The 51,613-nt window shown below is 34.4% G+C and carries 55 protein-coding genes and 1 pseudogene; 36 read left to right on the top strand and 20 right to left on the bottom strand.

Annotated elements, in window-relative coordinates; all coding sequences use genetic code 11:
* The first annotated feature begins 388 nt into the window (after nt 1-388).
* Both LRP84_RS17805 and LRP84_RS17800 read left to right on the top strand, forming a co-directional pair.
* Nucleotides 389-1,393, top strand: coding sequence for an LCP family protein (locus LRP84_RS17805; RefSeq protein ID WP_230576297.1), 1,005 nt, complete (start codon nt 389-391; stop codon nt 1,391-1,393).
* Nucleotides 1,394-1,830: 437 nt separating this feature from the next.
* Nucleotides 1,831-2,508 carry an MgtC/SapB family protein gene (locus tag LRP84_RS17800; protein ID WP_230576296.1) on the top strand — a complete coding sequence of 226 codons (678 nt, stop codon included), beginning with the start codon at nt 1,831-1,833 and terminating at the stop codon, nt 2,506-2,508.
* 94 nt (nt 2,509-2,602) lie between these two features.
* Here LRP84_RS17800 and LRP84_RS17795 read toward each other — a convergent pair whose 3' ends face one another.
* Both LRP84_RS17795 and LRP84_RS17790 read right to left on the bottom strand, forming a co-directional pair.
* Nucleotides 2,603-3,571, bottom strand: coding sequence for a DMT family transporter (locus LRP84_RS17795; RefSeq protein WP_230576295.1), 969 nt, complete (start codon nt 3,569-3,571; stop codon nt 2,603-2,605).
* Nucleotides 3,572-3,702: 131 nt separating this feature from the next.
* Nucleotides 3,703-4,317, bottom strand: a complete 615-nt coding sequence (locus LRP84_RS17790; protein WP_230576294.1) for a LysE/ArgO family amino acid transporter — start codon at nt 4,315-4,317, stop codon at nt 3,703-3,705.
* Between the two features lie 260 nt (nt 4,318-4,577).
* Between LRP84_RS17790 and LRP84_RS17785 the strand changes: the two genes are divergently transcribed.
* The 3 genes from LRP84_RS17785 to LRP84_RS17775 all read left to right on the top strand — a co-directional run bounded on the left by LRP84_RS17785 (nt 4,578) and on the right by LRP84_RS17775 (nt 6,691).
* Nucleotides 4,578-6,029: an aminotransferase-like domain-containing protein gene (locus LRP84_RS17785; RefSeq protein WP_230576293.1), complete on the top strand. Its 1,452-nt coding sequence runs from the start codon at nt 4,578-4,580 to the stop codon at nt 6,027-6,029.
* 32 nt (nt 6,030-6,061) lie between these two features.
* Nucleotides 6,062-6,229, top strand: coding sequence for a DUF3933 family protein (locus LRP84_RS17780; protein WP_230576292.1), 168 nt, complete (start codon nt 6,062-6,064; stop codon nt 6,227-6,229).
* 270 nt (nt 6,230-6,499) lie between these two features.
* Complete coding sequence (locus LRP84_RS17775) at nt 6,500-6,691, top strand: hypothetical protein (RefSeq protein ID WP_230576291.1); 192 nt, start codon at nt 6,500-6,502, stop codon at nt 6,689-6,691.
* Here the strand turns inward: LRP84_RS17775 and LRP84_RS17770 are convergent.
* Nucleotides 6,672-7,640, bottom strand: coding sequence for a patatin-like phospholipase family protein (locus LRP84_RS17770; RefSeq protein ID WP_230576290.1), 969 nt, complete (start codon nt 7,638-7,640; stop codon nt 6,672-6,674). The genes LRP84_RS17775 and LRP84_RS17770 overlap by 20 nt on opposite strands.
* 252 nt (nt 7,641-7,892) lie before the next feature.
* Nucleotides 7,893-8,042, bottom strand: a complete 150-nt coding sequence (locus tag LRP84_RS17765) for a YjcZ family sporulation protein (protein WP_230576289.1) — start codon at nt 8,040-8,042, stop codon at nt 7,893-7,895.
* 248 nt (nt 8,043-8,290) lie between these two features.
* On the opposite strand from LRP84_RS17765, the gene LRP84_RS17760 reads away from it, so the two are divergent.
* Both LRP84_RS17760 and LRP84_RS17755 read left to right on the top strand, forming a co-directional pair.
* The gene (locus tag LRP84_RS17760; RefSeq protein WP_230576288.1) at nt 8,291-9,064 is read left to right on the top strand and encodes a YwqG family protein; all 774 of its coding nucleotides are present in this window, start codon (nt 8,291-8,293) and stop codon (nt 9,062-9,064) included.
* A gap of 257 nt (nt 9,065-9,321) precedes the next feature.
* The gene (locus LRP84_RS17755; protein ID WP_230576287.1) at nt 9,322-10,488 is read left to right on the top strand and encodes a transglutaminase domain-containing protein; all 1,167 of its coding nucleotides are present in this window, start codon (nt 9,322-9,324) and stop codon (nt 10,486-10,488) included.
* Nucleotides 10,489-10,622: 134 nt separating this feature from the next.
* On the opposite strand, the pseudogene LRP84_RS17750 reads toward LRP84_RS17755, so the two are convergent.
* The 3 genes and pseudogenes from LRP84_RS17750 to LRP84_RS17740 all read right to left on the bottom strand — a co-directional run.
* A pseudogene (locus LRP84_RS17750) lies at nt 10,623-10,805 on the bottom strand (ArsR/SmtB family transcription factor); the annotation flags it as partial.
* A gap of 156 nt (nt 10,806-10,961) precedes the next feature.
* On the bottom strand, nt 10,962-11,186 hold the full coding sequence (locus LRP84_RS17745) for a hypothetical protein (protein ID WP_230576286.1): 225 nt from the start codon (nt 11,184-11,186) through the stop codon (nt 10,962-10,964).
* A gap of 84 nt (nt 11,187-11,270) precedes the next feature.
* Nucleotides 11,271-11,618, bottom strand: a complete 348-nt coding sequence (locus tag LRP84_RS17740; protein ID WP_230576285.1) for a DUF4257 domain-containing protein — start codon at nt 11,616-11,618, stop codon at nt 11,271-11,273.
* A 311-nt stretch (nt 11,619-11,929) separates the two neighbouring features.
* On the opposite strand from LRP84_RS17740, the gene rsgA reads away from it, so the two are divergent.
* The 3 genes from rsgA (at nt 11,930) to LRP84_RS17725 (ending at nt 13,736) form a co-directional block, all read left to right on the top strand.
* Complete coding sequence (gene rsgA, locus LRP84_RS17735) at nt 11,930-12,982, top strand: ribosome small subunit-dependent GTPase A (protein ID WP_230576284.1); 1,053 nt, start codon at nt 11,930-11,932, stop codon at nt 12,980-12,982.
* 27 nt (nt 12,983-13,009) lie between these two features.
* The gene (locus tag LRP84_RS17730; protein WP_230576283.1) at nt 13,010-13,162 is read left to right on the top strand and encodes a hypothetical protein; all 153 of its coding nucleotides are present in this window, start codon (nt 13,010-13,012) and stop codon (nt 13,160-13,162) included.
* Between the two features lie 205 nt (nt 13,163-13,367).
* On the top strand, nt 13,368-13,736 hold the full coding sequence (locus LRP84_RS17725; RefSeq protein ID WP_230576282.1) for a DUF3979 family protein: 369 nt from the start codon (nt 13,368-13,370) through the stop codon (nt 13,734-13,736).
* Nucleotides 13,737-13,763: 27 nt separating this feature from the next.
* On the opposite strand, the gene LRP84_RS17720 is transcribed toward LRP84_RS17725, so the two are convergent.
* The gene (locus tag LRP84_RS17720; protein WP_230576281.1) at nt 13,764-14,804 is read right to left on the bottom strand and encodes a YkvI family membrane protein; all 1,041 of its coding nucleotides are present in this window, start codon (nt 14,802-14,804) and stop codon (nt 13,764-13,766) included.
* Nucleotides 14,805-15,158: 354 nt separating this feature from the next.
* Here LRP84_RS17720 and LRP84_RS17715 point away from each other — a divergent pair, with 354 nt between their 5' ends.
* Nucleotides 15,159-15,617 (top strand): DUF3939 domain-containing protein, encoded by a 459-nt coding sequence (locus LRP84_RS17715; RefSeq protein WP_230576280.1) that lies wholly within the window; start codon nt 15,159-15,161, stop codon nt 15,615-15,617.
* Nucleotides 15,618-15,691: 74 nt separating this feature from the next.
* Nucleotides 15,692-16,957 carry an MDR family MFS transporter gene (locus tag LRP84_RS17710; protein WP_230576279.1) on the top strand — a complete coding sequence of 422 codons (1,266 nt, stop codon included), beginning with the start codon at nt 15,692-15,694 and terminating at the stop codon, nt 16,955-16,957.
* A gap of 50 nt (nt 16,958-17,007) precedes the next feature.
* Here LRP84_RS17710 and LRP84_RS17705 read toward each other — a convergent pair whose 3' ends face one another.
* The 4 genes from LRP84_RS17705 to LRP84_RS17690 form a co-directional block, all read right to left on the bottom strand.
* Nucleotides 17,008-17,631: a LysE family translocator gene (locus tag LRP84_RS17705; protein WP_230576278.1), complete on the bottom strand. Its 624-nt coding sequence runs from the start codon at nt 17,629-17,631 to the stop codon at nt 17,008-17,010.
* A gap of 384 nt (nt 17,632-18,015) precedes the next feature.
* On the bottom strand, nt 18,016-19,017 hold the full coding sequence (locus LRP84_RS17700) for an LLM class flavin-dependent oxidoreductase (RefSeq protein WP_230576277.1): 1,002 nt from the start codon (nt 19,015-19,017) through the stop codon (nt 18,016-18,018).
* 267 nt (nt 19,018-19,284) lie between these two features.
* Entirely contained in the window at nt 19,285-19,701 is a 417-nt protein-coding gene (locus LRP84_RS17695; RefSeq protein ID WP_230576276.1) for a DUF1259 domain-containing protein, read from the bottom strand.
* A gap of 513 nt (nt 19,702-20,214) precedes the next feature.
* Nucleotides 20,215-21,666 (bottom strand): RNA-guided endonuclease InsQ/TnpB family protein, encoded by a 1,452-nt coding sequence (locus LRP84_RS17690; RefSeq protein ID WP_230576275.1) that lies wholly within the window; start codon nt 21,664-21,666, stop codon nt 20,215-20,217.
* 416 nt (nt 21,667-22,082) lie between these two features.
* Between LRP84_RS17690 and LRP84_RS17685 the strand changes: the two genes are divergently transcribed.
* Nucleotides 22,083-23,120, top strand: coding sequence for an FUSC family protein (locus LRP84_RS17685; RefSeq protein WP_230576274.1), 1,038 nt, complete (start codon nt 22,083-22,085; stop codon nt 23,118-23,120).
* A 147-nt stretch (nt 23,121-23,267) separates the two neighbouring features.
* Here the strand turns inward: LRP84_RS17685 and LRP84_RS17680 are convergent, their stop codons facing one another.
* Nucleotides 23,268-23,459, bottom strand: a complete 192-nt coding sequence (locus tag LRP84_RS17680; RefSeq protein ID WP_230576273.1) for a DUF3896 family protein — start codon at nt 23,457-23,459, stop codon at nt 23,268-23,270.
* A 181-nt stretch (nt 23,460-23,640) separates the two neighbouring features.
* On the opposite strand from LRP84_RS17680, the gene LRP84_RS17675 reads away from it, so the two are divergent.
* Nucleotides 23,641-25,113, top strand: coding sequence for a flavin monoamine oxidase family protein (locus LRP84_RS17675; protein ID WP_230576272.1), 1,473 nt, complete (start codon nt 23,641-23,643; stop codon nt 25,111-25,113).
* A gap of 39 nt (nt 25,114-25,152) precedes the next feature.
* Here the strand turns inward: LRP84_RS17675 and LRP84_RS17670 are convergent, their stop codons facing one another.
* Complete coding sequence (locus LRP84_RS17670; RefSeq protein ID WP_230576271.1) at nt 25,153-26,055, bottom strand: aldo/keto reductase; 903 nt, start codon at nt 26,053-26,055, stop codon at nt 25,153-25,155.
* 181 nt (nt 26,056-26,236) lie between these two features.
* Between LRP84_RS17670 and LRP84_RS17665 the strand changes: the two genes are divergently transcribed.
* Nucleotides 26,237-27,187, top strand: coding sequence for a CobW family GTP-binding protein (locus tag LRP84_RS17665; protein ID WP_230576270.1), 951 nt, complete (start codon nt 26,237-26,239; stop codon nt 27,185-27,187).
* Between the two features lie 179 nt (nt 27,188-27,366).
* Here LRP84_RS17665 and LRP84_RS17660 read toward each other — a convergent pair whose 3' ends face one another.
* The gene (locus tag LRP84_RS17660) at nt 27,367-28,305 is read right to left on the bottom strand and encodes a metal ABC transporter substrate-binding protein (protein WP_230576269.1); all 939 of its coding nucleotides are present in this window, start codon (nt 28,303-28,305) and stop codon (nt 27,367-27,369) included.
* A gap of 271 nt (nt 28,306-28,576) precedes the next feature.
* Between LRP84_RS17660 and LRP84_RS17655 the strand changes: the two genes are divergently transcribed.
* Nucleotides 28,577-28,720 carry a hypothetical protein gene (locus tag LRP84_RS17655; RefSeq protein ID WP_230576268.1) on the top strand — a complete coding sequence of 48 codons (144 nt, stop codon included), beginning with the start codon at nt 28,577-28,579 and terminating at the stop codon, nt 28,718-28,720.
* A gap of 77 nt (nt 28,721-28,797) precedes the next feature.
* Nucleotides 28,798-29,457, top strand: coding sequence for an oxidoreductase (locus LRP84_RS17650; RefSeq protein ID WP_230576267.1), 660 nt, complete (start codon nt 28,798-28,800; stop codon nt 29,455-29,457).
* A gap of 129 nt (nt 29,458-29,586) precedes the next feature.
* Here the strand turns inward: LRP84_RS17650 and namA are convergent, their stop codons facing one another.
* Complete coding sequence (gene namA, locus LRP84_RS17645) at nt 29,587-30,615, bottom strand: NADPH dehydrogenase NamA (RefSeq protein WP_230576266.1); 1,029 nt, start codon at nt 30,613-30,615, stop codon at nt 29,587-29,589.
* Nucleotides 30,616-31,016: 401 nt separating this feature from the next.
* Between namA and LRP84_RS17640 the strand changes: the two genes are divergently transcribed.
* The 7 genes from LRP84_RS17640 to LRP84_RS17610 all read left to right on the top strand — a co-directional run bounded on the left by LRP84_RS17640 (nt 31,017) and on the right by LRP84_RS17610 (nt 36,444).
* Nucleotides 31,017-31,469: a methylated-DNA--[protein]-cysteine S-methyltransferase gene (locus tag LRP84_RS17640; protein ID WP_230576265.1), complete on the top strand. Its 453-nt coding sequence runs from the start codon at nt 31,017-31,019 to the stop codon at nt 31,467-31,469.
* 252 nt (nt 31,470-31,721) lie between these two features.
* Nucleotides 31,722-33,374, top strand: coding sequence for a peptide ABC transporter substrate-binding protein (locus LRP84_RS17635; protein WP_230576264.1), 1,653 nt, complete (start codon nt 31,722-31,724; stop codon nt 33,372-33,374).
* Between the two features lie 56 nt (nt 33,375-33,430).
* Nucleotides 33,431-33,847 (top strand): FosB/FosD family fosfomycin resistance bacillithiol transferase, encoded by a 417-nt coding sequence (gene fosB, locus LRP84_RS17630; RefSeq protein ID WP_230576263.1) that lies wholly within the window; start codon nt 33,431-33,433, stop codon nt 33,845-33,847.
* Between the two features lie 23 nt (nt 33,848-33,870).
* Nucleotides 33,871-34,413, top strand: coding sequence for a short-chain dehydrogenase (locus LRP84_RS17625; RefSeq protein ID WP_230576262.1), 543 nt, complete (start codon nt 33,871-33,873; stop codon nt 34,411-34,413).
* 185 nt (nt 34,414-34,598) lie between these two features.
* Nucleotides 34,599-34,997 (top strand): IS200/IS605 family transposase, encoded by a 399-nt coding sequence (tnpA, locus tag LRP84_RS17620; protein ID WP_230576261.1) that lies wholly within the window; start codon nt 34,599-34,601, stop codon nt 34,995-34,997.
* An 11-nt stretch (nt 34,998-35,008) separates the two neighbouring features.
* Complete coding sequence (locus LRP84_RS17615; RefSeq protein WP_230576260.1) at nt 35,009-36,115, top strand: RNA-guided endonuclease TnpB family protein; 1,107 nt, start codon at nt 35,009-35,011, stop codon at nt 36,113-36,115.
* A 128-nt stretch (nt 36,116-36,243) separates the two neighbouring features.
* On the top strand, nt 36,244-36,444 hold the full coding sequence (locus tag LRP84_RS17610) for a histidine phosphatase family protein (protein ID WP_230576259.1): 201 nt from the start codon (nt 36,244-36,246) through the stop codon (nt 36,442-36,444).
* A gap of 118 nt (nt 36,445-36,562) precedes the next feature.
* On the opposite strand, the gene LRP84_RS17605 is transcribed toward LRP84_RS17610, so the two are convergent.
* Nucleotides 36,563-36,868: a CotG/ExsB N-terminal domain-containing protein gene (locus LRP84_RS17605; RefSeq protein ID WP_230576258.1), complete on the bottom strand. Its 306-nt coding sequence runs from the start codon at nt 36,866-36,868 to the stop codon at nt 36,563-36,565.
* A 574-nt stretch (nt 36,869-37,442) separates the two neighbouring features.
* On the opposite strand from LRP84_RS17605, the gene LRP84_RS17600 reads away from it, so the two are divergent.
* From LRP84_RS17600 to LRP84_RS17570, 7 genes are all read left to right on the top strand, one after another.
* Nucleotides 37,443-38,516 (top strand): CotH kinase family protein, encoded by a 1,074-nt coding sequence (locus LRP84_RS17600; protein WP_230576299.1) that lies wholly within the window; start codon nt 37,443-37,445, stop codon nt 38,514-38,516.
* Between the two features lie 79 nt (nt 38,517-38,595).
* Nucleotides 38,596-39,213, top strand: coding sequence for an NUDIX hydrolase (locus LRP84_RS17595; protein WP_230576257.1), 618 nt, complete (start codon nt 38,596-38,598; stop codon nt 39,211-39,213).
* 252 nt (nt 39,214-39,465) lie between these two features.
* Entirely contained in the window at nt 39,466-40,068 is a 603-nt protein-coding gene (gene uptA, locus LRP84_RS17590; RefSeq protein ID WP_154711630.1) for an undecaprenyl phosphate transporter UptA, read from the top strand.
* A gap of 326 nt (nt 40,069-40,394) precedes the next feature.
* The gene (locus LRP84_RS17585) at nt 40,395-41,774 is read left to right on the top strand and encodes a putative polysaccharide biosynthesis protein (protein ID WP_230576256.1); all 1,380 of its coding nucleotides are present in this window, start codon (nt 40,395-40,397) and stop codon (nt 41,772-41,774) included.
* A gap of 187 nt (nt 41,775-41,961) precedes the next feature.
* Complete coding sequence (locus LRP84_RS17580) at nt 41,962-42,903, top strand: magnesium transporter CorA family protein (protein ID WP_098310478.1); 942 nt, start codon at nt 41,962-41,964, stop codon at nt 42,901-42,903.
* Between the two features lie 211 nt (nt 42,904-43,114).
* Entirely contained in the window at nt 43,115-44,011 is an 897-nt protein-coding gene (locus LRP84_RS17575; RefSeq protein WP_230576255.1) for a permease, read from the top strand.
* A 3-nt stretch (nt 44,012-44,014) separates the two neighbouring features.
* Nucleotides 44,015-44,887, top strand: coding sequence for a TIGR03943 family putative permease subunit (locus LRP84_RS17570; protein ID WP_230576254.1), 873 nt, complete (start codon nt 44,015-44,017; stop codon nt 44,885-44,887).
* A 203-nt stretch (nt 44,888-45,090) separates the two neighbouring features.
* On the opposite strand, the gene LRP84_RS17565 is transcribed toward LRP84_RS17570, so the two are convergent.
* Nucleotides 45,091-45,177, bottom strand: coding sequence for a YjcZ family sporulation protein (locus tag LRP84_RS17565; protein WP_230576298.1), 87 nt, complete (start codon nt 45,175-45,177; stop codon nt 45,091-45,093).
* Nucleotides 45,178-45,335: 158 nt separating this feature from the next.
* Between LRP84_RS17565 and cls the strand changes: the two genes are divergently transcribed.
* The 4 genes from cls (at nt 45,336) to LRP84_RS17545 (ending at nt 48,253) form a co-directional block, all read left to right on the top strand.
* Nucleotides 45,336-46,520 carry a cardiolipin synthase gene (gene cls, locus LRP84_RS17560; protein ID WP_230576253.1) on the top strand — a complete coding sequence of 395 codons (1,185 nt, stop codon included), beginning with the start codon at nt 45,336-45,338 and terminating at the stop codon, nt 46,518-46,520.
* A gap of 32 nt (nt 46,521-46,552) precedes the next feature.
* The gene (locus LRP84_RS17555; protein ID WP_230576252.1) at nt 46,553-47,011 is read left to right on the top strand and encodes a spore coat protein; all 459 of its coding nucleotides are present in this window, start codon (nt 46,553-46,555) and stop codon (nt 47,009-47,011) included.
* A gap of 308 nt (nt 47,012-47,319) precedes the next feature.
* Entirely contained in the window at nt 47,320-47,526 is a 207-nt protein-coding gene (locus LRP84_RS17550) for a hypothetical protein (RefSeq protein WP_230576251.1), read from the top strand.
* 106 nt (nt 47,527-47,632) lie between these two features.
* Nucleotides 47,633-48,253: an NAD(P)-dependent oxidoreductase gene (locus LRP84_RS17545; RefSeq protein ID WP_230576250.1), complete on the top strand. Its 621-nt coding sequence runs from the start codon at nt 47,633-47,635 to the stop codon at nt 48,251-48,253.
* A 74-nt stretch (nt 48,254-48,327) separates the two neighbouring features.
* On the opposite strand, the gene LRP84_RS17540 is transcribed toward LRP84_RS17545, so the two are convergent.
* Both LRP84_RS17540 and LRP84_RS17535 read right to left on the bottom strand, forming a co-directional pair.
* The gene (locus LRP84_RS17540) at nt 48,328-48,810 is read right to left on the bottom strand and encodes a DUF456 domain-containing protein (protein ID WP_230576249.1); all 483 of its coding nucleotides are present in this window, start codon (nt 48,808-48,810) and stop codon (nt 48,328-48,330) included.
* On the bottom strand, nt 48,807-50,123 hold the full coding sequence (locus LRP84_RS17535) for a hemolysin family protein (protein ID WP_230576248.1): 1,317 nt from the start codon (nt 50,121-50,123) through the stop codon (nt 48,807-48,809). The genes LRP84_RS17540 and LRP84_RS17535 overlap by 4 nt, the downstream gene beginning before the upstream one ends.
* A 703-nt stretch (nt 50,124-50,826) precedes the next feature.
* On the opposite strand from LRP84_RS17535, the gene LRP84_RS17530 reads away from it, so the two are divergent.
* The gene (locus LRP84_RS17530) at nt 50,827-51,150 is read left to right on the top strand and encodes a hypothetical protein (RefSeq protein WP_230576247.1); all 324 of its coding nucleotides are present in this window, start codon (nt 50,827-50,829) and stop codon (nt 51,148-51,150) included.
* Nucleotides 51,151-51,613: the final 463 nt, after the last annotated feature.

Genomic DNA, 51,613 nt, shown 5'->3' with positions numbered 1-51,613 from the left:
ATCTCAATATTTAAATGATATTTTTATTTGAATTTGATAATATGGAAATGGAGATAATTCGAAGGTTTATAATTATGTAAAGGGTGCAGTTTTTTCTGTTTGCGTATTAAGAAATAACTGTAGTTCTAAGATTGAAATGATTCTATAAAGATTGTTGGAAATAATGCCAAAGAAAAAAATTATTTAAAAATCCCCCAAAATATTCGTTTTTAGATTAAGCTCTTATCGGGTTGTAACAAATCGATGTTACTTTTTATGTAGTCAAGAGCTATTATTAGTACTTAAAAATCCTTACAAAAATGTAAGGTGAATGAAATGTAATTCGATACAAAGAATGCTGCATTTCAATTAAACTAGTAACAGGGAATGTTTTGAGAGGAGAATCGAAATGACAGAAGATATAGAAGCAACGAGTAGAAGTGAAAAGAAAAAAATGCGCTCCAAAAAAAGAGGCTTTTTATGGTTTCTGACAATTCCCTTTTTACTTCTTATTATTGGCGGGATAAGTTACAGTTCATTTATATATAATAAAGCAAAAGCGGTTGCAAGTAATTCTTATGCAGAAATAAATAAGTCTAGTAAACGTGATAAAGAGGTGGCACCTTTAAAAGATAATATTTCTATTTTAATTATGGGAGTAGATGAAAGCGAACAAAGAAAAAGCCAATACGGTGAAGCTGTTCGCACTGATGCTTTGTTATTGGCAACGATTAACAAGGATGATAAATCAGTAAAGTTAGTAAGCATCCCGCGCGATTCGCGTGTATATATTCCATCACGAAAAAAATTAGATAAAATTACACATGCGCACGTATTTGGTGGAGTGGAAAGTACCCGTGATACGGTTGAACGCTTTTTAAATGTACCTGTTGATTATTATGTGAAATTTAATTTTGAATCTTTTATTAAAATAGTAGATTCACTTGGCGGTATTGATATTGATGTGCCAGTTACCTTCACAGAACAAGACAGCAAAGACCAAGCTGGTGCAATCCACCTTGAAAAAGGTTATCAACATTTAAATGGAGAACAAGCGCTTGCGTTAGCGAGAACACGTAAAATCGATAGCGATGCAATGCGTGGCCAAAGACAGCAACTTGTAATCGAAGCAATTGCAAAAAAAGCATTATCAGTTAAATCGATCACAAAGCTGAGTTCATTATTAGATGCAGTTGATAATAATTTAAAAACAAACTTAACATTTGATGACATGCTAGCGATTGCGAAAAATATGGCAGGGACAGACTTAAACATTGAAAAAATGCAAGTACAGGGTACAGACAAACGTATTAATGGTATTTATTATTACCAACCAAATGAACAGAATGTAACAGAAATATCAAAACAATTGAATGATCATCTTGGTGTTACGGAGAAAGCAGCTTCTAAATAAATAGAAAAAGGTTGGCGAAAAGCCAACCTTTTTCTATGCACTATTTTTGAATGGAAGTTATCCCGCACTAACGGGCAGTAAGACCCCACCTCAAGATTCAGAGAAAGCGAAGAAGCTAGGTGGAGGATGAAGAAAACCCCCACTGATGGAAGTTTCACTTTATTTAACTCCACCAGTAAAAAAGGTTCGATATATTCATTTTTGAAAAAATGGGTAAGGATATTTTAATGAAACGTTTGTTTTCTAGTTAACTATAAAAGGGTATTTTTAAATAATGTAAGAAGAAACAAAGTTTACAAATAAAATTGAGAAAATAATTTAAAAAGGAAGAGCAAGGACTAGTATTGAAAGTATAAAACAGTTATAGTTACTATTTCGCCATAAAAAAGAGTTTAAAACAGTAAAGTTTAATACTAAATGAATAAGGAGAAATGAACATGACATTTGAATTTTTACTCAAACTAGGTCTAGCACTCTTTTTTGGACTGTTAATTGGAATTGATAGACAGCTGAAGAATAAACCGCTTGGTGTGAAAACGAGTATGGTAATTTCAGTAGCAAGTTGTTTAATTACGATTGTGTCTATTGAATCAGTAAATGTATATTCATCACCAGGGCATACGAATATGGATCCTATGCGCCTTGCAGCACAAATTGTTAGTGGAGTTGGTTTCCTCGGTGCAGGTGTTATTTTACGGAGAAATAATGATGTGATTTCTGGATTAACAACTGCTTCTATGGTTTGGGCGGCATCAGGCTTAGGAATTGCGATTGGCGCAGGTTTTTATTCAGAAGCAGCTGTGGCAATGGTCTTAATTATTTTGGCAATTAATGTATTTCCATATCTTATTAAATTAGCAGGACCTTACTCTTTAAGGCAAAGAGATTTATCAGTAAAAATAGTCGTTAATAAACATCAAGAGCTAAATCAAATTTTTAAACAAATTAAGCATCTAAATTTGCAAGTCAAACGTGTGAAAATTAAAGATATAGATAACGGTTATCAACAATTAGAAATGATGATATCAGCTCCTGAAAAGCTATATACAACTGATTTATATAACTCTTTAAAAGAGATGAAACAAAGCGTTACAGTGGAAGTCGAAAGTAGGTAAATAATTCGTAACATTTATTAAATGAAAAAATAAAGCCATGACAACATCCTATGAGGTAATGTTATTATGGCTTTTTACATAGAGATTGTAAATTTTAAGCGCTAATTTCTCGATTATGAACAATTCTTCTTTTCTGTGAAATATAGCTGTGAAAAATCATACCAAGCATGATAAGAAACATGCTGCACCAAGATAAAGCAGAAGGGAATGGAGATGCTAATAAAACTAATTCTCCAGCTACTGTAAATAGTACCTCCATAGACTGAGTTGCTTCGACAGCAGCTAATTTTTGCATATTGCCCCTTACCATATCAGTTGCGTAGAAGAAGAGTACAGTTGCGATTACTCCAGAGCAAATGGCAACTAAACTAGATTGAATTGTCTGTTCTTTGCTGGGCATACCAACAGTAATGAATCCATATATTGATAGCAAAATCCAAAATGGTAAACTAGCTAATGTCATACCTAATACACGTTGATATGCATCTAAACGCCCTCTACATACATCCATCATTTTACGATTGCCAAGTGGATAAGCAAATGAAGCTATGATTACAGGGAGCACACCTAATAATACATTTTTTAAAGAAAGGTGATTTGCTTGTTCTATGAGCATAAGAGTGATACCAAAAAGAATAATGAGTGACATCGCAAGGCCTTTAAATGGTATGGTACCTCTGACTTTTATTGGACCATCTGCTGTTTCAATCGTTTCTGAAAATAATGGTGCAAGTAATGAACCTGAAATAATCGTAATTTGCCATGTCCCAGCAGTTAGCCAACCTGGTGCATATGTTGCGGCAAAGCAAAGAGGAGCATAAAATAATCCAAATCCTACAAAGCTCCATAAAATCCATGTTTTTGGCTGTTCTTTCATGACGCTTAGAAGAGGGCGTAAATTTTTTCTACTTATAACAATAAGCAAAAGCAGCGGAACCATAAAGAAATATCGAAGTGACGCACTCCAGATCCAACTTCCACCGGATAATTCCATAGCCCGGTTCAGAACAAATGTAAAAGCAAAAAAGAATGCTGCACAAACACCTAAAAAAATGGGACGCAATCCGTTCACCTCAATTCATCGTTGATTCAGTAACTCTTCTAGAATTAATTAATTTTTTCCAACAATACCAGCGGCTATTTCGCTTTATCCCGCATTAACGGGTAGTAAGACCCCCACCACTGGTGGAAGTTTCACTTTATGACGAGCTTTGCTAACATATAAAACGCAACTCCCCAAATAATAACACCAGAAATTTTATTTAATAGCTTGATTTTTGTTCCAGATGAATCAACTTTTCCTAGCATTCGTCCAGCGATGGCCAATCCTATAAACCATATCCAAGAAACAAAAATTGTTGCTAAGGTAAATGCCCATTTTTCAGCATCTATGTATTGAATAGAATTTGTTCCAATTACTCCAATCGTATCTAAAATAGCATGTGGATTTAATAAAGAGACAGAAGCTGCAAATATAATTTGTTTTTTGATTGTCATCGTTTGTACTTCATTTTTGGAAACAGTAGGTTCACTTTTCCATATCGCCCAGCCCATGTAAAGAAGAAAGAAAAAACCTATAGTATAGAGTATAGTTGTTAACCATGAAAATGTTAATAGCATAAGAGATACACCTTGCACAGCAAATAAGATTAAAATAGTGTCACAAGTTGCCGCCGTTATAACAACTGGTGCAGCTTTCAATATGGTAGATTGACTGGCTCCTTGATTAAAAACAAACACATTTTGTACACCTAAAGGTATAATAAGTCCAAATGCAAGAATAATTCCGTGAAGTATTGCTTCACCCATTTTATCTCCTCCTTATGTAGAATTATAATTTTATTCCGCATTCCTATTTCTAAATCAAGATTTAACAGGAGCGGGAAAAACTGCCCGTATTATTTTGATTGGTGAGAACTTTTCATTGGTGGGAGCGAACAAATCTCTAACTGATAGAAATTTTATTTTATTATATAAATGAAAATATCAATTGTATCCATCCATATGGTTGGATAATGAACCAACCAAAGTATATACTACAAGTATAAAAAGCTAGTTGGAGTGATTTAATGGAATGGTTTGAATGGAAGCCAAATATATCTTCTCCTGTTCCTTTATATAAACAAATTGAAGAATATATAAAAACGAAAATTGTCAATGGGGAGTGGACAATAGGAACAAAATTACCGTCTCAGCGAGCGTTTGCCGATGCATTTAGAGTGAATCGAAGTACAATTGTAACAGCATTGGATGAGTTAGTTGCTCAAGGGTTAATCGAAGGAAACGGGAGACGAGGAACAAGAGTTATAAGCAATACATGGGACTTGCTATTTTCTTCAGCGCTACCTGATTGGAACTCGTATGTTGAGACAGGGCTTCATTATCCTAATTTACCAACGATTCAAGAGATTAACCGAGCTGAGTTTGATTCTAACATGATTCGATTAGGAACAGGTGAACTTTCGTCAGAACTTTTGCCGCAAGAGAAGATGCAACATATTATGAGTATACTTTCGCAACAGAGCATCCCTTTAGGTTATGAAGAACCGAAAGGAGATATTTTACTGCGTGAACAGCTAGCAAAGTATTTAAAAACGTTAGGCATACAGGCATCTTCTTCATCTATTTTAGTTGTATCAGGTGGCATACAGGCTTTGCAGTTAATTTCTATGGGACTATTACAGAAAGGGGCAACGATTCTAGTAGAAAAGCCTTCCTACTTATTTTCTCTTAACACCTTTCAGTCTGCAGGAATGCGGCTAATTGGGATTTCGATGGATCAAAATGGTGTACAACCAACGCTTGTTTCAAAATATAAAAAACAATTCCATGGCTCACTTCTTTATACGATTCCTTCTTTTCATAATCCAACTGGTATTTTAATGGATCAAGTGCGAAGACAAGTTCTTATGGAAACTTGTAATGAGATTGGGTTACCTATAATAGAAGATGGTGTGTATCAAGATTTGTGGATTGACTCTCCACCTCCGAAACCACTGAAAGCATATGATCGAAATGGGAATGTTCTTTATATAGGAAGTATGTCTAAGACAATTAGTCCTGGGCTAAGAATCGGCTGGATTGTAGGCCCAGAGCCGGTGATTGAACGATTAGCAGATATAAAGATGCAGACAGATTATGGATCTAGTTCTTTGTCACAACAAGTTGCTGCTCATTGGTTTTTAAGTGGGTTGTATGAAGAACATTTAGGTTATATTCGAAAAGAGTTGCAAACACGCAGAGACGTTGCGTTACAAGCGTTGGAAAAGCATTTTGCACATATTGCAACGTGGAATATACCAAAAGGTGGTTTTTACATATGGCTGCATATAATCCCCGCGTTTTCTATGCAGGAGTTGTTTCATAAAGCTTTAAAAGCAGGAATTTTGCTCAATCCAGGGAATTTGTATGATCGAAATTCTGATCAATATTTACGAATTTCATACTCATATGCATCATTATACGATATTGAAAGAGGAATTGAGAAACTTGCACGAATTATACAAGAAATAAAACAATGAATATGAAAGATTAATATAGAAGGAGAATGAAAATGAAACGCTATGTAATTTGCCAAATTATAAATGAAACAAAATATTTAGCTGCTTATGCAGAAACAAAGAAAGAAGCAATTGAAAAAGCAGAACTGTTAGGATTAAGGACTGGAGAACGCTATATCGTTATTACAGAGGAAGAAGCAGAGGGATTACAATATCCGTAAAAAGACGGTAGTCATAATGGCTACCGTCTTTTTACACTTGAGAAATGACTTATTCAGTTATTTCTCAGGCAGTAAGACCCCTACTTCAAAATTTGGAGAAAATAAAGAAGATAGATGGAGAATAGCTGCTCGTAAAATTCCCATTGATGAAAGATTCATTTGAGATACAGGTGTTTCTTTTCTTGTAGTGAATTTTGATTTAGAGAGGGAATTATATACCAATGTGAGAATGTATATGTGTATTGCATAGTAGAGGAGATGAAACGAGAAATGAATCGAATACAATATATAAGACAGAAAGAAAAACAGTATCATGAACATTTTTATGCTAATCATAAGTTATTTGAAGAGGGATCATGGTTACATAGGCCAGTTTCGGGTGTTATTGAAATGATGAATTTGTTTCAAGAACAACAATATGTTGCTGTGTTGGATTTTCACTTTATTGTTTGTCGAAATTAGTGGTTCGGCTACTTGTAGTACTAGATGGAGATCCAGTTCGATATTGGTTTATATATTGGGTAAAGTTCCAAGAGTGTAGAAATTTTTCAGCAGCTTGATAACCAGAGTGATAGAGCCATTCTTTCTCTTCATCACTTAAATTGAAGTTGGTACTAGTGATATTTCCAGTAGGGATTTTAATAGTACGTGCTCTTGCTTCTGTATTGAGATAGCGTAAATCGTGGGCTTGCATCATTGTTTTAAATAGCCCTTTAAACATCGAAATAGGTTCTTCATAATGAACAGGTTCAGCTTGAATCTCGTCTTTTACAAAATGAAATCCAAAGGTAGGCCAACGTGGAATGTTTGGTGAGTCAAAAATCCATATCGGATAATTGCTGAGAATACCTCCGTCGACTATATAGCAAGGCTGCTTCCATTTAGGAGTTTTCCATTTAACAGGCTGAAAAAAGAAAGGGATTGTAGCACTCATTCTCACTGCTTTTGCAATAGAAAATTTTTTGTTAGGGAATCCATAATGCAGTAAGTCATCAGGGAAAACGACCATTTTACCATTACTAATATCGGAAGCGATGATTTTTAAGCCTTCAGGGTTAGGTAAGTCACTAAAACAATGCACTCCTTTTTTAGATAATAAATCTTCTAACCATTGTTCTATAAAATCATTTTTATATATCCCCATTTTAACCCATACATTTATTCCTTTTCCGATAAGAGGGATTTTATCTATGCATGTTTTTGTGGTGAAATTTGTATAATCAGCACGATTTATAATTGTTTTTAATTCTTTTCCTGTATAGCCACAGGCAAGAAGCGCTGCGATAATAGCACCTGCTGATGTACCAGCGACTCGCTCCCATTCATAATTATGCTTTTCTAACGCACAGATTGCTCCGACATGTGCAATCCCTCGAACTCCGCCTCCTTCAAAGACACCATCTATTTTCATGAAAACAATTCCTTTCGATTCATTATTTATCCCGCATTAACGGGCAGTAAGACCCCCACCTTAAGATTTAGAGAAGAGCGAAGAAGATAGGTGGGGGATAACTGCCCGTAAAAGCCCGATTGGTTCAACTAACCATCAGTGGGAGGAAGAAAACCCCCACTGATAGAAGTTTCACTTTATTTTTTTATATGAAACAAACAGCAAAAAAGCACGGCAAGTGCGTGCTTTTTTACAATAGTTGTTAAAGTTTACTTAGAAGATAAAGCCGTTGCAGCAGCTAGCTCCAATGATGATAAGAAGGATAAATAAAACGATTAATAAAGCAAAACCGCCGAATCCGCATCCTCCGCCACCGTATCCGAATCCTCCGCAACCGGGACCATATCCATATCCGTAACCCATATTTATTTCCTCCTTAATATGAAAAATTTTGGGGTGAACAAAGTGAAGTTTATGAGGGTGTATTACAAGAGATAATGAGATTGCATGTTTGTAGGAACACTGTATATTATGTAAGAGGGAAGCGTTTCGATTATGACGAACAAGCCTTTTTTCATAATGGGTATAGATATGAATAAAGAAAAATGTGAAAGAAACACGATTAAATTTTGTGATATGATGTAGGAAATCATGTTGAATAAGGAGTTTTTATGACGGAACATATTGAAGAATTAATTGAAAAATATCAATTGACTCATATAAAAGATGAGTTGTTGGCTACAGCATTTGAATGTATCAAAGTAGTGCCAAAACAAGAAGCGGTATTACCAGTAGGTTGTTCAAAAATGGGAGGATATCCTGATCTACCAGTAACGTTAGCCTACCCTACATATAAAGGGCATCCTCTTCATTTTGTTGCACAGTTTAATTTAGCTGAACTTCAAGCTGTAGGTATGAAGAATGATTTGCCTCAAAGTGGTATGTTGTATTTTTTCTATTTTGCTGATGATGAACAGGAAGCCTTTTGCGAAGTATATGGAAATTCAAACGTAAAAGAAGGCTGGCGTGTTTTATATTATGAAGGAGAAATAGATGATGTACAAAAAACGAATCAAGTGAAGGGGCAATATTCTCAATGTAGGGTTACATTTGAAATAGCAAAAAAACTTCCAGATTTGTTTATTGAGGACGAAGGTGATTCAGATCGTTTCTTACAATTGTTAGAGGAATTAATACCTGATTGCTATGACAATCATCAAGTTTTCGGTACACCGTTTTCAGTTCAAACAGAAGTGTTGGAAGAAGCACAGGAATATATAGGTTTGCATCATAGCGAGATAACATTATTATTTCAAGTAGATTCTGACGAGGAACATTTGAACATGATGTGGGGTGATATGGGAATGTTATATTTCTGTATTGCGAATGAAGATATAAAGCAGCGACGTTTTGAGAAAGCTTGTTGTATTTTGCAAAGTTTATAAAGTAAAAAAAGGCAGTTTCATGTGTATATAACGGAAGCTGCTTTTATAATTGGATCGAGTTGTTCGGGCATTATTCATTTGTATAAGAAGGTAGTACATCGTCGTTTGAATTACGTCATGTGTAAGTCATTTTTTCAACTTTAATGCAATTTATAAATGTAAAAAATCGGATTTTCTTTTTTGTGAAAATTCGTATATAGTTGATGTATGGAAGAAAGCTATTTTAAGATTATCTTATGCTACGAGGATGTGATGAAATGAAGAAATCTATAAAATATGTATCTACTATGGTACTTTGCTCATCTATTATAACCGGAGCGCTTCATATGCCTTCAGTCTCATACGCTGCTACAAAACAGGTAGGAGATACGGCTAATTCTGTAAATGATGCAAAATTAATTACAGAATTTCAGCAAGAATTACAACAACATCTTAATAATCGTGAAACAAATATTACAATTAAATATAAGACGAAACATGCTAATGTACAAGAAGTTTTGGATACATTGGTGCAGGCTTATAATCAAACGTTAGAAAAAGATGAATACTTAAAATATAACGTAAGCAGCACAAAGTTTTCGATTCGGGGTGTACCAGGAAATTACTCATTTACACTAAATATTTCATATCGTGAAACGAAAGAGCAATCACAGTACGTAATGAAACAAGCGAAATCAATTGTAAATTCAATAATTACAGCTGGAATGGATGAGAATGAAAAAGTAAAAGCCATTCATGACTATGTAGTGAAACATGTTTCATATGACACATCGCTTCAGTCTTATACTGCATATGACGCACTAGCAAATCGTACGGCGGTTTGTCAAGGATATGCACTATTAACGTATCAGCTATTAAAAGAGGCTGGAATTCAATCCCACATTGTAACGGGAACTGGAAATGGCCAGTCTCACGCATGGAATCTTGTAAATATTGATGGTAAATGGTATCACCTTGATACGACATTCGATGATCCAGTTCCGGATAAACAGGGACGTGTTATGTATTCTTATTTTAATATGTCTGATGAGCAAATGAGTAAAGATCATCAATGGGATCGTAGTAAATATCCAGTTGCAAATACAAACTATTATAATGAGTTAACGACTAAAATTAAAGCAGGCAATAAGAAATCCTCTATTTATCAACAAATATTAAAAGATACAAATCTTGTTTATTTAGCACCAGAATTTGGGGCTGAAGATTACAAACAGTTAAAGCAAAAATTACAGCAAAAATTCACATCTAAACAAGAAAAGATAGAACTTTGTTATCATCAAACAGTAGATAAAACGATGCAAGATGTTAAAAAGGTATTGAATGAGATTTCTTGGCCAAAAGGAGCAAAGCAAGTATCGTATCAGGTAGCTCCTTATCAAGCGCAAGCTGGATCCTCATTGTTAACAATTACATTTGCTTATTAAATTGTGTGAAAGGGCATCTAAATGAAGATGCTCTTTTTTGTGCAAATATATTTTGAATGTGTGAGTGTTATTGACTACTATAGTTATATTATTATATGAATTGAGAGCCTGTTAGAACTGGGACAACGGTGTTATTAATAAGGTTCTGTTGCTTGTAAAATAGTGTCTAATAACCCTGGAAATCTTTTGTTTAAGTATTCAGTCCTAATAGAGATAAAACGTTGTGTCCCTTCAATTCTTGTATACATAACACCAGACTCTAGTAATACTTTAAAGTGATGCGATAGTGTGGATTTTGCAGTCGGAATTTTTACAGCCAGCTTGTATTTTTTTTCTCTATTTGCATTTAAACGAAGTGGCATTATAAGAAATATAGAATCTGAAACGAAGCAAAAAGTAGTTTCGTAGTTTAAATAACAAAAATAATTATATTATGTAAACTGAAATACTAAAGCACTGTTTTCATGTATATACTAAAACAGTGCTTTTCGCTTTGATTGAATCGTTGCAGCATTTTCATCTTTAATACCAGCTTCTTTAATAATGCGTTGTTTGGCTTTATCTAACAAATTGTTTACTGCTTCACCAAAATAGTTTGCTTCTTGTTTTGTGCGGGCTTCTCGTAAACATTTGTAGTTTTCTATCAGCTCCTCTTTTTCAGAGTCTGTTAAGAAATCTTCTATTTTTTTGTTTGTCATACGAAACACCCTCTCTTCTGACAGACGCTTCAATTCAGAATTTTATTTTTCATTATATCAACAATTCCTTAGTTATAGTATATATTAACGTTTTAATAATTTGTCAATTTCTTGTATTTTTTCATTTGCTTTATTCATTTGCGTATTCTTTGCCTGTTCTCCTCCAAGTGCTTGATGGAGTAAAAATGTTTGACCAGAAATTGCAGTAACGATTGCAACTTTAACAATTTCTTTAGTTGTTGTCGCATCAAATAAAACAAGACCCAATAGTGCAGCGAGACTACCAGTAATGATGTCAGCAAAAAAACCAAGATGGAAAAATGTTTTTAATCGGCGTGGAAGCAATAATTTGCCTTGATGATTGATAAGATGGGCAACAAAACCGGTAATTCCACCAACGAGAAGAGCTGTTAGCCACGAATACATATCCATCAGATCCACTCCTTTTAGTTAAATACAATTCTGTTTGTATTACAGATACTCCTTTTAGGAATTTGTATACATATATTGAGAAAATTGGTTTAAGGTGGATATTTTTATTATACCGAAAATTCTGTCATAAGTGGTAGATATTTAATTTGAAATTTCATATAATAAAATCAAATCTAATGAGAACGGAGTGATGTATTATGGCGATTGTTTATAAGATTCATACAGTTAATGGAAATAAGGAAGGAATGGGCGGCGCTTTGTAAAGAATCGCTATATCCTTCCGCATTATACATTTTAGGGAGGATACGAATTTGAATCGTAATCATTTAGTAGCATTTGGATGGAACTTATATTTTGAAGGTCAATTATTAGAAGAATGTGAAGTAGGACGTGTTTTGTTAGAGCATAAACATATGTATCGGATTATATGTGAAGATGGTGAATACGTAGCTGAGTTAGCAGGGAAATTTCGCTATGAAGCAAGTGAGAAAGGTGATTATCCTGCAGTTGGTGATTGGGTAAGTGTAACAAAACTGCCAGAAGAAAAGAAAGCGATTATTCATACTGTGCTTTCTAGAAAAAGTTCTTTTTCTAGAAAGGTAGCTGGAGAGAAAACGGAAGAACAAATTGTAGCAGCAAATGTGGATTATCTGTTTTTAGTTAATGCTTTAAATGATGATTTTAATGTGAGACGAATTGAACGGTATTTATTGTTAGCATATGAGAGCGGAGCAACACCTGTTGTTATTTTGACAAAGAGTGATTTATGTACAGATGTAGAGCAAAAGGTGATGGAAACAGAGGCCGTTGCAATTGGTGCACCTATTTTTGCAGTTGATAGTCTGCAGCAAACCGGAATAGAGACGTTACAACAGTTTTTACAACCAGGAAGAACAATTGCGCTTGTTGGTTCTTCTGGAGCAGGAAAGTCCACGTTATTGAATGCTTTAATGGGAAATGAAGTGGCGAAAACAGGTGGAATTCGTGAGAGCGATAGTAAAGGAAAACATACGACAACGCACCGAGAATTGTTCCAATTACCAACTGGTGCACTTGTTATTGATACACCAGGAATGAGGGAACTGCAGCTTTGGGAAGGAAGCGGGGCGATGCACGCAACCTTTTCTGACATTGAAGAAGCTGCGAAAAAATGTCGTTTTCGTGATTGCCAACATGAGAATGAACCAGGTTGTGCAATTCGCATTGCTATTAATGAGGGAACATTAGAAGAAGCGCGACTTTTCAATTATAAAAAGTTGCAAAAAGAAATTGCTTATGCGATGAGAAAACAAGATGCTCTTTTGGCTCGTACAGAGCGCGAAAAATGGAAAAAGATCACGAAGCAAATGAGGCAGAAAAAATAAAAAGAAAACTCAAAAGGCGTAGATGAAGTGTTAGTCGGTGAAATTGCAGTAACAGCGTACAATAATGTATCTAGTACACAAGGTGTAGCTGCATCGGTTGAAGAACAATTAGCCCCTATGGAGGAATTTGGTTCAGCAGCTGGAATACCATCACAAATGGCTGAAGATTACAAGTGTTAATTGAGCCGATTTAAAGTGTAATGAAAAAGTGCGTGGAAAAATTAATCCACGCACTTTTCGTTTTAGTTACGATGAAATTTGGTTTTTAAATTGATGCTATAGAGTTTCGGACGGGAAAATACAGCTGTTATAGTCATTTGTGGTACAATAAATGTTACTATATAGAAAGGGTATAATGAGCAAGAGGTAAGAGAGGGGTTATTTTATGCTACATGAGGAGATTACATCATTTTTTCAAGTTCCTCCGCAAGAAGTTGGAAATCAAGGATGGAAATATTACATTCAAGAGGAAAACGGCGCGTATTCTATAACAGAAACAATATTATCAACAGGTACAAGTATAGAACTATTTTTTAATGAAGACGATGAGATTCGTCTCGTTTTATATAAAGATGGTCAGCCGATTACAACGATTCAACGTATTGCTGTCCAAAAGATGGATATTATTAAAGATGAGGAAAGCTTTCAATTTGTATTAGATCGTATGCCAAGCCGTATGATTCGATTACAGTTAAAACCATTTCTTGCAGTTGAAATGGGATTGTACTGGGAAGTATGTGAAGATTGTGAGTAAAAAACATCCGTTACTAACGGATGTTTTTTATGTTTTTTGCTGTTGTTTGAAAGCAATAATTGGAAGCAGAATTAAACTAATCCATCCGATTACAGGATATAGCATATGAAGTAATTCACTATAACCGATATAACTAAAGCAATAACTAATGAGTAAGATAAAATAAATAATGATGTTACTCTTCCACCCAGTGATAGATTGCATTTGTTTTGTCATACCAAATACATTACCAACGAGTGTTGTAAATACTTCCCCAAAAATAATTAACACAAAAAAGAAATGAAAAGTAGCATTGAAGCGGCGTACAACTTCTGCCATTGGAATATTGTATTGATAAAATTGTTCAACAGATAAAATAGCGAGGTGACTACATAACAAAATTAAACAAAGACCTGCTCCCCCCAATATCCCTCCCCATTTAATGGCTTTTTGATCTTTTACTTCACTTGCTAATGGCACAAGTACACTTTGGGCGAGAGAGAGGTTGAGTGCAACATATGTGACTGGACTTGTAATCCATTTGACATTCCAATTTTCAGAAGGTGTTATGTTGAAAAGAGAAGTTGCATCATGAAAGAATGTTGTAATAGATAGCCCTACAATAAAAATCATCATAATTGGTACGACGAGCGAATTGACTTCAAAGACTCCTTGTAATCCTCTGCTACCAATTACAATACAAGCAAGTATCGTTATAAAGATACCAAGCTGTCTTGGTAGGCGAAGTTGTTCTTCAAATACTGCTCCAGCTCCGGAAAGCATGACGCTTGTTACACCAAATAATACGAGAAGTAATAAAATATTTACAACGTTACCAAAGATATCTCCAAATAAATATTTGTTAAATTCTTGAGCAGAAAATGCTCCAATTTGTGAAGAAAGAAGCATCATTTTTGTACCTAACCAAATAAAGAAAATACCGCTTACTAAAATACCAATTGTTCCGTATGTACCATGAATTGTAAAGAATTCAACGATTTCTCTTCCTGTTGCAAATCCAGCTCCAACAACAGTGCCTATATAAGTAGCAGCAATTTTCTTTGCTACTTTCCATTGTTGATTATTCATTTAATCCCTCTTTCTTGTATGATGAGCTTCATTTATTTTGCAGCCTCACCCTAACTTTTGCTATATCTCCACTGATGGAAAACTCGACTAATTAGGTTCTTTAGGGCAGTTATTCTCTACCCGTCTTCTTTGTTTTTTTCTGAATTTTGAGGTGAGGGTCTTACTACCGTCTACAAGAATTGGTTCAACTAACGAGCAATGAGAGATAAAGCCCTTATTTACCGCTGAAACTTTCACTTTACTACATACATATGAATGAGTTTGGACAAACATACGATGAAGTTAGATTTTTTGTATTATTCATATTTGTCTTACAGTTTGTGGTATAATGAAGCAAAAAAGGGGGCAGAGAAGATGTTTCGCTTTTTTAAAAAAGGAAAGGAAGAAAGAGAAATTACGCAAGATGAGCTAGAACTGGCTATGGCAAAATTTCTTGAAACGAATGCGAATGTGGTATATACGGTATTAGTAAATGATGATTACACGGTTAATTATGATTTATTAAAACCATATTTACCGGCTTTTCCTACAAATGTGTTCATTATTACGAAGGAAACCCTTGAAGTATTTGAGAATACACAAGAAAATCTTGCTCTTGTCAAAGAAATTGATGATGTACAGCGTGCAGTTGATCAATATGTGACAGAGAAAGAATCCTTTCCAATCGTCGAAGGAAATGAGAATCGGCTTATATGTTCGATAAAGTTAGGGCCATACTTAAAAAGGACGCTAGAAAGTGATTTATATGTATCAGAGAAACATTATTTAGTGACAAGCAAGCCTGATAAAATGAATGAGAGTATTGTACAATAAAGAAACAACAATGGAGAATTGTTGTTTCTTTATTGTAAATATTGTGCGGAAAGACATAGAGAAGAGGGAACACCATGATTTTGAGGGAATGGGATTCAAATTTAAGGATTCGCCTAGTAGGAGAATGGCTCTTTGGGCTTTTCTTTTGGATGCTTCTTCCGTTTATGGCGATATATTTTGCGGAAGAACTAGGAAAAACGATGGCTGGAATATTACTTGTATTGTCGCAAGTCTTATCTGTTTTTGCCAATTTAGTCGGTGGCTATTTAGCAGATACATATGGTCGTAAGCGTATGATGGTGATTGCTGCATTTGCACAAAGCGCTGCATTTGTACTATTTGCTTTTGCAAATTCACCGTGGTTGCAATCTCCTATCTTAACATTTGTAGCTTTTTCTATAATTGGTATTATGGGTTCTTTATATTATCCAGCAAGTGCAGCAATGGTTGCTGATTTAGTATCTGAAGAACAACAAAGTAAAGTATTTGCGGTTTTTTATACAATGATTAATATTAATGTTGTACTGGGACCGATTTTAGGAGCGTATTTCTTTTTCTCTCATCGCTTTGAATTGTTAATAGCAAGTGTTGTAATTAATTTTATAGTAGCATTTGTATTACTTAAGTTTATAAAAGAGACGTTACCAGAGAAGAGGAAAGAAGTAGAAAAGCAAACAGGATGGCTTACTGTTGTGAATGAGCAGATAAAGAATTATCGAATTATTTTTCAAGATCGTGTCTTTCTATTATTCATTATTGCAGGTATTCTCGTTGCTCAAACTTTCACTCAACTTGATCTATTGTTAGCCGTATACATAAAAGAAAATGTTCCTACGCAAGAGTTTTTTCAATTGACTTTAAATGGAGAAAAATTGTTTAGTTGGATTATTGCAGAAAATGGATTTCTGGTTGCTCTATTTACTGTATATGTAACAAGGCTAGCGAATTACTTTTCTGAGCGGACTATTTTTCTTTTATCTTCTTTTGCGTATGGGATAGCAATGGTTATTTTTCCTCATACTATCTCAGTTTGGGGCCTCATTATTGCAATGCTCATTTTCACGTTCGGAGAGCTATTAGTTGTTGGAATTCAAAATAGTTTCGTTTCTAAATTGGCGCCTGAACATATGCGAGGACAATATTTTGCGGCAGCAACACTTCGGTGGTCTATCGGCCGAACAATTGCACCGATTGCGATTCCCTTAACAGCATGGATAGGTTATCAATACACATTTTACATCATTGCAGTACTTGCGTTTTTGAGTGCATTTTTATATTCCGTGATGTTCCAGTTTTTACAAGGACGAAAAATTCAGGTGAAAAAGGCGATGAATGAATAAGTAAAATAAAACGCTCTCTTTTTGTAAGAGCGTTTTATTTTATATATAGATTATATTTTTCGTTCTAGCGCTAGTTTAATGCCGAATCCTATAAGAGCGGTGCCTGTGATACTTTGCATAATACGCTGTGTGACAGGTTTTTTCATAAATGTACGAACACGATGAATGAAATAAATGTACAATAAAAACCATATAGCAGTTAGTACAGTATAAGTCATTCCCATTGTAAGAAATTGTATAAATGTATTACTCTTAGCATCTATGAATTGTGGCAAAAATGTTAAAAAGAAAATAGCAACTTTAGGGTTTAGAAGGTTTGTAAGGAAGCCTTGAAAGAAACAAGATGTTGTTTTATATGTTGTGTTTATATTACTTTCTACAGTTGCTTTATTTGTCTTTAGAGGCCATAGCGCTCTAATCCCTAAATATACTAAATAAATAGCACCAACATATTTAATTATAGAAAATAAAAATGCAGATTGGACAATAATTGTTGAAAGACCTAATATTGCTGCTGCGGTATGAATGGAAAGGGCACAACAAGTTCCAAACATCGTTTTAAGGCCGCCGGACCTTCCGAGGGTAAGGGTATTTTGAGTAGCTATGGCAGTATCTGGGCCAGGTAAAAGAATAAGGAAAATAGACATCATAACGAAAAGATAATAGTGTTCCATTTTGTGTCCTGCCTTTCTAAAAATAGTATAAACAGAAGAGGGTGGTATTTTATCCTGCTATTAGCGTGCAGTAAGACCCCATATCAAGATTTAGAGAGAAGCAAAGAAGATAGGTGGGGATGAAGAAAACCCCCCACTGATGTAAGTTTCACTTTATATGATAATGAGTTGTTCATTTTTTCTTATAAGATTTCGCGCTGTTCAGTATGTATTTCTATAATATATTCATAGAAGTGGTGAAGTCCATAATAAAAAAATTTATGCCTACTTACAAAGTGTCATATAGTGAAAACTGAGTTGGAATAAGAAATATCATGTGAATGTATATATAGAAAAGCCATATGCAAATTTAGTTTGCACATGGCCTTAATTTAAGGGTATTTTTCACAATTGAAATGCTTCTGCTAGTAAGCGGTAGGAGTTTAATTTATCTTCAAAATCATGTGTAATTGTTACGATCATAAATTCTTCTGTGTTATAAACTTTGCTTAAAGCGGAGATTTGTTCTTTTACTTGATGTGGATTACCGACAATCATTCGTTTTCGATTTTCTTTTATACGTAAAAAATCAAATGCGCTATATGAATAATTCAGAGCTCTTTCGATAGATGGCGTGCCGGTTGAACGTACGCCTTGTTCAATTAATAAAATGGCTAGATCTAAGCTAGATACAATTTTTTGTGCTTTTTCTTCTGTTTCTGCACAAATGACAAAAATAGCTACGATAGATTGTGGTTTTTCTCCTAAGAAAGAAGGTTGAAACTGAGTTTGATAATTTTTTACAATTGTTGGACCACCGTAATCGTTAATAAATTGTGCAAATGTGAAAGCTGTACCTTGTTTAGCGGCAATCGTCGCACTTTCTTCACTAGAACCGAGTAACCAAAGCCTTGGTGCAGTTGGAATAGTTGGAGCAGCATGTAAATGTGCAAAGCGATGATTATCTGGTAAGCGGTCGTGTAAATACAGGGATAAGTCTTGAATTTGCTCAGGGTATTGATCGATTGAAATCATTTTCCCTTCTTGGAGTGCCCGTGTTGCAATAGGCATTCCGCCTGGAGCTCGTCCAACTCCAAGGTCAATACGGTTTGGATATAGTGCCTCTAACACGCGAAAATTTTCGGCTACTTTATAAGGGCTATAGTGAGGGAGCATAACACCGCCAGAACCTACTCGAATACGATTTGTTTTAGCAGCTATGTGAGAAATTAAGATTTCTGGACTTGAACCTGCTAAGCTAGTAGAGTCATGATGTTCTGATACCCAAAAACGAGTATAGCCAAGTTGTTCAACTTCTTGCGCAAGTCGAACTGTATTTGAGAACGCTTCTATTGCTGTACTTCCTTCTGCGATAGGAGATTGGTCTAGAACGCTTAATTTTATCATATATAATACCTCTCTTTTGTTATCTACGAAGTATTATATATCCGCTTACTAAAAATGTATAATAAAATGCTTACTTCACCATTTGGATACCAAATTCTTATTGAAGAATCGTTTTATGAATGTAATTGGGATGATTTTTTTCAAGAACAATATTTTGTATTGATAGAGCAATAGATTTATGAGTTTTCCATCTAGAGGTTCCTCGCCTGAGTAGGGGGGAGCTATCGGTTAAACTTCATATAAAAAATACATACAATACACTTATCATTAACCCATGTTATCAGCAACGGGATAGCTACTTAAGACCGAAAAAGAATTTGCCATTTTTTTTGCAAAATTTAATGGTGGCTCTACCGATTGTACATGAACATACATGATTAATGGATTCGTATATAACCAATGATTATGTAGAGCACTAACAATAATTCCCTGTTGTACAATGGATTGCATAAATGAAGGAATTTCTTCTTGCAAAACAGCAATTTCCCCTAAATTCAACGCATTACCATTTTGATCCAAAGATTCAAAGCCTACTCCAGCAGGTATTACAGACATACTTGGTTTTCCTTGAACAAGTACCTTAAAATTTCGATGGAAAGATACTGAACAAGCACCTTGATCTATTTTACTTTTCCCTTTGAGGATCGCAGCAAATTGTTCACAAAGAAAATTAAAATTGTTCATAAACTTAACCCTCCTCTATTAGACAAAATGATGCATTTAGAGATTTAATATAAAAAGGATTTATCCCACATTCTATTTATAAATAGAGCTGCGAGAATCTTTAGGTAACTTGAAAATAACCTAAAGGCTTCCATAAAAATACAGATGTTTTTATAGACAGCAGCTACTGTTTCACCCCTTCACTTTCTCTCCTAACCAAGATTCCAAAAAGATAATATTTATATAACTATATGGATAAATTGTTCATTTTAGAATGGAAAATAAGAATTTTAAATCCATTGGAATTAATAAAGAAGAAAAAGGTAATGTATTTGGTACATTTATAGTTCATTTAACAATGTAGATCCCCTTAGAAAAAAATTGAAGGGAGGTTCAATTTTATATAATTAGTGTTATTGGAATTTTGACTATTGACTGTTGGAAAAGATATAGCTATATGGATAATGAGGGTATGAAAACTCCCGCCACTTCTCTCCTTCGGATCTTGAAGTGGGGGTTTCTCGTGTATCATCTTCAAGAGATGCTTAACACGAGTGGAGTTGACACAGCTGCCTGATGGCACAACCCCTCTATTCCATCGGCAAATGCCTTTGGAACTGCTTTTTTTAAGATGTTATAGGAACCATTCACATCTGCGTTTAGTAGAAGATTTTCTTTCGTCCGATACAATCCACGTGTGATTCGTTTTCCACTGAATACAGGAGTGTCTTCCTCACCGTAAGTGGGGATTGCATCATTGTCTAGAAAGGATGCTTTACTTGTATACGATTCTTCCACTACTTGTACCATAATGCCCTGTCGATTCGTCTTGTATTTGATCATTTCAATGAGTAGATTATGTGGGATATGGCAGAATGATTGATTCTGTTGTTTCCCCATCTCACTGTTTTGTTTCCATGATGTATTTTTCCCAATCGTAATCATAGAAATCTCCTGTTGAATCGCCAGCTGAACAATGTGGTAACTCATTTTATGGAAGAGGTCTTTTATTTTGAGAAACCGTTTTTCATGAAGCCTCTCAAAACGCTTGGATGTGTGTGGTCCTTCTTTTGGTTCTTTTCCATGACGAAGAATACCTAGTAAATAAGCCTTTTGCTTGTTATAGTATTGGTTAATGCTTTTGATCACATTGCCCTTTACTAACACAGGAGTAGCCCCTGTATTCGTTGTGATAGTTGCAATATTATTGATCCCTAAATCAATACTTATATAGCGATGATTGTTTACATACTCAGGTGATGGTTCGGATTGTTCTGTTACAATTTCCACCTTGAATTTCCCATAAGCAGGAGAAACACGTACCTCTTTGAGATTTTCGATATGCCCAAACAATTTACCAATATTTAATTTTATACTTGTTTTTGGAAAACGAATGTACTTATTTTGAAGTTTACATACTTGATTCGTAAATACAATTTCTGTCATAGATGATTTGATATATTTGGGAATGCGAGGTCTGCCCGTAAAAGTGGAAGGATGTTTCTTGTATGCATTGATGGATGCAAAGAATGATTTCCAGTTTTGATATAGCTTCTTCATAACTGCTTGATTTATTTGTGCTGGCAAGTCCACATAATCTTGTTGTTTCATTGTTTTAAACAAACAATCTAGAAAATTATAGGATAGAAACGATTTCTCTTTTGTCGGTAATGTAAACAAGTTACATTTTATGTCCTTCTGTTCTTTCACAGGTTTTTCTTTTTGTTTTTGCACACGTTTTTGATACGCACGAAGTTGATTTTCATTCATGATTTCAATATGTGCTTGTAATGTATGAAGAACTTCTTGTTGAAGTGGCTGTAATGGTTGATCCGTACGTAAGGCCGTATACACTTGGCGAATATAGAAGTTTGTTGTATTGTAGAGATTTTTTGCATTTTGACACATTTCCATGAAATAGGCGTGCAATTTGTGACCTTCCTTAATCCAAATTTGATAGGTTGCATATTCTTTTTCTTGCGGCATGATTTTCACCCCCTTCTCTTCTTACCTTCATGATACTACAAAATGGAAAAAGAACATATATTCGTATTGATGGCAAAAATTTTTTACGAATGCAACGGCAATTCATCCCCATCTTAAACTGGACTATGCCCCGCGAGTTTTGAAGATGGGGTTTTCGTTCCAATTTTCCGATAAAAAGTATAGAGCAGGACGGAGCAGAGATAATAATTATATCCATGATGTATCCGTTTTTGTAACCATTTTTATTTTAAAAACAAGCTTTTCTATGAAATATTAATTCATTCTTGCATCGATGAAATAAACCAGTTTTATTTGTAATAACTTAATTCACTCTAATTCATAGTAAGTATAGGAATGAAAGAACTGTAACATATCAAAAATGTATGTAAGATTATTCTTTGAACAAGGGAGTTTTTATGAAACAAAAAACAGGACTACTAAAAGGATTAATACTCATAACAAAAATAGCTTTAGCTTCTGGTGTATCATGGGAATTAGCAAAAATGTTAGGGTCAAAACACCCTTATTTGGCACCATTAACTGTTATTCTTTCTATGCAAGAAACTGTCCAGCATTCTGCCGTGTATGCTTTTTACAGAATTATCGGTACTATTTTTGGAATTTCTATTACCGTTTTTATTATCAGCCATTTAGAAGTGAACGGATGGACTATAGGATTATTACTATTTGGAGGAATGTTGCTTCCAGTTATACTAAGGGTACATAAAACCATCATACATCAAGTGGCTTTAACCATTTTATTAGTCTTTGTTTTTGTGCATAAAACGAGCTATTATGTCTCAGATCGAATTAGAGATACTATCATAGGAGCACTTATCGCTATTATCATTCATATGATGATTTTACCACCCAATTATGTGAAAGAAGCTCGTTCGACGTTAAATCAATTTGGATTCCATCTTGTACAGTTGTTTGAAAAGACAGCTCATTGGGTAAATACTAACTGCGACCCTGTTAAAGGACAAGATTTAAGAAAGAATATAACAAATCTACTCCAGGAACTGCATCAAGTACAAGAAAATTTTAAGCTGGCAGAAAAAAGTTTGAAATTAAATCCATTTATTAAGAATAAAAAACAAATATTAAAACAAAACGAACAATTCCTTTCGCAGTTAAAGACAGGATATATTTATATTTCCAATATACTAAACACATTCAGTGACTGGTCCAAAACAGATTTTATTTCAAAAGTTGATCAACAACAATGGGCTATTCAATTACAAATGCTGGGGAGATACATAGAAAAGCAACTCAACGGAAGTTCAGAGAACCATCAAAACTCTAAGAGTTTTAAATTTACCCTAGACTTACTGGACCTATCTTCGATTTCTGTACAAATCAATATCTCACCAGAATTAGAGCCCTATAGATATCAATTAAGTTTGTATAATGACACGCTCAAATTAATTCAGGAGTTAAGAAAAGGACAATAGTAACTACTAGCCTCCCGCTAATCTATGGTGTCGTGTGCGTTGAACAAAAAATAAGAGGTAAGTATATATTAAACATAACTAATATATACTTACCTCTATTTTTTAGGATTTTTAACTTTTAGGTCTTGATAATTTGCATATCCGTTTTTAGTGAGAAATTCCTCTTTCAAAATGATTCATTTCAACTAAATTAAGAATGTATTCGTAATTATCAATTGTTCTTTTGATTTCATTACGCTCACTTTCTGTTAATTTTACATCTGTTAATCGTTTATATAGCTGAGATTTTTGACTTTCTAATTGTTTCTTAGTTTCATGATAGTTGTAAGAGCGTTTCATCTTTCCATCCCCTTTCTTACATTTCCTATCTACATTTTTATTATACGGTTAAAGAAAAGAAATAAGTGCATATCCTTTTGAACTTTTTGTGAATATTCAGAAAACAAAGAATGATCCATCCCTTCCTTGAATACAATGCATTGAACTATGATTTTGTACTGATGAGTAGGGGTGTGGGATGATGCAAATAAATATGCAGTCCCGTCTTACAACAAATGAGATGTTGTCTATTATTGACAATGGTTTACCGAAAACGACAGTACCGAAAAATATTATTATTATTGGAGCAGGCATGGCGGGGTTAGTGGCTGGATCATTATTGAAGGCTGCTGGTCATCGTGTGAAAATATTAGAGGCAAATGATCGAATTGGCGGGCGTATTTATACGGTTAGAATGCCGGAAACAGGCTTATATCTAGATGTTGGAGCAATGCGGATTCCTTATACACATGAACTAACACTTGCATATAATAAGAAGTTTGGATTGAAGTTAAATCCATTTATTAATCGAAATGATACGGATATTATATATGCAAATGGTCGCAAGACAACATTGAAACAATATGAGAAAAATCCGAGTATTTTACGTTATCCAGTTGCAGCGAATGAAGAAGGAAAATCATCGGAAGAGTTGTTGATGTTAGCAATACAACCAATTCTTGATTTTATTAAAAGAGACCCAGAAAAAAATTGGAGTATTGTAGAGAAAGATTTTGGTAGGTATTCTACAGCAGAGTTTTTAAAAGATTATCCTCACCAATATAAAGTATCTTTTTCACCAGCTGCTGTAGAAATGATAGGAGTACTTCTTGATTTAGAAGGATTTTTAGAAAGGTCTTTTGTAGAAACATTGCGCTTTATTTTTATTTTACAGCAATCTACAGGATTTTATGAGATTGAAGGGGGCAACGACGCATTGCCCAGAGCTTTTTTACCGCAATTGCAAGATGATATTGTCTTTCAGCAAAAATTAATGAAACTAGAACAGCATGAAAAAGGAATTACAGCATATTGCCGTAATGAAAAAACGTTTGAATACAGCAGTATTACAGGAGATGTTATTATTGTTACCATTCCGTTTACAACAATGAGATTTGTCGAAATTGATCCGTATGATTCTGTTTCTCATGGGAAATGGAGAGCCATTCGGGAACTACATTACATGGCCGCTACGAAAATAGGGATTCAGTTTAAAAGTCGATTTTGGGAAGAACAAGGTCAACTTGGTGGCCGTATTATTACCGATTTGCCTATTCGTTATGCGTATTATCCGAGTCATGGTATTGGTACAAAAGGGCCTGGAATGGTACTTGGAAGTTACACATGGTCGTATGATGCGTTGTTGTGGGATGGCTTATCTGAAAGTGATCGTATTTATTACACTTTGCGAAATCTAGGGACAATACTTGGAAATCAAGTGTATGATGAATTTATTTCTGGTATATCGAAAAGTTGGACATTAGATCCATATGCATTAGGAGGGTTTGCAATCTTTCAGGCAAATCAACAATCAGAATTACAGAATGATATTGTGAAACCAGAAGGAAGAATATATTTTGCAGGAGATCATACGACGTTGTATCATGGCTGGATACAAGGGGCAATTGAATCAGGAATTCGGAGTGCAACAGAAATAAATCAATTACAAATGTAAAAAGAACATGAGAATGAATCTCGTGTTCTTTTTGTGTACTTATGGAACGGGATGACCATTTGAACTTTCAAAGATTGTAAACCATTGCTGACGGTCTAGTGTTAGTTTTGTTGCTTCAACAGCTGTTTTGACACGTTCTAGTTTACCAGAGCCAACAATTGGTAGCATATTAGCTGGATGAGCAAGTAGCCATGCATACATAATAGAATCAATTTTAGCAATGTTAACATCAGCGGCGATTTGCTCCAATGTATGGCGTAAGCGAAGTGCACGTTCATTGTTTCCTTTAAAAATTTCACCGCCAGCAAGAGGAGACCAAACCATAGGAGAAATTCGGTTTTCTTGGCACTGCTCAATCGTACCTTTTTCAAAATGCTCAAGCTGCATAACGGATACTTCGATTTGATTTGTAATAAGCGGGAAATCTAAATATGAACTTAACATATTGAATTGGGAAGGCAGAAAGTTTGATACACCAAAGTGTCGTACTTTTCCATCTTGTTTTAAGCGAGAAAAAGCTTCTGCAACTTCTGCGGGATCCATGAATGGATCTGGGCGATGAATGAGTAATACATCGATATAATCTGTATTTAGGTTTTGTAGTGATTGTTCAGCACTTTTTATAATATGCTCAGCACTTGTATTATAGTGAACGACGTAGCGTTCTGGAAATTTAGGTGATGTGAGAGCGATTCCGCATTTTGTAACAATTTGCATATTGTCACGTAAACTTGGTGTTAATTGAAGCGCTTTCCCAAATAAAGCTTCACATGTGTAGTCGCCGTAAATATCGGCATGGTCAAACGTTGTAATACCCATCTCCATACAAGACTCAATAAAAGAAAGTAATTCTTGATCGGTCATATTCCATTCTGCTAAACGCCAAAACCCTTGAATGATTTGAGAAAATTCTAGGTTTTGAGCCATTTGAATTCGTTTCATTTATAAAGGTCCTCCTTGATGATATGTATGAATCTATTATTTATGAAAAGGTTTTCTTATTTAACATATATTATATATTCGTGTAGACATGCTTACAACTAATATGTTTCGTATTCAGAAAATAAGAAGACAACCTATGATATAATACGTAATCATATATGTAACAAGGAGATGTAGAACAGTGATTCCAGTAACGATATTAACCGGGTTTCTTGGTTCAGGGAAAACAACTTTATTAAATCGTATTTTATCTGAAGAGCATGGCAAGAAGCTTGCGGTTATTGTAAATGAAATTGGACAAATTGGTATTGATAATCAATTGATTATGAATGTAGAAGAAGAAATTATGGAAATGATAAATGGCTGTCTATGTTGTACAGTACGTGAAGATTTACTTGTCGCACTAAAGCATTTATTAGAAGTAAAAGCGGAAGGTAAAATGGATTTTGAAGGTTTAGTGATTGAAACAACGGGGCTTGCAAATCCGGGCCCGATTATTCAAACATTCTTTTTAGACCCTATTATTCAGTCTGCATACCAAATTAATGGTGTAATAACTGTAGTAGATAGCTATCATATACATAAACACTTTGAAAAAGGCTTGGAAGCAAAAGAACAAATTGCTTTTGCTGATATGGTTTTAGTAAATAAATTGGATTTAATAGACCAGGTGAAAAAAGAAAATTTGCTTATTGAATTACAAGGGATAAATCCAACTGCAAAATTAATCCCAACAACAAACTGTGAAGTGGATATTTCATCATTACTAGATATACAAACATTTAAAACACGTGACAAGTTGGAAGTTTATCCGCATAAAGAGCAGCATCATTTAGAAGGTGTAAAGTCATTTGTGCTAAGGGAAGAGCGTCCTCTTGATTTACAAAAGATAAATGAATGGATGTCAGCCGTTGTACAAGAATTAGGAGAGTATTTATATCGTTATAAAGGAATATTATCTGTTGAAGGAGTAAATCGCCGCATTGTTTTCCAAGGTGTACACACGTTATTCGCTGCTTCATATGACAGGGAGTGGCAAGAAGGAGAAGAACGTGTAAGTGAGATTGTTTTCATTGGTAAAGATTTAAATAAAGAGTGGTTTCAAGAGCATTTTCAAGAATGTATAAAATAGGCCTGCTTTTGAACTGCACCCCAATTGTTAGACACAGTCTAACAATTGGAGGTGCAGTTTTTTGGTTAAATATCAGTTTAAAGACGAATTAGAAATGGTGTTAGATTACGAGAATAAAAGATACAACATAAAAAAGACCGATGAAAAGTTTTTTCACCGGTCTAAAATGAAAAGTTATGTTAATTTGTTGCTTCTTTTAAAGTGTTAATGTTTTCTTGCATCAATGTAAAGTAATCCTTATTTTTTTTCGCATCATCATCGGAAATTGTTGCAAGGTGATTTAAGCGTAAGATTTTTGTTCCTGTTTCTTTTTGAATGACTTCTGCTACTTTTGGTGTAGAGAATGTTTCAAATAAAATATATTTTAATCCATGCTCTTTTGCGGTTGCTGCGATAGAAGCCAGTTCTTTTTGAGACGGTTCATCAGAAGCAGAAAGACCTGCAATTGGAATTTGTTTGAAACCATAGCGTTGCTCCCAATATCCGTATGCAGCATGAGAAACTAAAATTTCTTTTGTCTTTGCATGATCAGCCACTTCTTTAAATTGACTATCTAAATCTGTGAATTTTTTTTGCAATGCTGCGAAATTTTTCTCGAATTCTTCTTTATGTTCTGGTTGTAGTTCTACAAGAGCATTTTTAATTGTTTCAGCTTGCTTCATGGCAAGTGTTGGGTCTAACCAAACATGAGGGTCTTTATCATGATGATGCTCTTCTTTATGGCCTTCTTCATGTTCTTCTTCAGTTGAAGATCGCAGTTCTATACCTTTTGATGCATTCACAATTTTGACATTTTCATTTTTTAATGTTTTTTCCATTTTTTCAGCAAATGGTTCTAATCCAGATCCGTTATATACAAATAAATCTGCTTTGGCAACTTGTACAGTTTGTTTTTGAGTTGGCTCATACGTATGAGAGTCTGCACCTGGTGGATAAATGGCTGTTACGTCTACATAATCACCACCGATTTTTTTAGCAAAGTCAGCTAAAGGAAAAATAGTTGTATAGACGGAAAGTTTGCCATCTTTTTTATTTGCTGTGCTATTTTGTTTCGAACATCCAGCAAATATAAGGGTAAATATTAGTACGAATGAAAATATGAGTGATTTTTTCTTCATTTTATGCTCCTCATTTCTTTACTCTCTAGCATTCATTTTCTCCAAGAAAAGAAAGAATATCTTTCTTTTTAATAAAACGGAATAATTACGTTCTGATTCACCGATTTAGTATAATACATCTTTGAAAATGTTGCAATAAATAATAATGATTACGATTTATAATTTGTTCTAAATTTGTCACAATGCTATGGTTTATTTTTTGTATTTTTGCATATATCTTTCCATTCCTTTCATATAGTGTGATAGAGGCTGCAGAAAAGGAGATGAGCGAATGGAATATGGGATCGAAGCGATTTTATTGATATTGGCTGTTATGTTTCCGTTATCATGTGTGCTTCTTTTTTTTAAAGCACTTATTCGGAATTTAGGAGATGCAAGTACAATTACTGAGATGCCAAAAAGAGAAAAAGAATAAACAAAGCGCTTGCATATTGTATTACGCTGTGCTTATGATAGAGAAAGATATTAGAAGATAAAGAGGTATAGAAACGTATGAAAACTAGAACAGCCTTAGTACTTGGAGCTAGTGGCTTAGTTGGACAAGAAGTGACACAGTTACTGATTGATTCGGACTATTACGATTCAGTTACGATTTTCGTACGAAAGCCGCTGGAATGGGAACATGAAAAACTGCAGCAAAAGCAGGTTGATTTTTCGATTTTAGAACAATATAAAGAATTTTTTGCTGTAGATGATGTGTTTAATTGCCTTGGTACGACAATTAAAAAAGCAAAGACGAAAGAAAACTTTAAAAAAGTTGATTATGATTATACAATACGTGCTGCTCGTTTAGCGGAAGAACAAGGAGTACAAAATTTTCTTGTTATTTCTTCGATGGGTGCAAAACCAAAGTCACTATTCTTTTATTCACAAGTAAAAGGACAGATGGAGGAAGATATTCAAAAGCTAGTCATAGAAGGCATTCATATTTTCAGACCATCCCTTTTACTTGGAGAACGAGAAGAGTTTCGTTTTGGAGAAAGAATAGGAGAAAAAATTTCAGGCATTATGCCGTTTTTATTTAAAGGGTCTTTTACAAAATATAAACCAATTTCAGCAGAGCAAGTGGCAAGAGGAATGTATGTAACAGCGCTGCGTGAAGAGTCTGGGGTCCATGTACATGAATCTTCGGAGATTGCTAAGATGAAATAAAAGAGAGAGAAGATGTCTTCTCTCTCTTTTATTTTGTAGTATTTTTTATCCCGCTACTGCCCAAAAGTAGTGGGATTGGTTCAACTAACCCTCAGCGGGGGATAAAGAAAACCCCTGCTGAGGGAAGTTTCACTTTATTTTTCCTGGAGCCCGGCTATACTGAAATGGCTCAGTTAATTCAAAACCAAGTTCATTTGCTGCTGTTCTTGGAAAATACGGGTTTCGCAATAGTTCTCGGCCGATAAAGATTAAGTCAGCAGAACCTTGTTGTAAAATTTCTTCTGCTTGCATGCCACTTGTAATAAGTCCAACAGCACCTGTAGCGATAGAGGCATGTTCTTTTATATGTTTTGCATAGGATACTTGATAACCAGGATATACATCAATATGTGCTGGTACAACAGCTCCAGAACTACAATCAATAAGGTCAACGCCTTGCTCTTTCATCCACTTCGCAAATGTTACATAGTCTTTTATAGTTAAACCTTCTGGATGATAATCATGAGCGGAAATACGAATGAATAATGGACCGTGCCATACTTTTTTCACTTCAGCAATAATTTCACGTAAAAAACGATAGCGGTTTTCATAGGATCCACCATATTCATCTGTACGATGGTTTGTTAACGGAGATAAGAATTCATTAATTAAATAACCGTGTGCTCCGTGTAATTCAATAATATCAAATCCAGCTTCTTTTGCACGTTCTGCTCCATTTCGAAAGGCTGTGATAGTTTCTTGTATTTGTTCTTTACTCATTTGTACAGGGATTTTCATTGCAGAATCAAAAGGAATAGCTGATGGAGCAATAGGATCTGTATTGAGAACCGCTTTTCTACCTGCATGTGCAATTTGAATAGCTGCTTTTGCTCCGTATTCATGAATCATATCGACAACTTGACGTAGACCATCTATGTGTTCATCATCCCAAATTCCTAAATCTTTGTGGGAGATGCGCCCTTCTGGTGTTACTGCTGTAGCTTCTAGCATAATAAGCCCTACTTGACCAGCTGCACGCGATGTGTAGTGAATAAGATGGAAATTTGTTACTTTTCCGTCTTCATTTTCAGAGGAGTACATACACATAGGTGACATAACAATTCGATTCTTTAGTGTAATATCTTTTATTGTATACGGTGAAAATAATTGGCTGTTCACAATAATGATCCTCCTTTATTTCGTCTAAATGGAAATTATTTAATCGTAATTTGCTTATCCTGCTATTTGTGGGCAGTAAGACCCCCACCTCAAGATTTAAAGAGAGACGAGGAAGATAAGTGGTGATAACTGCTGGCATGCGCTCGATTGGCGGAATTAACCATCAGTGGAGGATGAAAAAAACTTTGATGGAAGCTCCGCTTTATAAAACGAGAGTGGTTGAACGAATCGTCTTGATGGTATTGTAGCATCTCGTTCTTTTTTTCCATAATGAAATGCTTAAAGTTATATTATGTTATGATTAGTCTGCGTTTAGTGAATCACTATAATTTTAATGTTTTAGAATGAAAGGTTTACATCATGATACAATAGCGAATATATGAGGAACTAGGAGGTGTTTTATGTATCAAGCATATTATGAAAGTGAAATTGGATGGATTGAAGTAAAAGGGGATGAAAACGGCATTTCTTCAGTATTATTTGTAGAACAAAAACAAGAAGATGTCCTTCATCCAATTGTTGAGCAATGTGTAATGGAGCTAGATGAATATTTTCATAATAAACGAACAGTATTTACTATACCGTTACAAGCAACAGGAACTCCGTTTCAAAAACAAGTATGGAATGCACTTTGTAGTGTTTCGTATGGAAAAAGTGCTTCTTATCTTGATATTGCAGAGAAAATTGGAAACTCAAAAGCTGTACGTGCTATTGGAGGAGCAAATAGTAGAAATCCGATTTCTATTATTGTGCCCTGTCACCGGATTATTGGGAAGAACGGAAATTTAGTAGGTTATGAAGGTGGACTTTGGCGGAAAGAATGGTTATTAAAGCATGAAGGGTTTTTAAGATAATGGAACAAATCTTTCAAATGTAAAGGTTCATTTGAATTAGATGATAAATTAAATAATGATAGAGGTATTTTATAAAGTAAAACGGGCATGAATAGAATTGTACTTCCTGTTAATTATGAGTTAAAAGTGACATGAGTCACTTTTCTTTTTTTGTAAATAATATTTGAAATTATCAGAAGATTATGTATAATGCTAATAAGAGTACTTGGTCTTATTTTTAATCGTTATATACAGAAAGAGGGGAAAGGGTCTATGAAGAAGAAAGTGTCACTTATTACAGCAATTGCACTCTCTACAAGTGTGCTAGTTGCTGGGTGTGGAAATGGAGAAAAAACATCAACAACAGAAAAGAGCGGTAATGAAGCGCTTGCTGATAAACAAGTGCTAAATTTACTAGAAACAGCAGAAATTCCTTCTATGGATACATCGAAATCGACTGATACTGTATCGTTTCGTGTATTTGTAAACGCAATGGAAGGGCTATATCGGTTAGATAAAGAGAATAAGCCAACGCCTGGTATGGCTAAAGATGTAAAAATTAGCGAAGATAAGAAAACGTATACATTTCATTTGCGTGATGCAAAATGGTCAAACGGAGAGCCTGTAAAAGCACAAGATTTTGTGTTTGCTTGGCGTCGTGCTATTGATAAAGCAACTGCATCAGAATACGCTTTTATTTTGTTTGATGTGAAAAATGCTGAGAAAATTAATAAAGGAGAATTACCGCTTGAACAGCTTGGTGTCACAGCAAAAGATGATAAGACATTAGTGGTTGAGTTGGAGAAACCTACACCGTATTTCTTAGAGCTTACGACATTCCCAACATTTTTCCCGTTAAATGAAAAATATGTGAAAGAACAAGGGGACAAATACGCATTAGAAGCGGATAAATTGTTGTATAATGGACCATTTGTGATGAATGAATGGAAGCATGAACAAAGTTATCAATTAAAGAAAAATCCAAACTATTGGGATAAAGATAATGTGAAGCTAGAAGAAATTAACGTAAGTGTTGTAAAGGAAACATCAACAGCTGTAAATTTATATGACAGCAACGAAGTAGATCGGGTAATTTTAAGTTCGGAATTTGTTGATAAGTATAGAAACAGCAAAGAGTTTAAATCAGAATTAGACCCACGTATGTATTTTATTCGTTTTAATGAGAAGAATCCTATTTTTTCGAATAAAAAAGTGCGTGAGGCTATTGACTTAGCTTATGATAAAAAGGGAATTGCAAATGTTATCTTAAACGATGGCTCGTTACCTGCATATTACTTAGTACCACAAAAATTCACAAAAGGACCAGATGGAAAAGACTTCCGTGAAACAAATAAAAACTTCCGTGATGGTAAAGATAATGCAGCGAAGGCGAAAAAACTATGGGAAGAAGCGAAAAAAGAGTTAGGTCAAGATACAATTACAGTTGAAATGTTAAACTACGATAAAGATAATTTGAAAAAAGTAGGAGAATACATTAAATCAGAGCTGGAGAAAAACTTACCTGGTTTAAAAGTTAACATTAAACAGCAGCCGTTTAAACAAAAGTTGGATTTAGAGAAGAAGTTACAATATGATTTCTCTTTATCAGCATGGAGCCCGGATTATCCAGATCCAATGACATTTATTGACATGTTTACTTCGGATAGTGCGTTTAACGAGATGGCATATTCTAATTCGAAATATGATGCATTAGTTGCAAAATCAAAAGGTGAGTTATTAACAGATGAGAAAGCGAGATGGAAGGCACTTTCTGAAGCGGAGAAAATCTTATTTGAAGACGCGGCAATTTCTCCAGTTTACCAGCAGAGCGTTGCTTTTCTTGAAAAATCCAAGGTAAAAGGAACTGTTAAGCATACATTTGGCGGAGATTTTAGCTATAAATGGACATATATTACAAAAAAATAGTACGAAAAAGATGCGCGAATATTGCGTATCTTTTTTATTGAGAGGAGAAAATGATAGTGATAAAAGGGATGAATCATCTTTGCTTTTCTGTTTCGAACTTAGAGAGATCAATCCAGTTTTATGAACAAGTTCTGGAAGGAAAGTTACTTGTAAAAGGTAGAAAGATCGCCTATTTTGACGTATGCGGAATGTGGTTTGCGTTAAATGAAGAAAAGGATATTCCAAGAAACGAAATTTATCGGTCGTATACACATATTGCATTTTCGGTAGAAAAAGAGGATTTTATAGCTTTGTTACATCGTCTTGAATCTAATAAGGTACATATTTTACAAGGGCGAGAGCGTGATGTACGAGATTGTCAGTCTATTTATTTTACAGATCCAGATGGTCATAAATTTGAATTTCATACAGGGACACTTCAAGAGAGATTACAATATTACAAAGAAGAAAAACCTCATATGGTATTTTACTAAATATCGGAGGGAGAGGAGAAGTCATGCACGTACTTGTCGTTGGTGGAACGGGAATGTTACAGGAAGTGTCAAAGTGGTTTATTGAACAAGGTTTTCATACCTCTGTAATTGGTCGGAATGTAAAGCGTTTAGATGAAATAAAAAATATATGTAAGGCTTCTGAAAGAGTTACGTGTTTAGCTGTTGATTATCATGATAGTGATGAGTTGCGTGCTAAAATTAAAAATTCAATCAAAAAAAATGGTCCAATTACTCTTGTTGTTGCTTGGATTCATTCCACAGCTATAGATGCATTACAAATGATTAGCGAGGAGATTGATGCAGTTTCGAAAGAATGGGAATTATTTCATATACTTGGAAGCAGTGCTTATAAATCGAATAAAAAAGTAAGATGTTCTTCTTTATGTAGTTATTATCGAATTATTTTAGGTTTTGTGGTAGAAGAAAAATGTTCGAGGTGGTTAACACACGATGAAATTGCAAGTGGGGTTATAGCAGGAATTCAACATAAACAACTGGAATGGATTGTAGGGACATTGGAACCATGGGATGCTAGGCCAGGTTGATAAGGGAGAAAGTGTTTTAACGCTTTACCCGAAAGAATTCTCCTTCTTCAAGCGTGTGTAGGGCGATAGCCCAACGGTAGGGGGGAGATGAATTTCGGTTTGGCGTTAGCCAAAAAGTACTTGCTATTATTTTTATTTTCACTCTTATATAATCAGTCTTATAAAGCATAAAGGTTGGTATATCAATGAAATTAGATAGTAATAATCATTCAGTATTCTCACTTTATTATCATCTTATATTAGTTGTGAAATATAGAAGAAATGTATTTGATGATGATATGTCTAACTATGCAAAAGATATGTTTATAAGGCTTTCTGAAAGCTATAACATAACTTTAGTTGAGTGGAATCATGACAATGACCATGTTCATATTTTATTCAAAGCACATCCAAATACAGAAATAACAAAGTTCATCAATGCGTATAAAAGTGCCAGTTCTCGACTAATCAAGAGAGACTTTCCACAAGTGAAAAAGAAACTTTGGAAAGAGATGTTTTGGTCAAGAAGTTTTTGCTTACTCACTACTGGTGGTTCACCAATAGAAGTAGTAAAAAAGTATATCGAAAATCAAGGTGAAAAGTGAGGTGAAATGATATGACAATACATAATAAAGCGTACAAATTTCGTTTGTATCCAACAGAACAACAAGCACATCTTATACGTAAAACTTTTGGGTGTGTGCGATTTGTATACAATAAGATGTTAGCTGAACGAAAAGATGTGTATGAGAAGCACAAAGGGAATAAAGAAGAATTAAAGAAACAAAAATTTCCTACTCCTGCAAAGTACAAGGCGGAGTTTGAATGGTTGAAAGAAGTGGATTCATTAGCATTAGCGAATGCTCAATTAAACTTGCAAACTGCTTATAAAAATTTCTTTAGTGGTCAAAATGACTTCCCAACGTTCAAAAGCAAAAAGGATAGAAAATCTTATACAACGAATATGGTCAACGGAAATATTATGTTGCTGAATGGTCATATCAAATTACCGAAATTGAAGCTTGTAAAGATCAAACAACATAGAGAAATACCTCAGGACCATGTGATTAAGTCATGCACGATTTCCATGACACCTACTGGGAAATACTATGTGTCTATCTTGACTGAGTATGAAAAAGAAATCATGCAGAAAGAAGTGGGAACTGTTGTTGGATTAGACTTTGCTATGTCTGAATTATATGTTAGTAGTGAGAATGAGAAAGCCAATTATCCTCGCTTCTACCGTCAAGTATTAGAAAGATTAGCAGAGGCCCAACGAGTATTATCAAGACGTACAAAAGGCTCAGAGCGTTGGAATAGGCAACGTATTCGTGTAGCTAAATTGCATGAAAAAGTAGCAAATCAACGTAAGAACTTCCTTCATCATAAGTCAAAAGAATTAGTCAACAATTTTGATGTTGTAGCAATTGAAGACTTGAACATGAAAGGAATGTCACGAGCATTTAGCTTTGGAAAAAGTGTTACTGATAATGGGTGGGGGATGTTCACGACTTTTTTAGCTTATAAGTTACAAGAGCAAGGCAAACAACTTGTGAAAATTGATAAATGGTTTCCTTCTACAAAGACATGTAGTAGTTGTGGAAGCGTAAAGGATTTAGCACTATCTGAACGAGTGTATGTTTGTGATTGTGGTACGTCAATAGATAGAGATTATAATTCTGCAATCAACATCAAAAATGAAGCTATACGCTTGTTAGCATGATCATAAATCATATCAAAGAACCTATGGAACATGGGAGATAGCTCGCGGTCTTACGACTAATTCGTTAGCTAATAAAAGTAACGACTAACCGAGAAGCCCCCACTTCAAACAGCTCGTAAGAGCGTTAAGTGGCGGGTAGTTCACTTGTTTCTCATGCTGTTACAGCATTACTTATGATGGGACATTTTGAACGACGTCCTATTGAAAAAACATGGAATGGTCCTTTTATGCATAGTGCAAGTTTAAGTATGATTGAAGTTGAAGAAGGACAAGGTACAATTCACTTATTTGCTGATATTGCACATTTTGAAGAGACTATAGTTTTATAAAGTTAATAGATAAATAGACCGCTTAAAGCGGTCTATTTGTATTTCTGAAAAAGCGAAGGATACTTTGGGTATGTTAGAGTAGTGAATGAAGTTATATATGTTTTGAGCATATATGATATTAGCTGCGGGAACGTTTAGAGCGAGAACGTCCAGAACGGGAACGGCAAGAACGAGAACGTTTAGAACGGGAACGGCAAGAGCGAGAACGTTTAGAACGAGAACGGCAAGAGCGAGAACGTTTAGAACGAGAACGGCAAGAGCGAGAACGTTTAGAACGGGAACGGCAAGAGCGAGAACGTTTAGAACGGGAACGGCAAGAGCGAGAACGTTTACAATAGGACTCAGGCTCTTGGTTCAGGAAGTCTTCCATTCCAGCGCTCTTCACTTCTTCTACTGCTTTTTGAATATCATCTTTTGTATACATCTATCAAAATCCCCCTTAGAAAGAAACAAAATTTTTATCTGTTTTTGAATAATGTGTTTTCTGTTAATAAAGTATGTCAAGCAGATGGATTGTGTTTATTTTTTTTGGAAAAATAGTGGTTTATCCTAAAGGGTGGACTGCGGTAGGTAGCCTGCTCAGTTTAGTGAAAACTAATATTAATAATTAAATTTTTTGATTTACAGGAATGTTTTGTTCGGTAGTGTTTTTTGAATAGCAGACACATTTCGTAACGTAAATGTATTTTTTAACCTTTGTACAGGAGGAACATTGTCAGATTTATGATTGTGGGAACAAGGCTCTTGATATGAAGGCTATTCTATTCTAACAAGTCTTATTTCCTTTATAGCTTTTTGAATATCACAGTTCATAATTCCCTCTTTGTATCTTTATAGGCCGAAAGGTTAATTCTTGTTCGTATACAATATGAAGGGATTTCCTTATTTGCCTGAAAAAGCGTTAAAATGTAATAAAAAACATATAGCGGATGTGGCAAGAGGAAAAGGAAAAGCATACATTGATTGTAGATGAAAGAGAAGAGAAGGGAAGGGAGAATATGTTACCTTCTTATGAATTTTTTATTCACCCAATGAATATTGTAGAGCTGAGAAAAGATGTTTGGTCTGATGATTCTGTTCCAGCTAAATTAACATATGAAAAAAGAAAGTATGATATTGATATTGTATATCGTGGTTCTCACATTCGGAAATTTCAGAAAAAATCATACCATGTGATGTTTTACAAGCCGAAATTTTTTCAAGGTGTACAAGAAATGCATTTGAATTCGGAATTTAATGACCCGTCTTTAATCAGAAATAAGTTATCGCTGGATTTTTTTTCTGACATTGGTACGTTATCTCCAAAGTCACAACATGTTCTTATAAAGATCAATAATCGATTTGAAGGCGTTTATTTACAGTTGGAATCTGTAGATGAAAATTTTTTACGCAGTCGTAATTTGCCAAGCGGTTCAATTTATTATGCAGTCGATGATGATGCTAATTTCTCTTTAATGAGTGAATTAGATAAAGGTATAAAAACGAAATTATCAGCTGGGTATGAGTTCAAATGTAGGAATAAACATAGCAAAGAATATATAAGTGAATTTGTCTATCAGTTGAATACAATCTCGCGAGCGGCGTATGAAAAAGAGATTGTAAAATATGTAGATGTTGATAAATATTTACGATGGTTAGCGGGCGTTGTATGCACACAAAACTTCGATGGATTTGTTCACAATTATGCGCTCTATCATAATGAAGAAACAAAGTTGTTTGAAGTCATTCCATGGGATTATGATGCAACGTGGGGGCGAGATGTGCAAGGTCGAAAGATGGGACATGATTACTCTCGCATTCAAGGATATAATACATTAAGTGCTAGGTTACTTGATGTCGAAACATTTAGGAAGCAATATCGAAAAATTTTGGAAGATATTCTCTCAAACCAATTTACAGTAGAGTATATAAAATCGAAAGTAGAAGGAATGCATGGAGAAATTCGGCCATATATTTTGCAAGATCCATACATGAAAAAGAAAATAGATGTATTTGATAATGAACCAAATTTGATCTTTCAATATATTGAAAAACGTCGTAGATTTATAGTAGAACATTTAGATGAATTATGAAGGCGAAAAAAAGAGATTGAAAAATCAATCTCTTTTTTGTTATACAATAAATGTAACTTAAATTGAGGAAGGTGAAATAATGGAAATAAAATGGATCGAATGGGTAAAACAAGTACAGGCAATTGCGCAGGCAGGATTAGCATATTCAAAAGATGTATATGATATAGAACGTTTTCAAGAACTTCGGAAATTATCAATTGAAATGATGTCGCATTATACCAACATGGATTGGGAAGTAGTGGAACATTTATTTGCGAATGAAACGGGCTATCAAACTCCTAAAGTGGATATACGAGCGGTCGTATTTCAAGAAGGAAAGATGCTTTTCGTAAAAGAAAAAAGTGATGGGAAATGGGCACTTCCAGGTGGGTGGGCTGATGTTGGTTATACACCGACGGAAGTTGCGCAAAAAGAAGTGTTAGAAGAAACAGGTTACCAAGTAGAAAATTTTCGGTTACTATCTATCTTTGATAAACAGAAACATCAGCCATCACCTTCTGCAATTGATGTATACAAAATATTTATTAGCTGTGAAATAGTAGGCGGTAAAAGACAAATTGGTATTGAAACAGAAGATGTTCGCTTTTTTGGCGAAGAAGAATTGCCGGAACTATCGTTAGGAAGAAATACAGAATGGCAAATCCGGCAAATGTTTGCTTATATGAAAAATCCAAATAAGGAAATGTTAATTGATTAAAAAATAGTAAGGTTTGTATTGGAAAATTTTTTCTATACAGTTAATAAATCGTTCATTATTTTCCTGTCTTTTGGGATAGTTTCTAGTCATTTATATTCCATCGAGTTATTTCTCCTTTCGAGATAGAAACGCTTAAGGATGTTCTCTTTATTACTGTATAATTTTATATGAATTGGTAACGGTGTATTGGCAAAAATATAGTTTTGTGAAATAATAGGAAAGTATGTGAATTATAAAAGGAGATAATGAAGAATGATAGCGAATTTTATTGAGCAGATACTACAATTTTTTATAAGCCTAGGGTATTTTGGGATTGCGCTAGGACTCATGATTGAAATCATTCCAAGTGAAATTGTCCTGTCTTATGCGGGTTTTTTAGTTGCAAAGGGAGAACTTAATTTCGCTGGGGCAGTGATTGCCGGAACGATTGGTGGAACTTTAGCACAAATTTTCCTTTATTGGCTTGGATATTATGGTGGGCGTCCAGTTGTTGAAAAATATGGTAAATATTTATTGATTAATAAGAAACATTTAGATGTGGCAGAAGATTGGTTTAATCGATATGGTGTAGGCGTTATTTTCTCTGCACGCTTTATTCCGGTTGTACGTCATGCGATATCGATTCCAGCAGGGTTAGCTAAAATGTCATTAAAACGATTTACATTATATACGGTTTTAGCAGTTCTTCCATGGTCTATGTTGTTTATTTATTTTGGTGAAAAACTTGGTGGAAATTGGCGTCATATTAAAGAATATGCTGCTGACTATACGCATTATTTCGCAATAGCAGGCATTCTTTTTATTATTATATACATAGGCTTGAAAATGTTGAAAAAAAGAAAAACAGGTCGTTAAAGTCAATGGATTTTCATTGGCTTTTTTTTGTTTATCACGCTATTTGCGGGCAGTAAGACCCCCCACCTCAAGATGCAGAGAATAGCGAAGAAGATAGGTGGGGGATAACTGCCCGTAAAAACCCGATTGGTGAGAGCTTTCCATCAGTGGGGGATGAAGAAAACCCCACTAATGGAAAGTTTCACTTTATACGGTAAAAGTCTGGTTCGCTGAATGGTGTTTCCTCACTTGCGAGAGCTACATTGATCAAAGTTTCACTTCGTATAAGTTCTAAAAGTAGAAAGTTGTCCATATGGTGTAGTAAAACAGTATAGCGGAGGAATTTCATGAAAGGATCACCGTTTTTACGCGGAACATTCTTTTTAACAATGGCAACGATGATTTCGAAAATGCTTGGGTTTATATACGTTATTCCTTTTACAGCGATGGTTGGAACAGGTGGATATGTATTGTATACATATGCTTATCGTCCTTATACAATCATGCTTAGTATCGCCACAATGGGACTTCCTTTAGCTGTGTCAAAAATGGTGTCTAAATATAATGAATTAGACGATTATTACACGGTGAAACGAGTATTAAAAAGCGGGCTTATTTTTATGGCTTTTATGGGAGTTATATCGTTTTTATTGTTATATTGTTTAGCTCCTCAGCTGGCAAAGATTGTTGTTGATAGCGGAGATCAAACGGGCAATAGTGTGACAACCGTTACATATAATATTCAAATTGTAAGCTTTGCTTTGTTAATTGTACCTTCGATGAGCTTATTACGCGGCTTTTTTCAAGGGTTTCAATCGATGGGACCATCTGCTTCAAGTGTTGTTGTGGAGCAATTTTTTCGAGTGTTAACGATTTTAATCGGGAGTTTTACGGTGCTTCATATATATAAAGGATCAACTTCATTAGCAGTTGGAGTTGCTACGCTTGGTGCTTTTGTAGGAGCAGTAGCAGGGCTTGGAATCTTAATTGCATATTACATAAAGAGAAGACGATATTTAAAGAAAAAAGAAAGTGTAAGTGTTCCGCAAACAACAAAATCATTTTTTACACTCTATAAAGAATTATTTACATACTCCATTCCATTTGTTGTTGTAGGTCTTGCAATTCCTTTGTACCAAACAATTGATACATTTACAATTAATAAGTTATTAATGCAGATGGGATACTTACAACGGGAAGCAGAAAAAATGAATGCTATTATTGGGCTTGTACAAATGGTTGTGTTAATTCCAGTTTCTGTTGCTACAGCTTTTAGCATGTCGCTCGTCCCTGAAATGACAAAGGCGTATGTAGCAAAAAATGAACAGTTATTATATAAACATTTTACAAGGACAAATTTGCTTGTGGTATTCATTACGATTCCAGCATCGTTAGGAATGATGTTTTTAGCTGAGCCAGTATATACATTACTATTTGGAATGGGGAATGATCCCGCAATAGGAAGTGTGATTTTACGCTATTACGCCCCGGCCTGTATACTATTTTCACTTTTTTCTGTAACAGCGGCCATGCTACAAGGAATTAATCAACAGCGAAAAACGGTGCTTGGTTTGCTTATAGGAGTAGGTATAAAAATTGTGTTAAATGTTGTATTGCTTCAGCAATTTGACTATATTAGCTTTATTATTGCGACGTATGCTGGTTATACTTTTTCTGTTTTATTTAACTTGTGGATACTTTCCAAATATGTTATAAAGGCAACATAATGTCTATAAAAGACAGAGAGCGCTCTGTCTTTTTCTATTTTAATAATTTATGAAGAAAAGCGTTTTCAAAAGAATTTTCTATTGAAATCTTCTCATTTGTTTCATATGCTGAAAATGGCGGTTTAAAATAGACTGTTATCTCAAAGTGAGGTTGGTTCCTACATGTAAAAAGAATCGGGGTGATAGTATGTTAAATATTTATTTAACAGACCGAAACGGAAAACTACAAGAAATCGAGGAAATTCAAAAAGGCTGTTGGATTAATGTGCTTCATCCAACAGAGGAAGAAATTCAATTTTTAGTTCAAACATTAAACGTAGAATTGGACTTCATTAAAGACCCTTTGGATGATGAAGAACGATCCCGTATTGAAAAAGAAGATGATAATGCTTTAATTATCGTCGATATTCCAACAGTTAGACATGACGAAGAAGGAAATTCAATGTATGATACGATTCCGATTGGTATGATTGTCATGCCGGAATGTTTTGTTACAATTTGTTTGGAAGAAAATCCGATTTTTGAACGTTTTATTAATCAACGTATTAAAGAATTTTATACTTTTAAAAAGACGCGTTTTGCACTGCAGCTCTTATATACGATTTCTACTTATTATTTACGTTATTTAAAACAGATTAATCGAAAAACAACGGATTTAGAGCATGAGCTCAATAAATCGATGAAAAATAAAGAGATTTTTACTTTATTAGGACTTGAAAAAAGCTTAGTGTACTTTACGACATCTTTAAAGGCAAATAAGATTGTGATTCAAAAATTGATGCGAAATAATACATTTTTGAAAATGTATGAAGATGATCAAGATTTACTTGAAGATGTATTAATTGAAAATAAGCAGGCAATTGAGATGGCCGAAATATATAGCCATATTTTAAGTGGTATGATGAATACATTTAGTTCTGTCATTTCCAATAATTTAAACAGTGTTATGAAGTTTTTAACTTCTATGACAATCATATTATCAGTGCCAACAATGGTTTCCAGTTTTTTTGGAATGAACGTTCCGGTTCCTTTAAGTGGAAATCCTCATGGTTTTTTAATGGCTATGATTATATCTGCAATATTATCTTGCGTAATGGCATTTGTTTTTTGGAAGAAACGTTATTTTTAACATGAAATCCAGCTGTTTTGGAGCATTTCCAAAACAGCTTTTTTGCTGTAAGGTATTGAGAAACTAACACTTTTTAACACTGTTATTCATTACTCTAAGAAATAGAGATTGTATAATATACCATTTGAATAAATGTTTATAATTACTTGTTCAATTTATGTATTCCAGTTACAATTACATATTGTTACTGAAAAGATGGAGGATGTGCATCATGGAAATGTTTCATTTACCAAAAGCGTTCCTGCAAATGAATACGATTTTTATTTCAATTTTAATTGAAGCACTGCCGTTTGTATTAATTGGTGTATTCATTTCAGGATTCATTCAAATGTTTGTGACAGAAGATATGATAGCAAAATGGATGCCGAAGAATCGTTTTCTGTCTATATTATTAGCTGTTTTTCTAGGGATGCTGTTTCCGGGTTGTGAATGTGGAATTGTTCCAATCGTTCGACGCCTTATCGGAAAGGGAGTACCACCTTATGCTGGCATTGCCTTCATGCTGACTGGACCGATTATTAATCCTATCGTTTTATTTGCGACATATGTAGCATTCGGTAGCAGTATGCATATGGTTTGGTATCGTGCTATTGTAGCTATTGTTGTAGCTGTTATTGTCAGTCTTATATTATCGTTTACGTTTAAAGGTCATCAACTACGGAATACTAATTTTCCAGTGGTGGATCATAATCGGCCATTTCGTCAAAAATTTTGGGACGTATGTACACATGCTGTTGAAGAGTTTTTCTCAATGGGAAAATTTTTAATTATCGGTGCGCTTATTGCGGCAAGCGTACAAACTTTTGTAAAGACTTCTACACTGCTTGCGATTGGACAAGGACCGTTTTCTTCATCTGCTGTTATGATGGGGCTTGCTTTTATTTTATCCTTATGTTCAGAAGCGGATGCGTTTATTGCATCTTCATTCCAAAGTACATTTGCAACACCAGCTCTAGTCGCCTTTCTTGTATACGGACCGATGGTAGATATTAAAAATATGATTATGATGTTTGCAACTTTTAAAACACGTTTTGTTATTGTTTTGATTGTTTTAATTACAGTTGTTGTTTACGCAAGCTCACTACTCATTTATGCGATGGGGGGGTAATCAATGTTTCGAGCTTATATTTTACTTGGATTTACAATTTTATTGGCACAACTTCATATTTCTGGTAATATCACAAAATATATAAATATGAAATATTCATATTTATCAACAACAGCAGCGATTATTTTAGGTTTTTTAACTGTAATTCAAATGATTATCGTATTTCAAAAAGAGCATGGTAAACATGACCATGACCATGAATGTGGTTGCAATGAAAGTCATTGTGGTCATGATCATTCAAAAGATGAAAATACATGGTGGAAACGTCTTCTTACGTATACAATATTTTGTTTTCCGATTATTACGGGGCTCTTTTTCCCGATTGCAACATTAGATTCTGATATCGTAAAAGCAAAAGGGTTTCATTTCCCCGTTGCGGAGCCAGAAAATAAAGACCCATTTATGAATCGACAGTTTTTAAAACCTGATACGAGCATTTACTATGCACAAGAAGGTTATCGGGAACTCATGGAAAAAGAAAAGAAGGAATTCGTAACAAAAGATAAAATTGTTTTAAACGATACAAACTTTTTGAAAGGGATGGAAATAATATATAATTATCCTGGCGAATTCACGGGTAAAACCCTTTCTTTTAAGGGGTTTGTATTCCGTGATGATTCTTCTAAAAAAGAACAGTATTTTGTATTCCGCTTTGGAATTATTCACTGTGTTGCTGATTCAGGTGTGTATGGGATGCTGGTCAAGAAACCAGAAGATGCTCAGTGGAAGAATGATGATTGGATTGAAGTTGAAGGAACAATTTCAACAGAGTTTTATCAACCGTTTCACGCAAATATACCTGTATTAGAAGTTACAAATTGGCACACAGTAGAACCTCCAAAAGACCAATATGTATACCGAGGAGCCGATTCATAAAATCGGCTTCTTTTTTATAGTTGAACTAATCGGGCACATGCCAGCAGTTATCCCTCACCTATCTTCCTCGCTTCTTTCAATCTTGAGATAGGGATCTTACTGCCCGTTAATGTGGAATAAACAGAAAAAGAACATCTAATCACTAGATGTTCTTTTTCATAGTTTTTTTGTCTACATAAAAGTTGTATTAAGTGGGTAGCTAATTAGCAAAAGCAAGCAGCACCAACAATAATTAAGAGGATAAATAATACAACAACTAACGCAAACCCGCCGTGATGTCCAAAGCCCATTGTTTTTTCCTCCTTTTGTTATAAGTTACATAATACAATATGCACTTTCGTAATGATTTGACAGGGATATATGTCATGCAAATGATGTTTTTTGTTGTATAGGGATATAGTAAGGGGGAAACATATAAAAATGATAATTTGAAAGGAAAGGATTCTCGATGAGAAAACTTCTGTTCCTCCTTTTTTGTATAGGAATTATGATGATATGGATGCATGTAGATGTAAAAGTAGGCAGAAACAGAGTAAAAGAAAATCCAATATCACAGATTCGTTATGGTGATTTTAAGCTTTATGTAGATGGAAATGATTTATATCGAGATCTTTTTGCTGATATTGATCAGGCGAAGCAGTATATTTATCTTCATTTTTATATTGTAGGTAAAGATAAGATAAGCAATAAATTTTTACAATTATTAAAGCAAAAAGCAGCTTCAGGTGTTGATGTGAGATTGTCTGTGGATCGCGTTGGAGGATATAAAATAAAGAAGAAAACGATACAAGAATTAGAAAATAGTGGTGTGCAGTTTACGTTTAGTAAAAAGCCTCGTTTTAAAAATTTTTTTTATACACTTCATAATCGCAATCATCGCCGCATTGTGGTAATAGATGGGAATATATCATATGTAGGGGGATTTAATATAGGGCATGAATACCTTGGGGAGGATCCCCGTTTTGGAAAATGGCGTGATTACCATGTTCGTATTACTGGTTCAGGTGCACAGGATATGAAAAGACAGTTTGCAAAAGACTGGGAATTGGACACTGGGAAAGAGTTATCCTCACATGAGATAACGCCTATACAAGGGAATAGCAAGTATCGATATGTATTTACAGATGGAAAAGGTTTATGGGCACACTATAAAGAGATGATACAAAGTGCGAAAACATCAATTGTGATTGCCACTCCGTACTTTGTGCCCAGTAAAGAAATGATGACGGGGTTACAAAATGCATTGCAGAGGGGAGTACGATTACAAATTCTTGTCCCTTTCAAAAGTGATGCTTTGCTATTAAAGCAGGCAGCTTATCCTTATTTGGAAAAGTTACTGCGTTCTGGAGCAGAAATATATCAATATCGAGACGGTTTCTTTCATGGGAAAGTGACTCTTATTGATGATAAGTTTGCAGACGTCGGAACCGCGAATTTTGATAATCGCAGTTTTTATATAAATGCAGAATCAAATTGTTTTATTTATGAAGGAAAAATTATTGGTGAAATACAACGTCGTTTGCAAACGGATTTCCAGCAAGCAAAGAAATTTTCGGAGAAAGACTTTGAAAAAATGAGTATGTGGGATAAGTTTCTGGCGAGAGTGTCGAAGGTTCTGTCATTCTATTTATAGCATACATATCAGTAGAGAGGAGGAAATATTGGATGGATTATATTGAAGAACTCATGAGTTATAGCTATGAAGTGATATGTGTAATTGGTGAATATATGAGAGAAGTACGTGATAATGAATTAAAAGAATTGTTACAGCAACATTTACCATACTTATTACAAGCATACAACGAACAGATTAACTTTCAAGAAGGTGAAAATGTACAGCATGTCAATTGTAAATATCCAGTTTCATCATCAATTGAAACAGTTCATACTAACTATACTGGGCAAAAAGGCGATATAGAAATTGCTTTTTCTTATATTTCACATTTGAAACGATTGGCGCTTGGATATGCGCAAGTAGCAATCCAAGTAGCGAATCCAGAATTTCGTTCTTTTTTAGAAAGTTGTTTTTTGAAAATGAATCGAAATGCGTATAGTGTATGGCAATATGTTATGAAAAAAGAGTTTAGCATACAAACAATGATGGATGAAGAGAAGTATGGGTGAAAAAGACAGTGATACCGCTGTCTTTTTGTTGTTTTTTCATCTATATGTAACTGATAGTAAAAATCTGACATCCAAATTACTAAAAAAGTTGATTATGAAGAAATCTTCTATTAATGGAAGATTTCTTCATAATCCTTTTACCATATCGCTATCTACTAAAAAGATGAGAAGGAGATTAAAATAATCAGCCTATTTGTTTTCGGAAAATTTACAATCATTTACCAACTCTTTACTAATTCCTAATATTTCCTTTAAAAAAGAGAAGTAATATGAGAATGTACATATTCTATCAAAAGGGGGATAAGCAAATGAATAAATGGGTTAAATCGTTAACTGCTGTTGCACTTGCTAGCTCTTTATTTATGGTAGGTTGTAGTAAAGGTGAGGAAAAGAAAGATGAAGAGACGACGCAACAAGAAGATACGAGCAAGGATAAAGAAACGAGTGGAGAAGTAAAAGATAACGATTCGAAAGATTCAAAAGATAGTTCCTCTAGCTCTAGCGAAAAGAAATAAGTGTTATATGATGATAGAAGCTTTCTCGATAAATGAGAAAGCTTTTTTGTTGTGTATTTTTGCTTTTTCAGAAACAATAGAGGGGAGTGAAAGGATGTGAGTTAGTATGAATATATGTTTGTTTGGGGCAACAGGTCGAATTGGAGTCAAAATTTTGAAATTTGCATTACAGGATAATCATAAAGTGACAGCGCTTGTGAGAAATAAGGAAAAGCTAAAAGTACAACATGAGAATTTTCGTGTAATAGAAGGAAATGTATGGAATGAAGAAGATGTGAGAGAGTGTGTAAAGGGAGCAGATGTTGTAATTAGTGCACTTGGTACCGATGGAAACGGCACGTTATCAAAAAGTTTACCAAATATTATACACGCTATGAACGAGGAAGGGATTATAAGAATTATAACAATTGGAACGGCGGGGATTTTGCAGGCACGTGTGAATCCGCAATTATATCGCTTTCAATCAAGTGAATCACGTCGAAAGACAACGGCAGCAGCGGAAGACCATGTAGCGGCTTATTTAGCTTTAGAGAATAGTAAATTACAATGGACGATTGTCTGTCCAACACACCTAATAGATGGGGAAGAAACAGCTATTTATCGAACTGAAGAAGATGTGTTACCGCTAGGTGGTATGAAGATCACAGTTGGAGATACAGCCCATTTTGCTTATCAATTACTTTATCATGATATTCATTATAAAAAACGAGTTGGCATCGCCTATTAAAAAGCCATCCTTATCATGAACTGCACCCCAATTGTTAGACACAGTCTAACAATTGGAGGTGTAGTTTTTTATGGTTAAAAAATAATATAGCATACAAATATAATAATCATAATGATTTGTAAAATCGCTTTAGCTATTGTACTGCTTAAAAATCCGATAACTGTTGCAACCCCAACCATAAAGGCATCTTGTGGTGCTTTTTTATGCATTAATTCTGTTACGAAAACGGAAAGGAATGGGATAATAATTAGCCCGAATGGCGGGAAAAAGAACGATCCAACAATAATAGAAACCATACCGATACGTTCGCTCCATTTTGTACTTCCGTACTTTTTTAAGAAATAGCTATTTGTAACAAAATCAGCAATGAAAAATATAATTGTAAATACAATTTGAATAAGCCAAAAGGACTTTGTTAATTCTAAGTCGTTAATGCCAAATTGATAAATACAAAAACCAGCCCATAAAGCGAGTATACCTGGAATAATCGGATAAATAAACGCAATGAATGATAGAATGAAACAAGCGATAATACATATAGTTAATAATGTATTCACAGTGTAACTCCTTTTTGTGTATTATCTATTTTACTAACGGCAATTTTTTTTATTTGATGACCGTCTAATTCTAATGCTTTGAACTGATAATTTTCATATTGAATAATATGGCCTGGCTCAATATTTACGTCAATTGCTTGTGACAAGAACCAGCCTCCGATTGTATCTAAATCTTTATCATCGATATGAAGGCCAAATATATCGTTTACATCAGAAATAAGTACTTTTCCGTCAAGTAACGTTAATGTTGGATTCCGTTTCTCGATCATTGGTGTTTCATCTATATCAAATTCATCTTGAATTTCACCAATAATTTCTTCAATAATATCTTCCATTGTAAGAAGACCTGCCGTTCCACCATATTCATCCATAATAATTGCCAGCTGGACACGATTTTTTTGTAGATGAATGAGAGCTTTTTTAATTGGTACAGTTTCGAATACTGTTAAAACGGGATGTATGTATGACTCTAGGGGCTTACAGACCCCTTTTGTTTGATCATGAAAGATTTCCTTTGTATTAATTATACCGACAACATCATCTTTATCTTTTCCGATAACGGGATACCGCGTATATTTTTCAGTAGCGATAATCTCCATATTTTCTGCTAATGAATTTTCAGTTGATAAACAGATCATTTCGGTACGTGGAACCATAATCTCTTTTGCAACTCGATCGTCAAACTCAAAAATGTTATTTACGTATTTATATTCAGATTGATTAATTTCCCCGCTCTTATAGCTCTCGCTTAAAATAAGGCGCAGCTCTTCTTCAGAGTGAGAAAGTTCATTCTCTTTTATTGGTTGTAATCCAAATAGTTTCGTGAAAAATAGCGCTGTACTATTTAATAACCAAATAAAAGGATACATTACTTTATCGAATATTATTAAAGGTCTTGCAAACATTAAAGTAATTTGTTCAGCTTTTTGAATGGCAAAGGATTTTGGAACCAGTTCACCTAGTACCACGTGAAAGAATGTAATGATGCTAAAAGCGATAATAACTGATAATGTATGTTCCATTGAACCTGTTATATTCATTTTTTCAAAAAGCGGCTCCAATAAGTGCTCCACAGTAGGTTCACCAAGCCAACCGAGTCCTAATGAAGTAATGGTAATACCTAGCTGACAAGCAGATAGGTATACATCTAAATTGGAAACAACTTTTCTTGCTAGGATTGCTTGCCTATTCCCTTCATTGGCAAGTTGGTCAATCCGACTTTTGCGCACTTTAACAACAGCAAACTCTGATGCTACGAAAAAGCCGGAAATAAGAATGAGTAAAGCGATGAAAAAAAGTTTTAGTATGTCCAAGGATATTCTTTATTCTAAATTTAGAATAAAGATGTCACCTCCCGAATAAAAGTTTTACTTTAATAATATATGGAAAAGGAAAGAATAGTCAAAGAAAGGAGGCGAGGAATATGAAATTTTATGAAAAAATGGTCGTAAGAATATAATTGATGGGGATTTTCATCATTGGAAAACTTCTCAACTTATAAAAAATTTTACTTTATTCCGCTACTTTTGGGCAATAAGCTCTCACCTTAAGGTTAAGAGAAAGCGAAGAAGATAGGTGGGGGATAACTGCTGGCATGCACCCGATTGATTCAACTAACCATCAGTGGGGGATGAAGAAAATCCCCACTGATGGAAGTTTCACTTTATTGTTGTGCGTGATAGTGTATGGATACGCGCAATATGGCGATTTCTTTTCCATAATATTTGTAAGAGAGAGATCAGCATGTATGGGATATACAGTAATAAAAGGCCTATTGCAACAAGTATTGGTGAACTAACACAATACTGTACAATAAATTGAAATAACCCATCTACATGAAAAATGCACTCCATATATATAAAGGAAATTAATATGGAACCAACGATAGATTTATGGCTTGCAAGCAGCGAAGCGAATAGTGTATTCCTAAAAAAAGCTGAATCATGCGCATGTGTTGTTTTTTGTACTGTATATAAGAAAGGAATCCATGTTTTGATGGCTTGGATGATAATAATCATGGACGTACTACAAATGATTAAAAGAGAAGAAAAGTATGGAAAAGATATGTACGATGCTGTGAAGAGAAAAAGAGTGAAGATGATACATTGTAGTAGGACAGTGCCAAATGAAAATGGAATCCAGCGTAAAAATGAAAAACGTTTTCTATTTTTAGGAGATAACTTAATAAAAAATCGACCAATTCTAAGACTAAGGAGAAAACCGACAATAAGTGAAAGTAAGAATCGCATCATAGATAAAAAATATAATTTCCATATGTGTGGGAACAATGGGAGTGAATTTTCATGTGAATCAAATGATTTCGATATGTTATGTGGTTGATAAGAAGAAAAAAAGAATGATTCATGAATCCAATCTGTCATCGGAATAGAGATAGAACGAAAATGTACAAAATGATTAATCATTGTATATAGTACTTCAAAATAGGATTGTTTGTCGTTTAGAAGAGCAGCAGGAATTGGGCTAATAAGAATAATGGTTATAAAGCTCAAAAGACAACGATACACATAAGTGATAATAGAAGACACTATATATTCCACCTACTTTTATAAAATTCTGAAAATTATTACTATTATTTTAACGTTTCTTTTTGGAAGATACAATCTGTTTTCGATAAGAAAGGAAATTTTCATATGATATCTTCTTCCATATTTGTTGAAAAAATGAAAGGTTTATGAAGAAATGATGACAGATGATGAATGAAATCAGAAAAATTAAATATAATATTTATTTTTTTCTGAAAATATTATATATTTATGACACAGAAAATATTTTAACATAAGGG

The sequence above is a fragment of the Bacillus rhizoplanae genome, assembly GCF_917563915.1.
GTDB lineage: Bacteria > Bacillota > Bacilli > Bacillales > Bacillaceae_G > Bacillus_A > Bacillus_A rhizoplanae.
Note: the sequence above shows the minus strand (reverse complement) of the source record. Positions and strands in the feature narration are given on the sequence as shown.

Coding starts and splice junctions, on each gene's coding strand:
- LRP84_RS17550 (WP_230576251.1), top strand. CDS start 47,320: ATGAATAAATGGGTTAAATCGTTAACTGCTGTTGCACTTGCTAGCTCT.
- LRP84_RS17565 (WP_230576298.1), bottom strand. CDS start 45,177: ATGGGCTTTGGACATCACGGCGGGTTTGCGTTAGTTGTTGTATTATTT.
- LRP84_RS17655 (WP_230576268.1), top strand. CDS start 28,577: ATGGAATATGGGATCGAAGCGATTTTATTGATATTGGCTGTTATGTTT.
- LRP84_RS17650 (WP_230576267.1), top strand. CDS start 28,798: ATGAAAACTAGAACAGCCTTAGTACTTGGAGCTAGTGGCTTAGTTGGA.
- LRP84_RS17635 (WP_230576264.1), top strand. CDS start 31,722: ATGAAGAAGAAAGTGTCACTTATTACAGCAATTGCACTCTCTACAAGT.
- LRP84_RS17600 (WP_230576299.1), top strand. CDS start 37,443: ATGTTACCTTCTTATGAATTTTTTATTCACCCAATGAATATTGTAGAG.
- LRP84_RS17575 (WP_230576255.1), top strand. CDS start 43,115: ATGGAAATGTTTCATTTACCAAAAGCGTTCCTGCAAATGAATACGATT.
- LRP84_RS17675 (WP_230576272.1), top strand. CDS start 23,641: ATGCAAATAAATATGCAGTCCCGTCTTACAACAAATGAGATGTTGTCT.
- LRP84_RS17770 (WP_230576290.1), bottom strand. CDS start 7,640: ATGAAAATAGATGGTGTCTTTGAAGGAGGCGGAGTTCGAGGGATTGCA.
- LRP84_RS17715 (WP_230576280.1), top strand. CDS start 15,159: ATGTTTCGCTTTTTTAAAAAAGGAAAGGAAGAAAGAGAAATTACGCAA.
- LRP84_RS17710 (WP_230576279.1), top strand. CDS start 15,692: ATGATTTTGAGGGAATGGGATTCAAATTTAAGGATTCGCCTAGTAGGA.
- LRP84_RS17755 (WP_230576287.1), top strand. CDS start 9,322: ATGAAGAAATCTATAAAATATGTATCTACTATGGTACTTTGCTCATCT.
- LRP84_RS17615 (WP_230576260.1), top strand. CDS start 35,009: ATGACAATACATAATAAAGCGTACAAATTTCGTTTGTATCCAACAGAA.
- cls (WP_230576253.1), top strand. CDS start 45,336: ATGAGAAAACTTCTGTTCCTCCTTTTTTGTATAGGAATTATGATGATA.
- LRP84_RS17670 (WP_230576271.1), bottom strand. CDS start 26,055: ATGAAACGAATTCAAATGGCTCAAAACCTAGAATTTTCTCAAATCATT.
- LRP84_RS17780 (WP_230576292.1), top strand. CDS start 6,062: ATGAAACGCTATGTAATTTGCCAAATTATAAATGAAACAAAATATTTA.
- LRP84_RS17695 (WP_230576276.1), bottom strand. CDS start 19,701: ATGAACAATTTTAATTTTCTTTGTGAACAATTTGCTGCGATCCTCAAA.
- LRP84_RS17660 (WP_230576269.1), bottom strand. CDS start 28,305: ATGAAGAAAAAATCACTCATATTTTCATTCGTACTAATATTTACCCTT.
- LRP84_RS17745 (WP_230576286.1), bottom strand. CDS start 11,186: ATGACAAACAAAAAAATAGAAGATTTCTTAACAGACTCTGAAAAAGAG.
- LRP84_RS17725 (WP_230576282.1), top strand. CDS start 13,368: ATGCTACATGAGGAGATTACATCATTTTTTCAAGTTCCTCCGCAAGAA.
- LRP84_RS17705 (WP_230576278.1), bottom strand. CDS start 17,631: ATGGAACACTATTATCTTTTCGTTATGATGTCTATTTTCCTTATTCTT.
- LRP84_RS17685 (WP_230576274.1), top strand. CDS start 22,083: ATGAAACAAAAAACAGGACTACTAAAAGGATTAATACTCATAACAAAA.
- tnpA (WP_230576261.1), top strand. CDS start 34,599: ATGAAATTAGATAGTAATAATCATTCAGTATTCTCACTTTATTATCAT.
- uptA (WP_154711630.1), top strand. CDS start 39,466: ATGATAGCGAATTTTATTGAGCAGATACTACAATTTTTTATAAGCCTA.
- LRP84_RS17775 (WP_230576291.1), top strand. CDS start 6,500: ATGAATCGAATACAATATATAAGACAGAAAGAAAAACAGTATCATGAA.
- LRP84_RS17555 (WP_230576252.1), top strand. CDS start 46,553: ATGGATTATATTGAAGAACTCATGAGTTATAGCTATGAAGTGATATGT.
- LRP84_RS17765 (WP_230576289.1), bottom strand. CDS start 8,042: ATGGGTTACGGATATGGATATGGTCCCGGTTGCGGAGGATTCGGATAC.
- LRP84_RS17530 (WP_230576247.1), top strand. CDS start 50,827: ATGGACGTACTACAAATGATTAAAAGAGAAGAAAAGTATGGAAAAGAT.
- LRP84_RS17640 (WP_230576265.1), top strand. CDS start 31,017: ATGTATCAAGCATATTATGAAAGTGAAATTGGATGGATTGAAGTAAAA.
- LRP84_RS17720 (WP_230576281.1), bottom strand. CDS start 14,804: ATGAATAATCAACAATGGAAAGTAGCAAAGAAAATTGCTGCTACTTAT.
- LRP84_RS17605 (WP_230576258.1), bottom strand. CDS start 36,868: ATGTATACAAAAGATGATATTCAAAAAGCAGTAGAAGAAGTGAAGAGC.
- LRP84_RS17580 (WP_098310478.1), top strand. CDS start 41,962: ATGTTAAATATTTATTTAACAGACCGAAACGGAAAACTACAAGAAATC.
- LRP84_RS17595 (WP_230576257.1), top strand. CDS start 38,596: ATGGAAATAAAATGGATCGAATGGGTAAAACAAGTACAGGCAATTGCG.
- LRP84_RS17790 (WP_230576294.1), bottom strand. CDS start 4,317: ATGGGTGAAGCAATACTTCACGGAATTATTCTTGCATTTGGACTTATT.
- LRP84_RS17625 (WP_230576262.1), top strand. CDS start 33,871: ATGCACGTACTTGTCGTTGGTGGAACGGGAATGTTACAGGAAGTGTCA.
- LRP84_RS17690 (WP_230576275.1), bottom strand. CDS start 21,666: ATGCCGCAAGAAAAAGAATATGCAACCTATCAAATTTGGATTAAGGAA.
- LRP84_RS17760 (WP_230576288.1), top strand. CDS start 8,291: ATGACGGAACATATTGAAGAATTAATTGAAAAATATCAATTGACTCAT.
- LRP84_RS17700 (WP_230576277.1), bottom strand. CDS start 19,017: ATGATAAAATTAAGCGTTCTAGACCAATCTCCTATCGCAGAAGGAAGT.
- LRP84_RS17805 (WP_230576297.1), top strand. CDS start 389: ATGACAGAAGATATAGAAGCAACGAGTAGAAGTGAAAAGAAAAAAATG.
- LRP84_RS17680 (WP_230576273.1), bottom strand. CDS start 23,459: ATGAAACGCTCTTACAACTATCATGAAACTAAGAAACAATTAGAAAGT.
- LRP84_RS17545 (WP_230576250.1), top strand. CDS start 47,633: ATGAATATATGTTTGTTTGGGGCAACAGGTCGAATTGGAGTCAAAATT.
- LRP84_RS17585 (WP_230576256.1), top strand. CDS start 40,395: ATGAAAGGATCACCGTTTTTACGCGGAACATTCTTTTTAACAATGGCA.
- LRP84_RS17800 (WP_230576296.1), top strand. CDS start 1,831: ATGACATTTGAATTTTTACTCAAACTAGGTCTAGCACTCTTTTTTGGA.
- LRP84_RS17570 (WP_230576254.1), top strand. CDS start 44,015: ATGTTTCGAGCTTATATTTTACTTGGATTTACAATTTTATTGGCACAA.
- LRP84_RS17740 (WP_230576285.1), bottom strand. CDS start 11,618: ATGGATATGTATTCGTGGCTAACAGCTCTTCTCGTTGGTGGAATTACC.
- LRP84_RS17785 (WP_230576293.1), top strand. CDS start 4,578: ATGGAATGGTTTGAATGGAAGCCAAATATATCTTCTCCTGTTCCTTTA.